The sequence below is a fragment of the Paenibacillus terrigena DSM 21567 genome (genome assembly GCF_000374845.1).
Classification (GTDB): Bacteria; Bacillota; Bacilli; order Paenibacillales; family Paenibacillaceae; genus Paenibacillus_K; species Paenibacillus_K terrigena.
Genome location: NZ_KB895414.1, coordinates 346,029 through 403,699 on the forward strand (window position 1 = coordinate 346,029; position 57,671 = coordinate 403,699).

The following is a 57,671-nucleotide window of genomic DNA, read 5'->3' on the forward strand; positions in this document are numbered from 1 at the left end:
CATCTGGTACGAGCTTCTTCATCATCTCCAGCTCCTCAGCCGGTACTTCGAACACCAATTCATCGTGTACCTGAAGCAGCATGCGGCTCTTGAGCTTCTCATCTTCAAGGCGCTTTGCCATCTGCACCATCGCCAGCTTGATAATATCTGCTGCCGTCCCTTGGATCGGCGTATTCATCGCTGTCCGCTCCGCAAAAGAACGAAGGTTGAAATTCGACGCCGTAATCTCAGGCAAATACCGTCTGCGTTCAAGCAACGTCGTCACATAACCGTCCTGACGCGCTTGCTTCACAATATCGTCCATATATTTGCGAACCCCTTGGAATACGGCAAAATACTGCTCAATGAACTGCGCCGCATCTCGACGTGTAATGTTCAAGTTCTGCGACAAACCATAATCACTAATCCCGTATACGATACCGAAGTTGACCGCTTTCGCTTGACGACGCATATTCGCATCAACCGCTTCAGCCGGTACCCCGAATACATCCATGGCGGTCTTCGTATGGATGTCCATATTATGAACGAACGCATCAATTAACTTCTCATCTTGCGATATATGCGCCAAGACCCGCAGCTCGATCTGCGAATAGTCCGCTGCGAGAATCGACCAACCTGGTTCAGACGGCACGAATACTTTCCGGATTTTGCGTCCTTCTGCAAGACGAATCGGAATATTCTGCAAGTTCGGGAACTGACTGCTAAGTCGCCCTGTTGCCGCGATCGTCTGACGATAGTACGTGTGCACCTTCCCAGTCTCTGGGCGTACCTCTTTGAGAAGACCTTCAACATACGTCGATTGCAGCTTCGCAATTTGGCGGTAGTGGAGAATCTGCTTCACGATATCATGATAAGGCTCTAGCTTCTCGAGCACTTCCGCATCCGTCGAATAGCCTGTCTTGGTCTTCTTCATGACCGGCAATCCTAATTTATCGAACAGGATCTCTCCAAGCTGCTTCGGCGAGTTAATATTGAACTCCATCCCTGCAAGGCGATAAATATCCGCAGCGAGATGATTAATAATCACTTCAAACTCACGCCCGAGATCTCGTAGATCTTCCACGTTAACGGCAATCCCCTGTTTCTCCATATCCGCGAGAACTTTGGACAAAGGAAGCTCCAAATCGTAATACAACATATGCATCTCGTTCTGCTCCAGAGCTGCTTGCTGCTTCACCATAATCTGTTGAACAGCCATTGCTTTCCGGCCTAAATGCTCGCTAAGCGTCGCTAGGTCCGGCACTTTGAACTTGGCGCCTTTTCCGAACACATCCTCATCACGTCTCAGCGATGGTAATTCATATTTAGACGCCAAATAATCAATCGTCTGGTTCGAATCCGTCGGATCCAGAATGTAGGCTGCGAGCTGAACATCAAAAGCGGCACCTTCAAAAGCGATCCCTTGCCAATGCAGCGCAAGATCCGTCTTATGCAGATCATACCCACGCTTCGCAATGGATCCGTCTGCAATCCAAGCACGAAGAGGAGCCGATTCATCTGATTTTAGCTGTGCGTAAGGTACATAATAGCTTGTATCCGACGTCCGGAAAACGACACCGATCACATCCGATTGATGCGGGTTCTCTCCGATCGACTCGGTATGGAATACTTCTACATTTGTTAAGTCCGCGACAAGGGCAGGCAGCGTGTCCGAATCAACGACGACCAAGTTCAGTGGTGCAATCACTTCAGGCTCCATACCCTCAATCGCTTCTCCAGATTCGTCTAATGCAGCAATCCGCTCAATTAACGATTTGAACTCCATTTTGCGGAAGAAAGGAATAGCTTGTACAGCCGGAATACCTTTGAACTGAAGGTCATCCCAAGACTGCGTCAGAGGTACCTCGCGGAATATCGTTGCGAGCTCTTTACTCATTCGCGCAGAATCGGCATGCGTCTCGATGTTCTCCTTGATCTTCCCTTTTAATTCTCCAGTACTCGCGATCACATTCTCAACGGTTCCAAATTGATGAAGCAGCTTGAGCGCGGTCTTCTCACCGACCCCAGGTACGCCAGGAATATTATCTGACGCGTCTCCCATAAGACCTTTCAAATCAATAATCTGATTCGGAGTCAAGCCGTATGTTTCCTGAATTTGCGCAGGGTCATACGCTTCGATCTCCGTAACCCCTTTACGCGTTATGGCAATCGTGACATGATCGGAAGCAAGCTGTAGCATATCTTTATCCCCGGAAATGACCATCACTTGCTTCTGCTGCTCGTCCGCTATACGCGTAAGTGTCCCAATAATATCGTCTGCCTCATAGCCGTTCAGTTCGAAATGGGTAATCCCGCACGCCGTCAGCAGCTCGCGCAGCAGCGGAAATTGCTCGGACAACTCCGAAGGCGTCTTCGCACGACCGCCCTTATAATTCTCGTAACCGGCATGACGGAACGTCACTTTCCCGGCATCGAACGCCACCATCAGGTGGGTTGGTTTCTCTTCTTCAATTAACCGCAGCAGCATTGTCGTGAAGCCATATACCGCATTTGTATGTAATCCGCTGGAATTGGTTAATGGCGGCATCGCATAGAAGGCGCGATTCGCGATACTGTTTCCATCAATCACAATCAGTTTGTCCATTGTACACCCCTAATTTAAGCGTTAAATGAATTTGTACGTTGAAAATCTTGTTCGCACGCGGCTCGCTCCGCGTCTGAATCGTTCTTCCGATCGCTCTTGTCCTCAGATTTCTTGGATTGGATTGAACCGTAAGTTGTAGAAATCCGATGACAAATGCGAACGCTGTCGCTTCTTCAGAACGATTTCAGCCGCTCCGCTGACATTGGACGGATATGTGAACATGCTGCCCGGTGGAGTGTAGTGGTTAACTGCTTTTTTGCAGTTATTTCACGCTTCGCGAGCCAGATTTAGCAAATTAGCTGCTTTTTTGCAGTTATTCCGCACTCCGCGAGCCAGATCCAGCTAATTAACTGCTTTTTTGCAGTTAATTCACGCTCCGCACACCAGAACCAGCCAATTAACTGCTTTTTTGCAGTTAATTCACGCTCCGCACGCCAGTACCAGCCAAATAACTGCTTTTTTGCAGTTAATTCACACCCAGTACGCTAAAAACAGCCTTTTTCAACGTCAAAAGACACATACGCCTATTCTTCCCTCCATTTTACCATATAGAAGGGGGAGTTAAAAATGCAAAGAAAGCTTCCACATACGATGTCCCGATCGGACTCGGTAAGAAGCTTTCATTAAGCGATATATAGCGCGCCGACATGCCGTCTTAGCGTTTTAACTTGCGATTATTGAACCAAAGCGGAATGCGGAAGACCATATTGATCAACAAGACAACGAAGACAAGTACCGCAGCGGATTTGTCCGCAATTTGCCGTGCATCCTCGACGATGGCTTCCGATTGCACGTACCAGAGATGAACCGCAAGGGTCTCACCAGGTGCGAACAGACTGAAATCCCACATTTCGCCCGATGTGCTAAGCCCCGCTGTTAGAATAATGACCGCAGATTCGCCGAATGCACGTCCTGCGACGAGACATACACCGGTCACAATCGCATTCATTGCGACAGGCAGTACGACTGTACGGATACACTGGAATCGAGTAGATCCTAGCGCATACGATGCGTTCCGTAGATCATTCGGCACCGCACGAATCGCCTCTTCCGTAACACGTGTCAACATCGGCAAGTTCAAGAACGCCAAGCTGATCGAGCCGCCGATAATCGTAAGCCCTATGCCAAAGTATTCTGCGAAAATTGCGAGTCCCAGCATCCCGAACACGATCGAAGGAACCGAAGATAGCGCCTCAACGCAAATACGCAAACCTTCCGTGAATTTGTTCGCTGGTGCATATTCCGCCATGTAAATGCCTGCACCAACCCCAATCGGTATGGAGAAGATCAAGGAGAGGATGAGAACATAGAACGAGTTGAACAGCATAGGCCCAATCCCGCCGCCCGCTTCAATCTCGTCTGGCAAATCAACCAAGAACTTCGGTGTAATCTCAGGTAAACCTTTATGCATAATCGTATAGAGCAGCCAGAAAATAAGCAGCAAAATAAGCAAGCCAATACCCCAAAACAACCCGGTTGCCATGCGATCCATGAAGCGTGCACGCATATTGCGTTTTGTCGCTGTGAATCCACTCATGCCTGTGCACCGCCTTTACCCCGTATGAATCGAATAATTAGAATCAGAATCATGGATATCGCTAATAGCAGGAACGCCATCATATGTAACGCATAGTTCCAAGTCGACTCGAACTCCACATTCGAGATCTGCATCACGATGTTACTCGTCAGCACGGAAGTAGGTGTGAAAAGGGTCTTCGCAAGCTGCGCGGTATTCCCGATCACCATCACGACAGCCATCGTCTCTCCAATCGCACGCGTCATGCCCAAGATCACCGCCGTCATAATGCCTCGACTCGCCGCAGGCACAATCACTTTGAGAATCACTTGTAATCGTGTTGAACCTAGCGCGTAAGCCGCTTCACGATACTTCTTCGGCACCGCTGTGATCGCATCATCACTGATCCGGCTAATCGTTGGTAAGATCATAAGCGAAAGGACAAGCGCAGCCGCGAAGATCCCGTCTGCAAGCCCTTCACCCGTCCAATCACGTAAGAGCGGAATCAGGACAGTTAGACCTAGATATCCATACACAATCGAAGGAATTCCGACTAGAAGATCCAGTACAGGTCGAATGAAGCTGCGGAACCAAGCTGGAGCAATCTCCGCATTGAAGATCGCAATCGCGATCGAGATCGGCACGGAGATCAGCAGCGTCAATCCCGTCAACGTAATCGTGTTCACGATGAATGCTGCAGCACCATAATGCTCTTCTTCCGGTGCCCAGTTGAACGAGAGGAAGAACTCCTTGAAGGATACCGTCTCAAAGGTTAGGAAGCCAGTTTTGGCAATAAAGACGATGACGAGCGCTAAGACGAAGCATAGTGCAAGGATACTGAATAAAAAGTAGCTCTGGAACAGCCGATTCGTAAATCTTACGCGAGCTGCACGATTGAACTTCGACTTCGACGTAACATCGCCAAGGATCGACGACTGTGGTGCCTGTTCAGAAATAGGCGTATGCATAAGGTTCCTCCCATAAAGCAACCAGCCTGATTCCTCTCAGGCTGGCCGCAAGGTTGTTCATGAATGATTCGAATTATTGCATTGCAGAAAGTGGAATGAATTTCATTTTCTTCGCTGTTGTTGTTTGGAACTTTTTGTTCTGAATGTACTCGATGAATGCTTTCACTTCGCCTGTTGGTTGACCTTTTGTCATGTAGTAGCCATAGGACCAAATTTTATATTTACCGTTGATAACATTTTCTGCTGTTGCTTCAACGCCATTGAACTTCACAGCTTTAATATCGCTGTTCACGTATACCAAGTCGATGTAACCGATCGAGTTCGGTGTTGTTGCGACAGCTGTTTTCATATCACCACTGGATCCTACTTCTTTATAGTTCTTGCTCTTCTTCACGATATCGCCACCGCCAAGCGCTTTAGCTTGATAGTTAACACGTGTACCAGAACCGAATGCACGAGTGATCACGACGATGTCTTCATCCGAACCGCCAACATCTTTCCAGTTCGTAATTTTACCGGAGAAAATGCCTTTCAATTGGTCTGTCGTAAGGTTATCAACGCCCACGTTCTTGTTTACGACTGTTGCGAAAGGAATGACAGCGACTTTGTTCGCAACTTGACCATCAAAAGCTTTGAATCCTGGAACGTCTGTGCTTGCATCCCAGTCACATGCGCCGATGTCCGCGATGCCTTTTTTAACCGCTTGAGGGCCTGTTACGGAACCTTTACCGGATGCTGCGAAGGATACTTTCGGGTGAAGCTTTTGGAATTCTTTTGCCGCTTGAAGCGTTAATGGAAGAAGGGCTGTGGAGCCGTTAATCGTGATTTTCCCCTTCAAAGTATCGCCAGCCGCTGCTGCGGAACCTGCGAATGCTGATGTGATGACGAACATTGTAGCTAATGTAAGCACAGTGAATTTTTTAAAAACGTTCATGTGTATATTCTCCTCTCGAGATTCAGGTTTAGTTTATTTCGTTAACGTCGTTGCTTGACCGTTCTGTACGATAAGAACTTTACCGTCAGCGATCAATGCGATTGTGGAACCATCTGCAGATACTGAAATTTCTGATACTTCCGCTTTAATCTTGAATAATTCTTTACGCTCGCCTTGCGCAGATACTTGAGCGATCGTCACACCAGATGCATCTTCCGTAGCCACAACAAGCGTATCTTGCGTTGTTACAGCGCTCCAAAGTACATTTTTATCTGCGATAAGATCTGATAGATTCTTTCCGTCTGCGGAGATCGCCTTCAAGACATCATTCTCGACTTTGCCGTCTGGATCTGCACTGATGTACACGACACGACCATCATTCAAGACATTCGCGAACAATTTGTTATCGAGCGCTTTCGTCAATTGAACCGGCTTCGCATCTTTCTTCGTCAGGTCGAACACGAACAACTGGGAGCCTGCTTTGGAATAGTCAATTTTGAGTGACTCTTCCGTGCTCTCTTTGTCGCTATCCGCAACACCTGTTACGTTCACTGTATACACCATTTTTGTTCCGTCTGCCGACACACGTGGTTCTGCTTTGTTCTCTACTTTATCCGATAGAATCGATTTCACCGAAGAACTGCCTAGCTCGATGACGCCGATTTTCTCTTGCTTATCGCCTTGTGCGAAGTATACTTTTTTGCTGTCTGCTGTCCATACCAAATCCATTTTGACAGAGTTATCGCTGCTCCACACATGAGATGTTCCTGTATGTAAGTTCACGAGAATCAATTGTGCTGATGCATCAGCATACACACCGTACTGACCATCTGGCGATACGACCATCGATGCAGCTTCATCTACCGTTGATAGAATCTCGTTCTTGTTGTTCGCAGCACGCAATTGATAGATCTCTGTCGCATCTGCATCATCTTTGTTCACGATCACAGCTGCGTTATTGATCAAACGCGGTGCGGAGAAAATACCTTCAAGGACTTTCACGCTCTTCACTTCTGTACCGTCGATTTCGCCACCTAGCGCATCAACGATCGCAGGCAATTCAACATACAAGACGCCTTGAACCGTTTGCGGTGCTGTAACGAATTTCGCTTCTTTGCCATTTGCCTTGAATTCTGCGCTGCTTGCAAAAATTTCAGCTGTGTGGAACTCGTTAAGCAACGTAGCGCTGCTGCCACTGCTGATATAACTTGCACCGAGTGCATTCGCAAGATCCGATGCGGCATAGAGCACTTGACTGCCAGATTTGATCGATTTCACAACAGACTTGATACCATCAACCGATAACGTTGCGTTCACGACCGGGTTCGCAAGCACGTTACGCGCTTCGATACTTGCAGTTCCTTGCGTAGGTTTCTTCTCTACTGGTGCTGCGCTTGCAGCAGTTGTTGTTACAACAGCAGTGACTAAAGCAGATGCAATGACCTTACCCAACATGTTCTTTTTCATGGATTTCTTTTCACCCATTCTTTTCGGATTATGTAGCGGATTTGAACTTCTAATGTTATTTTCACATGGGATTGTTAAAAGACTTCGCATGAATTGTTCGCCAGATATTAATATTCGGTGAAGGAATTGTAAAGAAAATTGTAAATTTTATGAAAAATACGATGGATTTCTTGTAAATAGTAGTTCTTTATACCTTATAAACGTGAAGTGATTAAGAAATAATCCCCATAGCAAAGAAGCATGCAACCGTAACAATGATTCTAACGGTCACACGCTTCATGCATTTCTTCTAAAATTTATGATTATATAGTAATGGTTATAGACTCGAATAGACCCCGATGCTGGAAATTGTCGGACACCATCTCGATTCAGTAATCGATAGCCGGATATAGCGGGATCTCACGGCATCGAATCGGCAAATACGCTTATAACCAATCACTGTCCCACGAAATAACGACTTCCATTCTTCTCCGTCACGATACTCTAAGACGAATCTTTCAATGCGCTGCCCTGATCGAATGTGTTCCTGTAGGACAACATGGTCAAACGTCGCTTCATGATTCAAATCAACTTCAATCGTTGCTTGCCCCGTGCCTTCTTGTGGACACCAGTATGTATCGTTATTCCCATCAACTAAGTTGCTTGCAGGATGTCCCTCCATCGATTCCGAGGATTGCACAGATGCATGAGCTGCTAGATTGTCTTTGAATGTATTACGGATCAATTCACCGAGTTCCCTCAGGCGTGCTACATCATTTTCGTGAAACAGTCCACGGCGATCAGGCGGAATATTCAAGAGAAACATTGCGTTGCCACCAACAGACCCATAGTAGATACGCCGTAGTTCATCTAGTGATTTGACCTTATCATCTTCTGAAGCATGATAGAACCATCCGGGACGAATCGATGTATTCACTTCCGCGGGGTACCATACCAGCTCGCTCTCCTGTTGTATGACCTCTCTACTGCCCAAATCCTTGTCTTCCGAACTGTATCTTCGCGCGAACTCCGCATCATCCACCTGCTGCGATTTCTCTTGGATTCGCTCATTATCCCGAAGGGATGCAGGCACAACGCTCCACTCCGATTCTCGGCAGTGACCCGCTTCATTCCCGCACCAACGGATATCCGGACCGCATACGGAGATTGCCGCATTCGGCTGCAGCTCCCGGATCAATGCATAGTAGCTTTCCCAATCATAGACTTGACGTTTCCCGTTCGGACCTTCGCCGCAAGCACCGTCGAACCAGACGCAGAATAGGTCCCCGTAATTCGTCAGCAACTCTCGCAATTGATTTCTAAAATACGCATTATACAAGGGCGAATCGCCATAGGATTGTTCATGCCGATCCCATGGTGATAGATAGATTCCGAATTGGATGCCGCCCTTGCGACAGGCTTCGGATACTTCTTGTACAATGTCCCCTTTTCCGTCCTTCCATGGGCTATGTTGAACGGTATGGTCCGTATACGCACTAGGCCATAAGCAAAAACCATCATGATGTTTGCATGTAAGGATCAAGCCTCTCATTCCCGCCGCTTTACACGCTTCCACCCATTGATTTGCATCAAATTCTGTAGGATTAAAAATCGAAGGATCTTCGTTCCCCATCCCCCATTCTTTGTCGGTATACGTATTGACCGTAAAATGGACGAATGCGTAAAACTCCATTTCCTGTACAGTCAACTGGCGATCCGACGGTCTAACTTGTGCAGCATTTCTAATCATGCTGTTCATGTCGATTCCTCCCTCGTTGGATAAAAACGAACCTCTTCTATACGGATCTTTCCGTCGCTTTTCAAGTCCATTGTAGAATACGATGACGAGGTTGATTAGCATTATAATAGTCAACTTTTGAACAAAAATAACCGAACCCCCAGGTCATAGGGAATTCGGTTATATCTTATAGGCTCTTAATTTTCTATAAATAAGTTCTTCACAGAAGGATAAATGCTCTTATAACGCTCGAACTTACGTTGATAATGCGCATGAAGCGCATCATCTGGCGTATACACCTCTGCCGCCGTTGTAGATAAATATTGATCCGCGAACTCGGTATAGCTATTCACCCAACCCAGTTCAATGAAACCACCAGAAGCCGCCCCTAGAGCCGGGAGGTATTGCGAATCTTGCGGAACTCGAACTTGGACGCCGAAAATATCCGCGATCATCTGACACCAGACAGGGCTTTTCGTTCCACCGCCAATGAGAACAAGCGGCTTATGAAGTGCGTTACCATCGCCGAGCTGCTGCTGCACTTGCTTCATCGCGAAGGCTACCCCTTCCAGCACCGCACATCCCATCATCGCCTTCGTCGTTGCCTGCTTCAGACCTATAAAACTACCTGTAGCCTGCTGATCTTGAATCGGCGAACGTTCCCCGTTCAGATAGGGCAGGAACAAGACGTGATTCTCGAGTCGATTGGTCGCCCGAACGGCATCCTCAAACGCTTGATAATTTAAGTTCGATCCATCCGCACCTTCGCCAAACATTGTTACCGCCCACTGATGTGCATTACCCGCATTAAGCAGCGGTGCAACAGCGATCAACACACCATCCGCCGCATGGGCCAAATGGAATACCCGACTCTCTGCGGGCAGCTTCTGATTGGACGTCATCCCAATCCATCCTGTCGTCCCAATATAGCCATACATTTCACCAGGAGCCGTTACGCCGGCACCTATGGTCGTTGCTCCAGCATCGCCAATACCGCATAGCACCTTCGTTCCTGCCCGGAATCCGGTCATCCGCGCAGCTTCTGGATGCACCTCGCCCGCGACCGCTTCCGGTGCCAGAATCGGCGGCAGCTTCTTCGCATCAAGTGCATAACGCAATAACCAGGCCGATTCCCATTCCCGCATATGAAGGTTCATCATCCCCGTTGTCGCCGCAGTTGTCGCGTCCGTGACCGCCTGACCCGTAAGATGATAAATGACATAATCTTTGGAGCTGATCAGGTACCAAGCTGTCTTCACATCAAGCTCCGCTTCCCGCTCCTGCATCCATAACAGCTTCGCCAACGGCGACGTGCCATCCAAAGCATTCCCGGTCACCTGGAATATCCCCTCATGACCGAGCTCCTGATTCATTCGTGCTGCTTGTTCTGCAGCACGTCCATCAGAGTAGAGGATGGCAGGCCGGACAGGGAGGCCATCGGCTCGGATGGGAATGATATCTTGCATTTGTCCGCTAAATGTAATGAGTTCGATGTCATGGGCACGAATTCCGCTGCTCCACCATACATCAGCAATCGTACACACGGCTTCCATCCATTGCTCTGGATATTGTTCGATCCATCCTCCTTGAAGGAGTGTATGCATCGGAACATCCTGCTCTTGATGTAATCCCCCATGCTTGTCCACCAACACACCTTTGGCATTCGTTGTCCCGATATCAAAAGCAGCAATGTAGCCCATCATCTCACTCCTTCATATCTGCAAGCGTTGTGTTCTCTTTCATCTCCGAAATCAGACGGTACAAATAATCCTGCTCCCCCGTCTCGCATCGTGCTACAAGAACCGATCCTACGACAGCGCCTTCGAAGCCGCTAGCCACGACGGACTTCACGCGGTCCCCCGATCGCAGACCGAACCCGGCAACGATCATCGCTGTCTTCGTGAACGTTCTAGCCTTCGCATACAGATCGGACAGATTCGTGCTGGAGTTCGCCAGCGGATTTCCTGTCGTTCCCGTGTAGAGCTGGGCATAGAGAATGTTGAGCGCACTGCAGACCCGCTCCATCTCTTCGTCCGGAAGCGCATCGTTAACGAATCCAACGACATCTACGCCATGCACCGCTAGGACGGACTGCAGCGCGATTTGATCCTCGATGCTCGCATCCGGGATCACCAAACCATCGATCAGACCTGCTTCTGCGAGTTGCAGCGCAAAGCCCTCTTCGACGAGCTCCTTCTTGTATCCCATCGCCCAGATCGGCTCTTCCATCTGCTGGCGAAGACGCGTCATATAAGGCATGAGCCAGTCATTGCCCGCTTCGTCCTCGGCATGTGCTTGAACCCGTTCATGTCCACGCTTAATGACAGCGCCGTCCATAAACGGATTTCTACTCGGAATACCAATCTCGAATATATCGATTCCGGCCGTCGCGGAATCCTTCACGATCTCAAGGGATTTCTCCACATCCGGATCTCCGGATACGAAGTAGCCAATCAACAGCGCTTCTTGCAATTCTTCAATCCGTTGCCAAGCTTGTAAGTTTCTCTTGCTGTTAAAATGATTGCTCATCGCGAACCACGTCCGAACTTCTGCATAATAACGGCTGCAATGACGATCAACCCTGTGATGACGTCCTGCATAAATGTCGGAACCTGCATAATCGTAAGTCCATTCGCCAGAATCCCGATAATGGCAGCACCCACGAAGGTTCCCCAAATATTCGGTACGCCTTCCTTGAACGATGTCATGCCAAGATATGCCGCTGCATAAGCCTGTAGGAACAATCCGTTCCCTGCAGTCGGATGCGCAGAGCCAAGACGCGAAGCCATAAGTACGCCCGTTAATGCCGCAAGTGCCGCACCTAAGGCGAACGCTGCGTTTTTATTCCATTTCACGCGAAGGCCTGCAATCCGGGAAGCCGATTCATTGCCGCCAATCGCATAGAGACGTCTGCCGAAAGCCGTCTGCGTCATCACATACCAGAATAGAATCGTAATCAGCAGCATGACGATGGAGAGAAGCGGTATACCGAGCAGCGATTTCTGACCGACCAATCGGAAGCTGTCTGGAATATTCTCGAAGATCGTCGCACCCCCTGTTAACCAGAAGGTGAATCCGCCCAGAATGGTACTCATCGCAAGCGTCGTAATGAATGATAATACGCGGAACTGCGTTACGATCCATCCGTTGATGAAGCCGACAACCAGTGCCACAAGAACCGGTGCTAGAAAAGCGATCCAGATCGGTCCGCCGCTAGCTGCAATTTTCGCCGCAATGACCCCGCCGAGACTTGCAATCGCCCCGATCGATAGGTCAAATTCACTAACGGACATGACAATCGTCGCGCCAATCCCAATGATGACGAGGAAGGAAATTTGACGACTAATGTTGATGGCATTATCCAGTGTCGCGAATGAGTCCGGATTCAATACGCTGAAAATAATCGTGATGATCACACCGGCGATCACCGTGCCATAGGATCTAAATATTTTGCCCCACTCGATAGAAGAAGAGCTTTTAGTTATTTTCGTAGTTTCCATGATAGGTCTTCCTTTCATCGATTATAGCAAATTTGTAAGAGTTGTTCGGAAGTAGCCTCCCCACCAGGCACTTCAGCCACGATAGTCCCTTCCCGAAGCACATAAATCCGATCACACAAGTCCAATACTTCGTGAATATCAGAAGAGACATAGACTACCCCGCGCTTATCACGCGCTTGCTGCCTAAGCAGGCGATGAATTTCTTCGCGCGTCATGACATCAACCGCTTGCGTTGCCTCATCACATAAGAAGAGCTCCGGATTGTTCATCATCGCTTTGGCAAAGACGACTTTCTGCTGATTACCTCCACTAAGCTCGGATACGTTCTGCTCACTGGACGTTGCTTTGACATTCATGTGATCCATAAAACGCCGCACTTCGCTCTTCTCGAACCGCTGCCGCACATAGACTCCCGTTGAGAAATGTTTCAGACGAGGCAGTGTCATATTCTCGCGAATCGTCAGATTCATGATGAGACCTTCCGATCTGCGATCTTCAGGGATGAGTACCATACCGTTCTCCAAGGCTTGCTGCGGTGAGGCAATGCACTGCGCTTTCCCTGCGACTGCCATATCACCACTCTGAATTGGCCGCGCGCCATAGATCGCTTCGAGTAATTCCGTACGTCCTGCTCCAGCCAGACCGAAGATACCGACAATTTCACCGCGATGAACACGGAAGCTGGTATCTCTCACCGTACCATCGACGGTAGATAAGTTTCTCACTTCAAGAAGTACAGGCTCATGCAAGGCATTCGTGCGCTCTTGTGCCGTTGTTCCTTGATAGTCTGTATCCGTCATATAAGAAATCACTTTCTTGAGATCGGCTTCTTCCCGTTGAAGCGTACCTGCCCACTTGCCGTTCCGGAATACGATAATTCGATCGGATAATCGGAAAATTTCCTCCATCCGGTGCGAGACATACAGAATCGCTGTCCCTTGGTCCGTCATCCGCTCAATCAGGCGGAATAGAACTTCCGTCTCCTGATCGGTTAACGATGCTGTCGGCTCGTCGAGAATTAGCAGCTTGCAATCCTGCATCATAACCCGCATCAGCTCGAGCATCGTACGTTCTGGCGGGGACATCTCCTCTGCCGTTTTCGTCAAATCCAACTCGATCCCAAGCTCTTTTTTCACAGCCTCAGCACGTTCCTTCATCTGATTCCACTTGACCCGAAGTCCGAATTTCAGCTGTGGAAGCGGAAGACCGAGATACAAATTCTCATACCCTGAGAACGAAGGGATTAAATGCCGCTCTTGATGGATTACATGAATGCCCAAACGATGCGCATCACGCGGTGAATGAATCGTAACGGCTTGTCCATTCCATGCGATGCGACCGCCATCCGGTGTATAGACACCTGTAATAATTTTGATGAACGTCGATTTACCTGCGCCATTCTCCCCCACTAGACCCACGACTTCACCTGACGCGATCGAGAGGGAAATGTCCGAGAGGGCGTGATGTAGACCGAACTTCTTATCCAGTTGTTGAACCTCTAACAGTGACATCCAGGTCATCCTCCTGCCATGGAAGGAATAAAGCGGCTGGAGACCAGCCGCTCTACCTTCATCCATTTGTGTTATCCTTGGTCTTTCGTAATCAAGCTTGCTGGTGCGTACAATTCTGTACCTTCAACCGCTTTACCTTGGAATACGAGATCAAGCTGTTGCGCTACGATTTCTGCCATTCCAGGGAAGTTCTGTTTGACGGTTGCGATCAATGGTGAACCCTTCTTGATCATTTCTACCGCTTGACTGTTGCCGTCGATTCCGATAACAACGATATCTTTACGTCCAGATGCTTCGATCGCTTGTGCTGCACCAATTGCTGGCTCATCCCATCCTGTCCATACCGCTGTGATCGAACCCGGCTCTTTATTCGCGAGCAATAAGCTCTCCATTTGTTTACGTGCGCTCTCGATTGGCCCAGGAACTTCTACTTGCATTTCCGTTACTTTCTTCACATCTGCGTTCTCGCTTAGCATTTGATCAAGGAAAAGCGTACGTTTCAGAACACCTGGATGCGCACGGTACGTTAACGCAACCAAATTCCCTTTTTTGCCGATTGTATCGAATAAGTGCGTTGTAATCATTTTCGACATTTCCGTATTATCGCTTGTCGCGTTCATCGTCATGCCTTCAATATATCCAGCGTCACAGCCCATAACCGGGATATTCTTCTCTTTCGCCGATTGAATTTGTGCTTTCAATTGGTTCGGGTCCGTACTTACGATAATAATCGCATCTGTCTTGCTCGCGATGACATCCTCCATGCGGCTAGCTAATTGACCTACATCGCCCTTCGTATCGATGACATTGGCTTTCCAGCCATGATCAGCGGCTTGCTTCTTCAGCGCCTCGACCATCTCGTTCGTCGTTACGGATGATAAGAATGGCGTCATGATAGACACGTTCTTCTCGCCATCCTTGCTTGAATTACCGCCTGAGCACGCTGCTAGACTAATGATGAAAATGATGGATAATAACACGGATACTGCCTTTTTCATTATTGTTCCCCCTATTCATTTCTCTAGATATGGTTCTATGTAACGGGATGAGCGTGATGCCACTCTAACACAGCCTTGGCCGTAGCCATATCCGTGACGAGTACATTGACCCATTTCCCTCGCAAGACAGAACATATGGCTGGGACTTTATCCATACCACTCGCGGTTGCGATCACATTCGGTATTCGCCGTAATGTCTCCGCACTCATGCCGATCATTCGCTGTTCAGATGGATAAGAAATCACATGACCCTGCTCGTCTAGAAACGAAGTACAGATGCCGCCGACCGCGCCCATAGACTTGATCTCATTCATTTCCTTCGTGCCAAAATACCCAAACTTCACAACAGATGCTTCGTCGGTCACTTGACTGATGCCTACGACAGCCACATTTACCTGATCCCACATGTCCACGACCTTCGATATCTCCGGCTCATTTACAATCGTATCGCGCACTTCTTTGGACCCTACAACCGCGGGTGCATTGAGCTGCAAATACTTTGCCTTCAACTTCTCTCCAATGACGCGTGCATTCGAATTCGCATGCCATGTTGCGCCTTCAGCGCCCCAGCCTCCGATCAACGGAACGATCTGCATATGCTTGCGGCTGAAATAATTCAGTTCTTTGCTGAGCTCAGAGACCGTTCTCCCTGCCATAATCCCTACGGTGTCATAGTCTTTAAGTACGGATTCAAGCAGTGCGGCGCCCGCTCTTGCAAGCTTCAAATCGACCAAATGCTGTTCTTCTTCTGGCATCTGAATAATAATCACATCATGGATTCCGAAGGTTTCGGCAATCACCCTCTCATACACCTGTTCCTCAGAGTACGGGTTGCGAATCGAAATCTGTACGATTCCTTGCGCTTTCGCAGCACTTAACATGCGACTGATCTGCGGTCTGGAAATTCCGAGTCTCTCCGCAATTTCTTGTTGATTGAGGCCATCCATGTAGTACAAATGGCTCACTTTGACGAGTAACCTCGTTCTTTCTTCTGCGATATCAGTCATGCTGAAAATTCCCCTTTCTGGCACAAATGTTCAAAAATGAAATATTGTTCGTTTTTAATCTTAAAGCCATTTCATATATTTGACAAGGTATTAATTGGTTTTCATTAGACAAAATCATACAAATTTCGTGTAAATGCCGCAAAACTCGATTTTTACAGTTCACGTAAAAAAACCCTAATCCAAATGAAATTTGGACTAGAGCTTGAGATACAACGTTCAGTTAACGAAATGCGGCTAATGACTCAGATAATACCTTCGTTTGATCATATACTTGCTGGTAAAGTCGATAGAGTTGATTGTATTTTGCGACATTTTCCGGGTTCGGCTGATATCTCTGGGCAGGTCTTAAGAACTCATTCGCGCAGGCTTCCAGCGATTCGAACCACCCGCAGCCGTGAGCTGCAAGCATAGCCGCACCCATCCCTGGACCTTGCTCGCTCGTAAGACGCACAATTTCTGCATCGAACACATCCGCTTGAATCTGCAGCCAGGTCTCATTCTTGGCACCGCCGCCAATCGAGATCATCATCGGAATATGCTTCCCTGCATCGCGGAGAATATCAAGCGACTCCCGTAGTGAAAAAGTAATGCCTTCGATCACAGCCCGCGTGAAATGTTCTTGTGTATGTGAGGCGTCCATGCCGATGAACGAGCCACGAATATTCGCATCTGGATGCGGCGTACGCTCACCCACTAGATACGGCGTGAATAGCAGCCCCTTCGCACCAACATCTGTGGATGCTAGACCGCTCAGCATTTCTGGGAACGACTGTGTCTCGCAGAAAGTATCATGGAACCACTGCAAGGAATAGCCAGCAGCGAGCGTAACCCCCATGGCATAGTAAGCATCCTGCTGCGCATGGTTGAAGAAGTGAACTTTGCCTGCGACAGGGAGTGCCTTATTCTCCTCATAGGACAAGATCACGCCGGACGTACCGATTGAACACATCGCCTTCCCATCCGATAGAATTCCTGCTCCAATCGCACCACAAGCATTATCAGCACCACCAGCGAACACTTTGGTATGTACGGATAATCCCGTCGCCGCTGCAAAGTCCGCCGTCACATACCCTACAAAGTCATGGGATTCGACGAGTGGCGGACAGAGCCGTTCCTCCACACCCACTACGTTGCATATCGCTGAACTCCAGCGTTTATTGGCTACGTCCAAGAGCAGCGTCCCTGCCGCATCGGAATACTCTTGGGCGATGTGACCCGTCATACGGTATCGAACGTAGTCTTTGGGCAAAAGGAATACATCCGCCTGCGCATAAATTTCCGGTTCATGCTCCTTCACCCATAGCAGCTTCGGAAGCGTGAAGCCTTCGAGCGCCGCATTACGGGCTGTATCCAGCAGCATTGGACCCAACCGATCCTCAATCTGCCGACATTGCTGTGTCGTACGTGTATCATTCCAGAGAATCGCATTCCGCAGCACTTGGTGGCTTGCATCCAGCAAGACAAGGCCGTGCATTTGGCCTGAGAAGGATATCCCGTCGATGTCCTCTGCCTTCACGCTCCCCATGTCGAGTAGCTGCTTCATAACGTCCATTGTACCTGTTACCCAATCTTCTGGCCGCTGCTCACTATAACCGGATTGTTCATGGAATAAGGGGTAACTCGCACTCGCTTCATGAACGACATGCCCGTTTCGATCAACCAGCAGTGCCTTAACGGCACTAGTACCTAGATCAACCCCGATTACATATTTCATCGCCATCTCTCCTATGGTCTGCTTCTTACTCTGACAACAAATATTCGTTCACAACCGCTTTAATCCGCTCCTGACGACCTGACACATTTCGGATCGGATGGTTCTGGTATGCATAAGCTTCGAGCGATTTCAAAGTCGCTGTACCCGCTGCAATCTCTGCGCCAATTCCTACTTGGAAGGAGCGGTAACGACTCTCTACAACCTCTTCGAGCACACGATCTTCGATCAGTTTGGCAGCTACCTTCAACCCTTTGGCATAGGCGTCCATTCCCGCAATATGGGCGAAGAATAAATCTTCTTGTTCAAAAGATGCACGACGGACCTTAGCATCAAAATTGACGCCGCCACGGCCAATACCGCCGTTTTTCAAGACTTCATACATCGTTAACGTTGTCTGTGTCAAATCTTGCGGGAACTCATCCGTATCCCAGCCGAGGAGCATATCCCCTTGGTTCGCATCGAGCGATCCCAGCATTCCGTTGATGCTGGCTACGCGAATCTCATGTTCAAACGTATGGCCTGCAAGTGTCGCATGGTTCGCTTCCAAATTTAATTTAAAATGATCTTGTAAGCCATACGTGCGTAAGAAGTTCATCGTCGTCGCAGCGTCAAAATCATATTGATGTTTGGTTGGCTCTTTTGGCTTAGGCTCGATCAAAAATTGTGCGTCAAAGCCAATTTCCTGTGCATAATCAATAGCCATTCGGTATAGATGCGCCAAGTTATCCAATTCAAGCTTCATATTCGTATTGAGCAGCGTCTCATAACCTTCACGTCCGCCCCAGAATACATAATTTTCCGCACCGAGCTCTTTGCCGATTTCAAGACTTTTCTTAACTTGTGCCGCTGCATAGGCGTATACATCTGCATTCGATGTCGTCCCTGCACCATGTACGAACCGCGGATTCGTGAACATGTTCTGCGTGTTCCACAGTAATTTGACGCCCGTGTCCTTCATGAACTGCTTCATCATCTCTACAATAACATCTAGATTCTTATTCGTCTCTTGCAGCGTTGCACCTTCCGGTGCGATATCGCGATCATGAAAGGCGAAGAACGGCACGCCAAGCTTCGTAATGAATTCGAAAGAAGCCTCTGCGCGAGCTTTGGCGAGATCAAGTCCAGTATAACGATCCCAGTTCCGCACCATCGTCCCTGCACCGAACGGATCCGTCCCGTTAGCTGTGAACGTATGCCAATAAGCTACAGCGAAGCGCAAGTGCTCCTCCATCGTTTTGCCTGCGACAACTTCCTTCGGATTGTAATGTTTAAATGCTAGCGGGTTCTTCGAGCCTCTGCCTTCATATGCAATCGTAGAAATACCTTCGAAATAAGTCATCAATGATTACCTCCAAATGGTGAAATGTCTTGCTTATGGGTTCAGTATACATTCATGAACTTAGTTTGTCTATCGGTTAAACTAAGTTATTATTACTTTGGTATATGCCGAAAATATGTCATTGATTTCAAGAAATTTCTTCATTATGCTGATATAATGACAACAACGATAATTTATCGGTTATACGAATGAACGTACAAGCAGGAGGTTTCATGAAGACAACAGGTGATCAATTTCTCGTCAAAAAAATCAATAAATCCATTGTTCTAGATACGATTCGGGAGCACTCCCCCATTTCGCGTGCAGCCGTGTCCAAAATGACCGGATTAAATAAAGGAACCGTCTCCTCTCTCGTACAAGAGTTAATCGACAATGGTCTCATTCTCGAGATCGGTACAGGTAAATCAAGCGGGGGCCGCAAACCCGTCATGCTGCTGTTTCATGAGACAGCTGGCTATGCGATTGGTGTTGAGCTGGGTGTTTCGAGTATTCGAACGATATTAACAAATTTGAATGGCGAGATGATCGAAGAAGATCAACGTCCACTTGATACGACGGATCGCGATCAGGTCATTGAAGAGCTGTTCGCAACAATTCAAGCGATGATCGAACGAGCACCGACCTCCCGTTATGGCATCGTGGGTATTGGCATCGGCGTGCCTGGCATCGTAGATGAGAAGGGGCAAATTCTATTCGCACCAAACCTTGATTGGGAGCATGTCGATCTGCATACGCTCGTATCCGATCAGTTCGGACTCCCTGTTACCATTGATAATGAAGCCAATGCGGGTGCAGTAGGAGAACTGCAATACGGCGCTGGCCGCTCTGCATTGAATATCGTCTATATTTCCGTTAGTGAAGGGATTGGTACGGGCATCATGATCGGCGGAGAGCTCTTCCGTGGTACTGCAGGCTTGTCTGGTGAAATGGGACATATGACAATAGAGGCTAACGGACGCAAATGCCGCTGCGGGAATAAAGGCTGCTGGGAGCTGTATGCCTCTGCTAGCGCCCATCCGAATTTTGACTTTAAGACCTTGCTGCGCTTGGCTTCTGATGGCGAGGCGGATGGCATCCGCGGATTTTATGAAATCGGTGAATATCTCGGGATTGGCATCAGTACGATTATCAACACCTTCAATCCAGAGCTCATCATCATTGGAAATCAAATATCCCGAGCGGAACGCTACATCACGAGCGCGATTCAACAGACGGTGGCATCACGTTCCTTATCCTATCACCGCAAACATACGACGATTCGATTCGCGCAACTCGAGACCCGCTCCACGCTGCTTGGCGCAGCGTATTATGCGATCGCTGGCTTTTTCTCGAAGGATCGTGCGACATTGGTGTAGTATGATGATTACTCTACTGCGATGACCTGGATATCGATGAGACTATCATGACTATATTCGGCCCCTTTGGTGTGCCTGCCCGTAAACGTCGTGTTAAAAGTCGCTTGGGAGTGTGGCTCCATCTGGAGTTCAAATGGATCGAAAGTTGCATCGCGCCATTCAGGATCATGCGAGAGAGGAACAACCTTCATTCTCGTCGCTTGACCATAATTGTAAATTCTGAATTCTTGGGATGAAATAGTCACATCACCCGCTTCATTGCGTACAATATAGGCTCGTCGATCCTTCGGAACGACTTGAATGGAGCCTGTGTCCTTCACATTGTAATGGATGAGGTACATCGTATTCTCCGTCACCCAGGGAATCACAGAAAATAATAGGATGACGCCAATCAACAGTCGACTAACAATCTTTGGATAGATGGGACGGTAACCGTTGACGACACCAATGAAACTAATTACCAACATTACGAGGCCGATAATATTCGGGATATGTAATCCTTGCGTCCCTTCGGACCACGGCGACAACCCGATCGCTCGAAACGCGACTTCACCAAGCGATTGATTCAGATGACTTCGCGCGAGCCAGATGAGTGAAATCATAAGCAGGAGCAAAAAAACATGCCGCTTCTTCATCTTGGTCCCTCCTAGCGCGGAATGCAGGGAGAATCTCCCTATGTATAGCATAGCTCATATTTACAAATAAACCCATAACAATCTGCTCGTGGCAACCGCTGATCCAACATGCCTATGGCTAACGAACCCAGTAATCGCTATTTGCCCCAAAATGGGCATTTTGAAATTCTAACGAATCGGTGACACGCTATTCCTTACATTTGAGCCTGTTTTCGCTCATTTTGAGCACAATAGCGTGTCTGGGATTCGTTAGCTCGATAAATGATCCAATTTGAGGTGAATAAGCTCTTTACGATTCGTTACACGCCAAATCCCCTTGCGCTATTTGGCAAGGGGATTTGTTCTGCCTACCAAGGTAATCAGCTGAAGCTTCAAAGGCGTGGGTGTATCCGATGCAGAGCTATAGCGTCCGCCTTTGTCATGAGGAAACATACCTAACCTTTCCATTCAACATTTCCTCATGACAACAGCGGCGAAATCGGATACACCCAGCCTCATAAGCTACTTCAGCTGATTACCTACACGCTCCTCATAACACAACAAATCCCCTTGCCAACAAGCACAAGGGGATTTCCACTAATTGAGTTCTGGCCGCTTCCCCGTTACGAGGAACACGACACTCTCGCCAATATTCGTTGCATGATCCGCGATCCGCTCGATGTAACGTCCAACGAACGTTAAGAGCATCGCTTGGGATACCGTCTTCGGATCTTCCACCATCAGCGTGAACAACTCACGCACGATTTGGCTATAGAGCTGATCCACAACGTCATCGTCTTTCGACATTTTGTAAGCCAGATCCACGTTCTCTTCCATATAAGCACGAATCGATTCAAAGATCATCTGCTGTACCGTCTCACCCATCCGCGGAATATCGATCAATGGCTTGACGAGCGTCTGCCCTTCAAGACGAACGACAACTTTCGCAATATCTACGGAGAGATCCGCCATACGCTCCAAATCGCTAGAGATTTTGAAAGCCACGAGAATGCGGCGTAAATCTTTAGCCACCGGCTGCTGTGTGAGAATCAACTTGGACCCCACATCCAGGATGCGTTCCTCCATGTGGTTGATCTCTGAATCGCGGGCGATAAGCGCTCGCGCATGATTTACATCCAAGCGCTGCAGCGATTCGATCGATTCTTTCAGCATTTGTTCCGTTTCGTTACCCATCGTTTCTAACAGCTTCGTCAGTTCATTGAGGCCTGAATCAAATTCTTTTCTAGGCATTGCCGTCTCCTCCTGCACATCGATTTCGGATTAACCGAAACGTCCTGTAATATAGTCCTCGGTACGTTGGTCCGTTGGATTCGAGAATAATTGCTCCGTCTGCGAGAACTCGACGACTTCCCCGTTCAAGAAGAACACGGTCTGATCCGAGACACGCGCGGCCTGATGCATGTTGTGTGTAACCATAACAATGGTATAGCGATCCTTCAGCTCTTGTACCAACTCTTCAATCTTCAGTGTCGAGATTGGGTCAAGGGCAGAAGTCGCCTCATCCATCAAGAGAATATCTGGATTGACGGCTAGTGCACGTGCAATACATAGACGTTGCTGTTGACCGCCTGAGAGACTAAACGCGGAACGCTTCAAGTAGTCTTTGACTTCATCCCACAGAACCGACTGGCGCAAGCTTTGCTCTACGATCTCATCAAGCTTCTGTTTACTCCGAATGCCGTGCAATCTCGGGCCGTATGCAATATTGTCGTAGATCGATTTTGGAAAAGGATTCGGCTGCTGGAACACCATGCCAACTTTCTTGCGAAGCGTCTCCACATCCACCTCATTGCTATAAATGTCCGTACCGGTAATTTCTACGCTGCCTACGATTTTCGTGCCAGCAATCATGTCATTCATACGGTTTAACGTACGCAGCAAGGTCGATTTACCACACCCGGATGGTCCGATAAACGCCGTGACCGCCTTTTCTGGAATCGTAAGAGATACATCTTTGAGCGCGTGGTACGTGCCATAATATAAATTCAATTTTTTGATATCGATCAACGTATTCATACGTTTCTTCTCTCCTTTAATTGCAGCTGGAATCGAGCGTCGAGCTTGTTGAAATAGTATTTACAAATTCTTAGAGTATTTGTTTCTGAGTAGGATCGCCGCAAAGTTCATAATAAGCAGCAAGCCAAGTAAGAGAATGATACCTGCAGCTGCAAGTTCATGGAAAGCTTCCTGCGGTCTCGAAATCCAGTTAAAGATCTGAATCGGCATAACAGTGAATGAGTCCATAATACCATTTGGCAAAAATGCCACGAACGTCAGTGCACCGATCATAACAAGCGGAGCCGTCTCACCAATTGCACGAGATAATGCGAGAATGACACCTGTCATAATCCCTGGCATCGCGGATGGCAGTACCGAACCGGATACTGTCTGCCACCGTGTTGCGCCCAGTGCGAAGGATGCATCACGGCGTTGTCTTGGCACCGCGCGCAGCGCTTCTTGCGCAGATACGATAATAATCGGAAGGACCAAGAGCGTCATCGTCAATGCGCCGGATAATAAGCTCCGTTCCAAATGCATACCGCGTACGAAAATCGTAAGTCCTAAGATCCCGTAGACGATGGAAGGCACGCCTGCTAATGTACTTATATTTAATTGAATAAGACGTGTAAGCCAATTCTTATTCGCATATTCTTCCAAGTAAATGGCCGCTCCGACACCTAGAATGAAAGAAATTGGCGTCATGATCAGCACCATATAGATGGAGCCTACGATGGCGGATTTCAGTCCAGCCTTCGAAGCCATCCGTGACGGATAGTTCGTGAACAAGTCCGGGGATAATCTCGATAACCCATCCATCATAATGTTCACGAGGAGCGCCATCAACGCTAGGATTCCAACGGCGGTCGCTGCGATAAAGAGTATATGCAGAATCCAATCGATTTTACGTCTACGGCTAATCTGTTCTCTGTTGGCATCTTGTAAAATACTCATCTGCTTAGTACTCCTCTCTGAACCGTCTTGCGACCCATTGGGCTAGAATGTTCAATAAGAATGTAATGACGAACAACGCCATCCCTACCGCATAAATCGTTCCATATTCGATAGACCCGTGTGGGATATCCCCAAGGCTCACCTGTACGATATAGCCTGTCATCGTCTGAATGCTCTCTAACGGATTGAATGTCAGCTTCGGTGTTGCCCCTGCTGCGACAGCAACGATCATCGTCTCTCCAATGGCTCTAGAGAACGCGAGAACGGCGGAGGATACAATACCGGAGAATGCCGCTGGGACAACGACCTTCAGCGCCACTTCAAATCTGGTTGCGCCAAGTGCATATGCACCTTGACGCAAACTGCGCGGTACGGCCTGCATCGCATCTTCACTTAAGGAAGATACCATCGGAATAATCATGATCCCGACAACAATACCGGCACTTAGTGCATTGAACACCCCCGTGTCCGGGAAAATTATACGAATCAATGGCGTTACAAATGTCAGTGCGAAATATCCATAAACAATCGTTGGAACGCCTGCCAACACTTCCAATACCGGCTTCACAATTTTCCGCACTCTCGTCGGTGCATATTCACTCAGATAAATTGCACTTGCTAGACCTACGGGAATTGCGAATAGACATGCAATGATCGTAATCATCATCGTACCGCTGAGCAGCGGGAGAATTCCGAATGATTTCGGCGCGATGAGCGGACTCCAATTCGTTCCGAAGATGAAATCGAAGATCGGGATTTTACGGAAAAAATCAACGGTCTCGGATAACAACGTGTAGACGATCCCGATTGTAGTTACAATCGAGACCGCAGCACATAAGAACAGGAATAGGGGCATCGCACGATCTAGGATGTACGTCTTCTTATTTTTGAAGGAGATGCTGGTTATGCCTGGGCGTTCCTTCGCTTGGTTCATGGTGTATGCCTCATTTCTATATCGTTCTACTTGTTAAGCGACGCAATTTGCTCGTCGTATTTCTCTTGCGGAAGAGCAATGAATCCTACTTCTTGCGCGAAGTTAGCTACATTTTTCAAATAGTATTCTGTGAAAGCTTTTACTTCTGGTTTTTCCAATGCTTTTGTGTTCAGGTATACATAGAGCGGACGGGAAAGTGGCGAATAAGAATTATCTTTGATCGTCTCTGCCGATGGTGATACAACAGCCGTTCCGTTATCGATAGGGACTAACTTCAACTTATCTTGGTTCTCTTCATAGAAGGAGAATCCGAAGTATCCGATGGAAGCTTTGTCGCCTTCAACACCAGACACAATCGAGTTCGTATCTGCTGCGAATGTAATTTGCTTGTCGTTACGGCTTTCTTGTGCTTTACCGTTAATCACTTCTGTGAAGTAATCGAAAGTTCCATGCTCAGATCCTGGCGAGTAAATTTTGATCGGCTCTGCTGGCCAGCCAGCGCGTACATCCGCCCAAGTCTTCGCGGTCGCTTCAGGTCCGTAGATTTTCTTCAACTCATCAAGTGTCAACTTGTCGACCCAAGTATTCTCTTTGTTCACAACAATGGACAGACCATCGTATGCGACTTCCAACTCTTTATAATCAATACCCGCTGCCTTTGCTTCTTCAGCTTCTTTATCTTTAATCGGACGAGATGCATTGCTCATCGCAATTTCACCTTTGACGAAGCGTTTGAATCCGCCGCCTGTACCTGCTGTACCCACCGATACGCGAACACCTGCATTTTCTTTACCGAATTCCTCTGCTGCTGCTTCTGTTAATGGGAAAACTGTACTTGAACCATCAATTTCAATCGTACCGGATAATGCTGCTCCAGTGCCTGTATCCGTTGTGCCTTTTCCTGCTTCATCTTTCTTACCTCCACCGCATGCTGCAAGTGCAACGGCAACGATTAACAACATGACTAACATCATGTAACTTTTTTTATTTTTGTGTAGCAATTCTACCACTCCTCTAGTTGATTGATTAACTTCTATAGCTGTATCATAAGATTCGAATGTTAAGGCTATTGATAGAGTTTGTTAACGGATTGTAAATTTTGAGTTTTTATTAAGATTTCGTAAAACGACGGGTGCTAGCTTGTCTTCTGCAACTGCTCAACGATCTGAGAGAGCGAACTCGTCACTTCGGATGTCTTCTTATCTGCAATGACCGATTGATGGCGAATATCCGATGCTTGCAGGCGATTCTCTTCTGCGGCGTGAGATAACCGTTCGAATAGGTCCTTCGCCCCAGTAACGAGCATGGCGCTATTGGCCGTCTCTTCCCGTCCGCTCTGGACATCACGCACCGTGCTCGTTACCGCTTGCGCGATCTGCTCGATCATTTCCGTAATCGCAAGTGCCGAACGCTTCGTCTCGTCTGCTAACTTCCGAACCTCCGCTGCAACAACAGAGAAGCCTTTCCCATGTTCCCCGGCTCTCGCCGCTTCTATCGCTGCATTGACAGCCAACAGATTACTCTTCTCTGCAATTTCACGGATAAAATGAGAAATCTGTGATACCGAGCTTGTCTTTTGCTGCAATTCATCAATCTGTCTCTCTTGCCTTTCCGCCTGCAGGGCAAAATTATTGAAGAGTAGCGATACTTTATCAAGTTCACTCTTGCCTTGAAGCGTCAAATGCACCATGTCCTCGGATTGCCTCATCCCTTGATCCGCTGCACTTGCTACTTCCTCAACCGAAGCATGAATCTGCTCGATTCTCTCCTCCATACGATGTGCAATCCCAAGCTGATCTTGGATCGATTGCTGCTGCTGCATCCGTGCGATGTGGAGCAGTACCCCCACCGTCAGAACCCCAATGAATTGTCCCTGGTTCGTCACGATAACGCAGTCGTACATATGTTTTTCCTCACGATTTAACGCCATATCAATCATCTCTTGCGGCCTTATATGTATATCCACGATCAACGGATTGGGGTCCATGATCTGCGTGATCGGTTTCTCATAATACAGATCTGCACCGTATTTTTTCCCTAGAAAACGGAAGAAGCGATCCTTCATCACAAGCCCCACAGGTTCATTGGTGATCTCATGACATACGACAAGGCATTCGCTATCAATTCCGCGATGGATCATCTGGACGACTTCACGACATGGCTGATTCGGCGAGATTACGCTAGGTACAGTAATAAATTTGTGAATCATTAGTGCTTTTGACATCGCTGTTCCTCGCATTCTTTGCTTTTGCTAATCAATTTACCATCCAACTATTAAATCAAGAGCTGCACTTTGTACTAAAAGTGTAAAATTTGGGCAAATTACGACCGAAGCTTATTTCGAATTTGAACAGAGGTGCAAAGGTGACGCAGCACAAATCAACCAATACCATACACAAACAAGAACAACGTCTCATCAAACTCTGTCTCGTCGTAGCGATCATTATGCTGCTCGCTTTAACACGGATGTTGATGAAATGGTTCTTATAAAGGAGGCGCGGTTCACATGAGTCACTATGATCCCGTCGTATACAGTCGGATGCTAACATCCATCACGCTTGGATTTCACATTATCTATGCCACCATCGGTGTGGGCGTCCCTATGCTCATTGCGCTCGCGGAATGGATGGGCATCAAGCGCAAGGATCCTCATTATCTATTACTCGCAAGACGTTGGGCACGCGGTTATACCATTACCGTCGCGGTAGGTGTCGTCACAGGAACGGCGATTGGACTACAACTAAGTCTATTGTGGCCAAGCTTCATGCTCGTCGCGGGACAGTCGATTGCACTGCCGCTCTTCATGGAGACGTTCGCCTTCTTTATCGAAGCGATCTTCCTTGGGATCTATTTATACACATGGAATCGATTCAAGAATCCAATCCAACATTTCATGCTGCTAATCCCCGTCGTCATCGGTTCATCGGGATCAGCCTTCTTCATTACTTGCGTGAATGCGTTCATGAACACCCCTCGAGGGTTCAATATCTCAGACACGGGGAAGCTGACCGATGTTCAGCCATTCCTTGCGATGTTCACAGCGTCCATGCCGACCAAAGCCGCACATGTACTCGCTACGGCCTATGTCACAGCTTCGTTCATCCTCGGTGCTATGGCGGCGATGGCTTTACTTAAGGGCAAGAACCATGTCTATTATCGAAAAGCACTCAAGATCACGATGGTGGCAGGGATCATCTTCTCTCTTGCGACGATTCTTATCGGAGATTTGTCCGGAAAATATCTCGCAGCCTATCAGCCTGAGAAGCTCGCAGCAGGAGAATGGCATTTCGAGACGGAACGTTACGCCCCGCTCATTGTTGGCGGTGTCCTCGATAGTCAGAACAAGGTGCACTATGCGCTCAAAATTCCTTTTGCTTTAAGCATTCTGGCGCACGGGCTGCCAAGCGCCGAAGTCCAGGGATTGAATGAGACACCCAAAGATCTTCAACCGCCGCTCTGGATCCACTACATGTTCGATCTGATGGTTTCCATTGGTATGCTGCTGTTATTTATTGGTCTCTGGTTCGTCATTGCGATTCGAAGACGGCGCAAATCAGTAGAACCAGCCAAACCGCTGAACAAGCTGTTGCTATCGCTTATCATTGTCGGCGCCCCACTGTCGGTCATCTCGATTGAAGCGGGGTGGATCTATACCGAAGTCGGTAGACAGCCTTGGATACTCGTTGGATTCATGAAAACAGTAGAAGGAGCGACCAAATCTGGACAAGTTGATCTTATGCTCTGGGTCTTTGTCGCATTATATCTTGTTCTCGGTGTGAGCAGTGCTTATGTCCTGCGGAGAATGTTCAAGCATCATCCGGCGGAAGAAGAATTGAAGGAGGAGGTCTAGCGTATGAGTTATGAAATCTTGGGGATTACCGTATTGTGGATTTTTCTATATGGGTACCTCATCGTTGCATCCATCGATTTTGGAGCTGGCTTCTATAGCTTCTTCAGTCTTATCACGGGGAAAAGGCATCGCATCCACCCGATCGTTGAACGGTATCTCGCCCCTGTGTGGGAAGTGACGAATGTCTTCCTCGTCTTCTTCTTCGTCGGCATCATCGGCTTTTTTCCAGAGACGGCGTATTACTATGGTACGTCCCTACTCGTCCCTGGCAGTATTGCGATTGTTCTCTTGGCCATTCGAGGGGTCTACTATGTCTACAGCCAGTATGGGAACCGCAACAATAAATTCTATATGTTCCTCTACGGGGTTAGTGGATTGCTGATTCCAGCGTCATTGTCCATTGTGCTGACGTTGTCTGAAGGTGGATATATTCACGAGAACAACGGTGTCGTCTCCCTGGATTACCACGCGCTGTTTACGAGTGGATATTCGTGGTCAGTCGTTGTGTTAGCCATCGTTAGCGTATTGTACATCTCCGCCATGTTCTTGTCGTACTATGCCGGCAAGGCCAAAGACAAGGAAGCCTTAGAAATATTGCGGCGTTATGCGCTGTTCTGGTCCGTACCAACCATTCTCTGCAGCTTCTGGGTATTCTTCTCGATTCAGCGTCATAACCTGGAGCATTTCAACAAAATGGTCGATAATGCCTGGTTCTTTATCGCATCGTTCATCTGTTACGCCATTGCTGTGTATCTCGTGTGGAAGCGGAGACGGCTTCAGGTATCCTTCGTCATGGTCATGCTTCAGTTCGGGTTCGCCTTCTTCGGGTATGGCAAATCGCATCTGCCGTACATCTTGGTTCCTTATCTAACGCTGCACGAACACTTTACCAACAAATCGATGGCCCTCGCGCTCGTCATTGTTTTCCTACTCGGACTACTCGTTCTGGTTCCTTCCTTGTACTTGCTGCTGCGCTTGTTCCTATTCGATGCGCACTATGTTCGAGGCAAGCTCAGTAAAAAATAACACGGAGGTTCACTGCCTATGGAAGTATTCCTGTTGTTCGTTGCACCGTTTATCATTATTATTCTCGCTGTTGCGGTGCTGTTCTGGTGGGGAACGATCGTGAAAGAGGATCAGGCTTGAAAGGACTATAGCTAGTTGGAGGAGGGCATTACGATTGCGCGTTTAGAGGGGTGGGATAGGTATGTGGGGACCCCATCCGCTTTCGCTCACTGTGCAGGCAAATTAACTGCTTTTTTGCAGTTATTTGAGCCACTTTCGATCACTGCGAGCGAATTAACTGCTTTTTTGTAGTTAATTGAGTCGATTTCACTCGCTGTGGCCAAATTAACTGTTTATTTGCAGCTATTTGGTCCGCTTTCGCTCATTGCAGGTGAAATTAACTGCTTTTGGGCAGTTATTTGAGCCACGTTCGTTCACTGAGAGCGAATTAACTGCTTTTTTACAGCTATTTGGTCCGCTTTCGCTCATTGCAGGCGAATTAACTGCTTTTGGGCAGTTATTTGAGCCATTTTCGATCACTGCGGGCGAATTAACTGCTTTTTTGCAGTTATTTGCCACCGCTACCCCTCCTACAATAAAAAAACGCCCAACGTTAATTTAAACGTTGGGCGCTATTTATTAGTCACATTAACGCGGCGCGCTTACCTTCTTGTTCATCACAAGCTTGTAACCTACCCCCCGAATGGAGTCGATCTGCACGGATTGTTGATTCATCTCCAGCTTCTTCCGTAGCGAACTCACATGGACATCGACGGTTCGTTGTCCGCCAATGTAATCGAATCCCCAGACGACGTTCATCAAGTCATCGCGCGTGATGACCATACCTGGTCGCTGGACCAAATAGAGCAGCACTTCGAATTCTTTCGGACGTAGTGGAATGGCTTCGCCATGCAGCACGACTTCATATTTCTCCGGATAGATCAGGAGCTCTCCGGCATGAATCACATTCTCCTTGGAAGCGGTTTGGGTTAACGAAGTATCATCGCCAGAAGTTCTACGCAGTACAGCCGAGACTCTTGCAAGCAGCTCCGCCACGCCGAATGGCTTCGTAATATAGTCATCGGCACCATGCTTCAAGCCTTGTACGACTTCTTCTTCCGCATTACGCGCTGTCAGAATAATAATTGGCGTCCGCATACCGGATTGCCGGATTCGACTCAAAATCTCAAACCCGTTCATGCCTGGCAGCATAATATCAAGAATAATCAAATCGTACATTTTCTGAAGGGCTGCCTGTAATCCCTCCGTGCCATGATCAATAACCGTAATTTCATATCCATCTTGCGACAAGTTATATGAGAGTAATCGAGCTAAGGTCGGCTCGTCCTCGATAATTAATATTTTTTGCGGCATGTGAGTCGCAACCTCCTCGTCAAGCTCTTACCGGTCTATTCGCCTCATTCATCATACCATGATTATGTTAACGGAGTGTAAATGTTTTGTAAATCGAAATTAATATTTACGAATTCACTTACTAAAATGCATGCTCTTGAACAACAGGAATTTCAATGACGAACCGAGTACCTACTCCAATCTCGCTGTCCACCGTAATGGTACCATCATGGGAATCAACCAGATGCTTTACAATCGAGAGGCCAAGCCCTGTACCACCTGAACTGCGTGATCTTGCTTTGTCCACCCGATAGAACCGCTCGAAGATCCTCGGCAGATCCGATTTCGGAATCCCAATGCCAGTATCGGAGATCGTGAATCGAATCCGTTCATAATCGCCTGCTGCGTTCAAATCAACCGGCTCCAAAATCACCTTCACCTGACCACCCTCTGGTGTATAGGAAATCCCATTCGATACCAGATTCAAGATGATCTGGCGCAGCCGATCTTCATCCGCTTCTGCATAGAGATGTTCAGGAACCTGGACATATAGATCAATGTGTTTCTTCGACGCTTCTGTTCGAAGCACATCAACCGTTGATTCGACGAAGCTTTGCAGCTCTACAGGAGAGAATTGCAGCGGTACACGTTTCGATTCAATTTTGGACAACTCTAGAATATCGCCTATTAACCGATTCAAGCGTTCACTCTCATCATAAATAATCTGTAAGAAGGAGTTCGCTGTCGCAGGATCATTTACAGCTCCGCTCAGCAAGGTTTCCGCGAACCCTTTGACCGCTGCAATCGGTGTTTTTAGCTCATGGGATACATTCGCGACAAACTCGCTGCGCATCCGCTCCAACCGCCGAATGGCCGATAAATCCTGCATCAACACCAGAATGCCGCCGAAATCTTCTTCCCAGATCATCGGGACGACATCAATCTCTAACAATCGTTCCTCGGGAAAATAAACCGTCACTTCGTCACGCATCATTTCACGCTTCTCAAGTCCTTCGGCGATCATCTTCGTCAATTCATACTGCTGCTTCACTTCGGTATACCGATGCCCCAGCAAATATCCCGTTTCTTTACCTAGAATATTCTCGGCCATCTGGTTGACGAGCACGATTTTGCCTGTAGGATCAACCATGACAATGCCGTTAATCATATGCTCGAGTACATTTTTCAATCGGTTCTCATTCTCACGAATCAGATTCATCTGAACTTGCAGACTATCCGCCATCGCATTAATCGCCGAGCCAAGCTGCTCAATTTCATCGACATTTTTCACATCGACACGCGTACGGTAATTCATATGTGAAATTTGGTGCGCGACGCGTGTTATTTTCTCAATCGGACGAGTAAGATTATGGGCAATGCGATAACTGATGATCCCTGCAAGGACAAACATGATCGCTAGACCCACGGTTAGATAGATCCATAAGGCACGAATACTCGCCTCTACATCTTTAATGCTCATCGCAAGGCGAATATAACCTTCGAAATAAGGCTTATTCTTCACTGGTAACGCAACATATAACATGTTCTCGCCCAGCGTATTGCTGTAGCGAATTTCACTGCCAAATCCCTTCGTCTTCGCATTCATCACTTCAAGTCGGTCCAAATGGTTATCCATCGACGTCGGATCATGGTCCGAGTCACCTAATACTTTGCCATCCTCACGAATGAACGTTACCCGTGCACCTGCGGATTTGCTGAGTAGATGAGCCGCCTCCGTCAATTGAATCATTGCTTCCGGATCCATCGCTTGAATTTGATTCCAATGATAGGTCGCATCAACAATTTTTATTTCCCGGGTCATATTATCTTCCAAAGCCTCGATATGCGACTTCTTGAACATCTGCACCATATAAAAGCCGGAAGCAGCCATCGATAAACCAATAAGGACGATCATGATCACCGTTAGTCGAACTTTGAATTTTTTCATCACACGCATCCTATCTGTTATTATGGTTTACCTCTTATCGTACCGAGACATGCCTTTTTTGGCTAGACGTCGTAATGTTAAGATTTTATGAAGCGCATGAAAAGCAGTTGCCATCGGCTGCTGGATTAGAATGGACAGGACGACCGGAATCGATGCTTGTGGCGTAAAATAACCCATGGCAATCACAATCCCCAGCGAGATATTCCGCATACCTGTGGCATACGCAACTGTAACCTGAAGCGCGGGATCGAGGATTTCCTTCATTAACCATCGTGAACCAACAGCTCCGACCCCATAACAACTGGCTACTAATAGAATAACCATTGGCACGAGCTTCATCATATCCTGTGATAAATCCTTTACGTACGGTGCTATCGCTGAAGCGTTCAATAGAATCACCGCCAGAAAAGCCAGCTTGGAAGTCGGAAGCATGAACGGCGCTGTCTGCGTCTTGGCATGCCCCTTCGATAATTCATGCACAGCGACACCAATCACTGTAGGGAGAACAACGATCCAGATTAAATCCAGCATGACACCCCCCGTATCGATCGACACCATCTGGCCGAACATCCACTCGATCGAATGAGGGACAACCAACGGACTTAACGCTGAATCAAGTACGACCAAGGCTAAGATTAGCGGCACACTCCCTTGCGACAGACCTACCCATATGACGGAAGAGACGCCAAGCGGAATCACCGTGAACAACACCATGCCAACGACATATGGTGAATGCGCACCGAATACAGCCGAACCGAGCAAATAGGCAATTATCGGTGACAGCAGATGAGCTAACCCTAATGTCAACAACATTATGCCTGGTTTACGGAATACCTGTCTCACATGTCCCACACCGCATCCCATCGCCATCACGAACGTCGAATATCCGAAGAGATATGGGATAGCGCCAATAGCCGGCTGCAGCAATGGACCAAAAAGAAACCCCAGCAATAAAGCACCCGGGGTCAGTAGGAACATGTATTTATCAACAAATTGACTGAACTGTATGCCAAAGGACCGCATAGCAGATCCTATTTGAACACTGGGTCTTTGAATTGAGATAATTTCGTTAAAGAGTCTTGCTCAACATCTGCATGCAAACTGTTACCATGGGAATCCATCGTTACAATCGCTGCAAACCCTTCAACCTGCAAATGCCACATCGCCTCTGGTATACCGAACTCCATAAAGTCCACACCATTTACCTTGTTCAGGCATTGCGCATAGTATTGCGCTGCGCCGCCGATAGCATTCAGATAGACTGCACCATGTTCTTGCAGTGCCGCGAGCGTCTTTGCACCCATGCCGCCTTTACCGATAACCGCACGGATTCCGAACTTCTTAATAATATCGCCTTGGTAAGGTTCCTCACGAATGCTCGTCGTCGGTCCAGCAGCCTTCACATGCCAGCCGTCCTCATCCTTCAGCATGACAGGTCCGCAGTGGTAGATCACCGCACCATTCAAATCAATCGGTGCATCGTGATCCATCAAATATTTATGAAGCGCATCTCGGCCCGTGTGCATTTCCCCATTAATTACAACAACATCTCCAACGCGAAGGGAGCGAATTTGCTCTTCTGTAATCGGCGTTGTGAGTACAACTTCACGGCGTTCCGTCGGTTCAACTTCACGAACCTCTTCTTCAGCAGCGTCGTTCATCGTCACTTCTGTACCTTGCTCATAGATCCATTCTTGAATTTCACCATTATCTGCGTTAAGCAATACCCCTTGTCTGCGGTAAGCCCAACAGTTGTATGCCACGGATACGAAGAAGCTTGCTGGAAGACGATCCATCACGCCGACTTTACAGCCCAGCAGCGATACTTGTCCGCCGAAGCCCATCGTTCCGATCCCTAATTTGTTCGCATTCTCCAAAATATATTCTTCAAGCTTCGCCAGATCTTCAACCTCGTTCACATCATCGACATGACGGAACAATTGCTGCTTCGCCAGTTCATATCCCGTTGTCCGATCTCCACCGATTCCAACGCCGATAAACCCTGCGCTACAGCCTTGGCCTTGCGCTTGATAGACGGCATGCATAATACATTTGCGAATCCCATCAAGATCGCGTCCCGCTTTGCCGAGCCCTTCGAGTTCGGTTGGCAGACTATATTGGATATTTTTGTTCTCGCAGCCGCCGCCTTTGAGTATAAGGCGTACATCAATATCATCCCGTTCCCATTGCTCGAAATGAATGACCGGCACACCAGGACCGATATTATCACCGGAGTTCGCACCTGTTAATGAGTTCACAGAGTTGGGACGCAGTTTGCCGTTCTTCGTCGCACGTTGAATGGCACTTTTGATTTGCTGCTTCATTACGATTTGGTTGGCCCCAACGGGGGTATGAACGATAAATGTCGGCATCCCGGTGTCTTGGCAAATCGGAGACACGTTACATTCCGCCATCTCAATATTCTGAGCGATTGTCGATAGCGCAATCCCTGCACGGGTCGCCTGATCTTCCGCCTCACGCGCTCTCTTCACTGCACGCCGTACATCCGCCGGCAAATTCGTCGAAGTCTCTACAATCAACTGATAGACGCTCTCTTCAAACTGCTGCATGTTGTCCATTTTCCCCTCTCATGATTCACGAGATCCTATTTTAACCATCGCTACTATCATAGCATAGCTAGCTGGATCTATAAACGCTTTCATGTCCAATGGATGTAAATTGTTGTTTAAAATAACCATTTCGAAGCTGACCCAGATCGACTATGATAGGAGTATACGAAAATGGATAAAGGAGCCCAAATGGATGGAGAAGCATTTCTCAGCCTATATGTATAGGCTTCGCTATATTGAACGATGGAGTCTTATGCGCAATGTCATGCCCGAGAATGTCGCTGAGCATTCTTATCATGTCGCCTTGCTGACGCATATGCTCTGCACGATTGGCAATAGAGAGTTCAACCAGCAAGTGGATACCAATCAAGCCGTCACCATGGCACTGTTCCATGATGCGACGGAAGTCTTTACTGGGGATATCCCTACCCCTGTCAAACATCATAACCCACGAATTCTCGCGAACTTCCGTGAGATTGAAGATATTGCCTCAGAGCGATTAATTAGTATGGTTCCTAACACACTGCTGCCTGTATATGAGTCACTGCTCGACAGCAAGAGCGACCAACATCCCGAGCTTCGTGCTTATGTTAAAGCGGCCGATTTGCTGGACGCCTATCTCAAATGCGTCACCGAACTCACGGCAGGGAATCGGGAATTTGCTGAAGCGAAACGCCAGACCGAAGCGAAGCTTCAAGAACTGGCGATGCCAGAGGTCGACTACTTCCTGTCCTATCTCGCGCCTAGCTTCGAGAAGACATTGGATGAGTTGTCGGAGACAGAATAATTTTTTAAAAAGTAAAAGAACCGTCGTTCCACAAGCCATTAGCGATGTGGAACGCGGTTCTATTTCTTTCCTCTGCGGAGCGAACATGATTGGAAGCAGAGATCCTTTGTGATGGATTTACAGCTTAAGCTGCGAAGCAACAACGGAGAGGAAGGTTGAAACTGGAGGAGTGAATACGTTCGCCTTTGTTTTCGGATTTCCCCCGTCGACGATTCATTCAAGAAATCCGAAAACAACAGCGGCCGGAAGTTCAACCTTTCTCGGAGTTACATTGCGCAGCCACCCACCAGTATATTCGAGAACAACATAGCACTGCGCACAATTATATGAGCGACCTATCCGTTCACAATGTCCCCGCCATTGACATGAATCATTTGCCCAGTGATATAGGATGCATCATCACTTGCGAGGAAGACATAGCTTGCAGCAAGCTCTTCCGGTTGACCTGGCCGTCCCATTGGCGTATCTGATCCAAAGGTACTAACCTGCTGTTCATCAAAGCTCGCAGGGATGAGTGGTGTCCAGATCGGCCCAGGTGCCACACCATTGACACGAATGCCCTGTGCGACTAAGGAACCGGCGAGCGAACGCGTGAAGGAGACAATCGCGCCCTTCGTTGCTGAATAATCAATTAACTCTGGACTGCCTTTATAAGCCGTAATCGATGCCGTATTCACGATGCTGCTGCCCTGCTTCAGATGAGGGAGAGCCATCTTCGTCAAATGAAAATAACCAAAAATATTCGTCTTAAAGGTTCGTAGCAGCTGAGCCGTCGTAATATCGGATAGTGACTTCTGCGGATATTGCTCAGCAGCATTGTTCACAACAATATCGAGCTGATCCCATGCATCAATCACCTGCTTCACGGCTGTCTTACAGAAATGCTCCTCCCCAATATCACCACTAATGGCAATACACTGCCGCCCGAGCTGCTCGACGGCTTGCTTCGTCTCTTGTGCATCTTGCTCCTCATTAAGATAAAGAATGGCTACATCCGCGCCTTCTTTTGCGAAAGCAATCGCAACGGCTCTTCCAATCCCGCTATCTCCACCGGATATGATCGCTTTCTTGCCTGCTAATTTCCCAGCTGGTTTATAATTTTTGCCCTCAAAAGCAGGTCGCGGTGTCATTTCTGCTTCAATGCCTGGCTGCTGATTCTGATGCTGTGGCGGGTTAATGGCTTTTTGCTTGGGCTGACTTTGTGGCATATTCGTTCCTCCTACACTAACATATTCCTTGGTAGGTTACCCCGAATTGGCTGGCCTATAACAACATAGCAAAAACCCCGAGACCATGTGATGGTCTCGGGGTCCTCATTATATATGGGAGATGGAATTAACCTTGAACGACTTTGATTACGTTACGTACGGAATCAGCCGATTTATCAAGCGCCGCTTTCTCATCTGCAGTCAATTCAAGTTCGAATATTTTCTCGATACCGTTACCGCCAAGGATAGTCGGTACACCTAAGAACAAGTTGTCATAGCCATATTCGCCTTCTAGCAATGCGATAACTGGAATGATACGTTTCTTGTCCTTGATGATCGCTTCAGTCATTTGAACCAAGGAAGCTGCTGGTGCATAGTATGCACTGCCGTTACCGAGCAGGTTCACGATTTCGCCGCCACCAACGCGTGTACGTTGAACGATTGCTTCAATTCGATCAGCTGCAATCAATTTCTCGATTGGAATACCGCCTACGTTCGAGTAACGAACGAGTGGTACCATGTCGTCGCCGTGGCCACCAAGTACGAAACCACGAACATCTTCGACCGATACATTGAGTTCTTGCGCGATGAATGTGCAATAGCGAGCTGTATCCAGAACACCGGATTGACCGATAACACGGTTTTTAGGGAAACCAAGTGTCTCGAACGCTGCAAATGTCATGGCGTCAACGGGGTTACTAAGGATGATGACAATCGAATCTGGGCAATATTTTTTAATATTTTCACAGACCGATCTCACGATACCTGCGTTTGTGTTCACAAGGTCATCACGGCTCATGCCCGGTTTGCGAGCAATCCCTGCCGTTATGATCACGATATCGGAATCTGCTGTATCTTCGTAATTGGAAGTACCGATGATGTTGCTATCGAAGCCTTGTACTGGACTAGCTTCCAACATATCAAGCGCTTTGCCTTTCGTTGGGTTCTCAAGTTGAGGAATATCAAGCAATACAACATCCCCAAGCTCTTTTTGTGCAAGCATAAGTGCTGTAGTTGCTCCTGTAAACCCTGCGCCAACGACGGTAATTTTCTTACGTTGAATAGCCATGATTACGATTGCCCCCCTTAAATGTAACTACATGTTTTTGATAATTTCATCTGCAAATGCAGAGCATTTCACTTCTGTAGCGCCTTCCATGAGGCGGGCAAAATCGTAAGTTACTGTCTTATTGTTAATGGATGTCGCCATCCCTTTGTAGATGAGGTCAGCCGCTTCCTGCCAGCCCAAATGCTCAAGAAGCATAACGCCGGAAAGGATAACAGAACCTGGGTTAACTACGTCAAGGTCTGCATATTTCGGAGCTGTACCATGTGTAGCTTCGAAGATCGCGTGTCCAGTTACATAGTTGATGTTCGCTCCTGGCGCGATACCGATACCGCCCACTTGCGCTGCAAGTGCATCGGACAAGTAGTCACCGTTCAAGTTGAGCGTAGCGATCACGTCGAAATCTGTTGGACGCGTCAATACTTGCTGCAATGCGATGTCCGCGATTGCGTCTTTAACAAGAATTGCACCTGCTGCAAGCGCATCAGCTTGTGCTTTGTTCGCTGCGTCTACGCCGTCAGCTGCTTTGATGCGATCATATTGATCCCATGTGAATACTTTATCGCCGAACTCTTGCTCAGCCACTTCATATCCCCAGTTCTTGAACGCGCCTTCTGTGAACTTCATGATGTTCCCCTTATGTACAAGGGTTACACTCTTACGTTCATGTTTAATTGCATATTCTACGGCAGCGCGTACCAAACGTTTGGAACCCTCTTCGGATACAGGCTTAATACCAATACCAGAAGTCTCTGGGAAGCGAATTTTCTTCACACCCATTTCTTGTTGCAAGAATTCAAGCATTTTCTTCACTTCAGCGGAACCGGAAGCATACTCGATTCCAGCATAGATATCTTCTGTATTCTCACGGAAAATAACCATGTCTACAAGCTCAGGACGTTTCACCGGCGAAGGTACGCCGTCGAAATAACGAACTGGACGCAAGCAAGTATACAAATCTAGTTCTTGACGAAGTGCCACGTTCAAGGAACGAATACCGCCGCCGATTGGCGTTGTAAGAGGTCCTTTGATCGCTACGATATATTCACGAATTGCTGTTAATGTATCATTTGGCAACCATTCGCCGTACGCATTGAATGCTTTCTCCCCTGCGAACACTTCGTACCAAGCGATTTTCTTGTCGCCGTTGTAAGCTTTCTCTACCGCTGCATCTAGCACGCGTTTGGAAGCTTTCCAGATATCACGGCCTGTGCCGTCGCCTTCGATGAACGGAATGATCGGGTTGCTAGGAACCTGAAGTTTCCCGTTATCGATTGTAATTTTGTCGCCTTCTGTTGGTAAAGCAAATTTCTCAAGTTGCATGAATTAAATCCTCCTTCATCTTCTTACAAATTCTTTCTATCAATACTACCTATGATCATACCTGAAAAATTAACGATTTTGAATCGGAATATATTTTTGATTCGTGAGACCTGTATATTCTGCACGAGGACGGATGAGACGGTTGTTCTCATACTGCTCCAAGATATGCGCTGTCCATCCAGATACACGGCTAATTGCAAAGATTGGTGTAAATAGCTCACGTTGAATGCCAAGAATCGTGTAAACCGAAGCAGAGTAGAAATCAACATTCGGCTTGAGGCCCTTCTGGCCTGTTACCATCTCTTCAATGCGAACAGACATATCGTACAATTCCGTGTTGCCTTGCAGCTGGCTCAAATCCTGTGACATCTTCTGCAAGTGCTTCGCACGCGGATCGCCGCCCTTATACACGCGATGTCCGAAGCCCATAATTTTCTCTTTGTTATCCAGCTTCGTCTGTACATAATCTTCAACACGATCGAAGGATCCGATCTCTTCGAGCATCACCATAACCGCTTCGTTCGCTCCGCCGTGAAGAGGTCCCTTCAACGCGCCAATAGCTGATGTCACACCAGAATAGATATCTGACAACGTCGCAACCGTTACGCGAGCAGCGAATGTGGAAGCATTCAATTCGTGGTCTGCATGAAGAACGAGAGCTTGGTTTAGCGCTTTCACAGCTAGTTCGCTAGGTTCCTCACCGTTTAGCATGTACAAAAAGTTATGCGCGATGGACACACCGGATTTCGGCGCAATTGGCTCAAGACCTGCACGAAGACGTGACAAAGTAGCTACAATTGTCGGCAATTGTGCTTGAAGCTTAATCGCTTTCCGGAAATTCGCTTCAGAACTCATTTCATTCGCTGTTTCATCATACAAAGCAAGTGCAGAGACGGCTGATCGCAATGCTGCCATCGTGTTCGTCCCCGTAGGATATAATCTCATTTGTTCAACCAATTCGGATGGAATCGCAGCGGATTCACTTAGGTCGCGAAGTAATTGATCCAATTCGGATTGCACAGGGAATCTTCCATACCAGAGTAAATAGATTACTTCTTCAAAAGATGCATGTACTGCAAGATCATCAATATTATAGCCACGGTATGTCAGAACACCGTCAATAATGGAGCTGATCGATGAAGTTGTTGCAACAATTCCTTCCAAGCCTTTTGTCGCTGTCATATACTTCTCTCCTTTGCAATGTTAGCGAAATAAACGTTAAAAAAAGATAAAGCAGCGTGAAATTTGTCTGAAAATGAAAGCGGTTGCCGATTAGATACCTCTATTTGTCAATACTTATTGCTATACTAATAATATAAGACTTTGGATGTTATGTGAACATGAAAAGACGGAAAAGCGAATAGAATTGTTTATCACACCCATCATCTTTTTTTGTAACATATTTCATAGAAGCTATTATTGATGGTACAATAAGCGAAAATCTTCAAAAAAGGGGCATCCGCATGCGCAATTCATTAAGCATCGGCATCATTGACATCGGATCCAACTCCATTCGTCTCGTCGTATACAATCGTTCAGAGAACGGGGCCTTCCAAGTCATTGATGAGAATAAGTACGCAGCAAGACTTAGTCAGCTTGTCGATTCGGAGAATAAGATCGATTTGGATCAGCTTCAACCTTTGATTGAACGTTTAAATCATTTCAAACGGATATGTGAAATCCATCAAGCAGATACAATCCGCGTAGCAGCGACAGCTGCGATACGCAATGCGGGCAACCGCAATGCGCTCATAACGTATTTGCAACAACATACTGGCTTAACGATCGAGGTATTATCCGGCGAGCAGGAAGCCTACTACGGATTTATTAGTATGGCGAACACCATGGATGTCCAAGACGGATTTCTTATAGACATTGGCGGTGGCAGCTCCGAAATCACATTATTTAGAAATCGTAAAATTGTGAATAGTGTGTCCTTCCCGTTTGGTTGTGTAAACACATCTAGAACATTCGGGCAGAGTGATCCGCTCTCCGATTCAGATATGAAACGAATACAATCCATGGTAAAACAAGCTATTCAACAGGAGCCGTGGCTTACCAATGCACCTGGCTTGCCTATGATCGGTTTAGGAGGGGCTGCTCGTACCATTGCCAAAATAGAGCAGCTGCGTACGAAATACCCTCTCCAGCGTATTCATCAATACCAAATGGAATCCGAGCAAGTGTCAGACATGTTGGAGCGACTACGAGATCTCCCGCTCGCACAGCGCACCAGTGTGCCCGGATTGTCCAAAGACCGTGCGGATATCATTATCCCAGGCATAATTATTCTACAGACGATGTTCCAGCATTGTGGTTGCAGTCATTATATGATGAGCGGCTCTGGCATTCGAGATGGCATGTTCTACGAGACCATTATGCCGGAAGCACCGATTGTCCCGAACGTATTGGAATATAGCCTGAGAAACTTGGTAGCTCTGCATTTATCCGCTTTACCAAGGGATCATGTCGAACAGGTTAACCGGCTTGGGAATCAGCTCTTCCATAGCCTTCATGAGGACAAGCAATTTAAGTTAACTGTGCAGGACGGGCTGTATTTGCACATCAGCTCCTTGCTCTATCGAATCGGTACCATCATTGATTATTACGGGTACAGTCAGCATACGTTCTATCTGATCATGAATGCACGTCTTTATGGTTTGACGCATCGGGAGCTAATCCTATGTGCCATGATTGCCTCATACACGACCAAGAGCCGTGCGCGTCAAGTCGTTGCCGAGTACAAAGAAATACTTGATGAGAGTGATTATCCACGACTATGCAAGCTAGGGTCTTTGTTGCAGCTTGCTATTGCACTCGACAAAAGTGAAACGCAATCCATAGAATCATTAAACATTCAGATTCGAAAAAACAAATTGCGAATTCAGGCCTTGCACCATCACGGTATCAGTATCGCGTTTGAACAAATGGAAGTGCAAGGTGTAGCAAAGGAGTTCAAAAAGGCGTGGGATCTTACCCCTATACTAACATCTGAGCTTTGAACCGCTCGTCTCATCTTGATTCGCTTTACGATGAACCAAAAACAGGGTGTTCTCCGAACTGTCACAAGCTCGGAGAACACCCTGTTTGCGTTATTTCTTTCGCCCTACGATTCTCAATTATCAGACACGAACGGGCACAGACTTCCATGCTTCAATATGCATTGCTTCGAACTGACTGCGGCAAGCTTGATTCTCCTGTCTCACACGCGTATATGTTCCATTCAATTGCAATTCCCTTGCCTTTGAATTATCTCTTAATTTCAAATCCAACATTCGAATCAAAGACTTCCGGAGCGCCTTATCGAACACAGGACACATCAGTTCAATACGACGCGTCAAATTCCGTGTCATCCAATCGGCACTCGATAAATATACTTCTTCGTCTTCGCCGTTCTTGAAATAGATGATTCGGGAATGCTCCAAGAAACGATCCACAATGCTAATAACGCGAATATTCTCACTTAAGCCAGGCACTCCGGGTCTTAAACAGCAAACCCCCCGAACGATAAGATCAATTCGAACACCCATCTGTGAAGCAGCGTAGAGCTGATCGATCATTTCTTGATTGGACAATGAATTAATCTGAGCGATGATATGCGCTTCTTTACCTTCTGAGGCCCATTTCATTTCGCGTTTGATTTTGCTGATTAGTTTGTCCTTCAATTCCGTTGGTGCCACGACGAACGCCTGCCAATCATGCGGTGCAGAATATCCGGTCACCTCATTGAACAGCAGCGACGCATCTTCACCGATCACCGAATTGGATGTGAACAGACCGACATCCGTGTATAGCTTGGCCGTATTTTCGTTATAATTGCCTGTCCCCACATGGACATACCGACGGAGCATAGATTGTTCGCGCCGTACGACAAGCGTAATCTTCGCATGCGTCTTTAAGCCCACAAGTCCGTATACGACGTGACAGCCTGCTTTCTCGAGCTGACGTGCCCATGCAATATTCCGTTCTTCATCGAATCGCGCCTTCAGCTCCACGACGACGGTCACTTGCTTCCCGGATTCCGCGGCCCTCGCCAACGCTTGGACAAGAATAGAGTTGCCTGAGACGCGGTATAGCGTCATTTTGATCGCCAACACATCGGGGTCATCCGCTGCTTGACATATAAAATCGTTCACCACATCAAATGACTCGTAAGGATGATACATTAGCACATCCTTCACCCTCAACACACTGAACAAATCATCGGCATCTGCGAGCTCTTCCGGATACACCGGATCCAGCTTCGGATATCGCAGATGGTCCGCATTCTGAAGTGACATCGCGAACTTCATCAGAAAGCTTAAGTCAATTGGACCGTCAATCGTAAACACATGCTCCATAATTTCGAATTCTTCTTGAAGCAGTTGAAGTGCATAGGGGTGCATCCCCGATTCAATTTCGAGTCGGACCGGAACGCCCCAACGCCGCCGCCTTAGCTCCTTCTCAATCTCTTCCAGCAAATCTTCTGCGCCTTCTTCATCCAGTGTCAGGTCGGCGTTCCTTGTCATTCGGAAACCATGAACGGCAACAGGAATATAGCCGCTGAACAGAATCTCGATATGTACTTTGATCAAGTCTTCTAACAGGATAAATTCCTGCTTCTTGCTGTTCGTTCGATTAGGTACATGAATATACCTCGGAAGGATCGACGGGACCTGTACGACCGAAAAGAACGGCTCCTGTTCGGGTTCCTGCAATTTATCTGGCCCTTGTACTCTCCGCTGCAGCACGACAGCTAGATACAGCTCATTCGTATGAACAAGCGGGAATGGACGGCTCTGATCCACCGCCATCGGAGTTAATACCGGGAATACAATTTCATCAAAATAGATCTGCATGGCCTTCTGCTGCGTACTATTTAAATCATCAAAGGTCGTAAATACCAATCCTTCTTTATGCAAACTTCGGATTAATTCACGATACGTTCGATACTGATCGGTCACCGCTTTGCTCGTGCGCTTCATAAGGCGCTTTAATAACCCTGAAGGCGTATAGCCGGTAAAATCTTTTTTGTGATATCCAAGTCGCAATTGATCATGAATCCCTGCGACACGCACACTCATAAACTCATCCAAATTGCTTGATACAATCGATAAAAATTTTACCCGTTCCAATAGCGGCGTCTCTGGATCCTGCGCCTCTTCCAGAACACGGCGATTAAATTCCAACCAGCTTAAGTCACGATTCACATATTTTGCAGAAATCATCCGTGTCCGAAGTCCTTTCTCCTCAAGGGATTCCCCTTAATCCTGTAATGAGTCTATTATCCATCAAGAATGTTCGGACAGTTTTAAGATTTTGTAAACGGAGTGTAAACGCAAAATAAAGTCGTGATTTGAAAGGAACAAGCATAGATATCAATAGACAAGTTCAAATCGGAAATTCTGCAAAGGAGCGATCTCCTTGGATCACTTAATTGTTAAAAAAATCCTTCGCGGCTGCTGGGTGTTATTCATCTTTATTGTGTTTATTTATGCACTTTATTGGGTAACCCCACTCATCTATCCGTTCATTCTGGCTTGGATCATCGCTTATTTCCTGAATCCAATCGTTAATATGCTCGAACGAAAGGGGAAAATGCCAAGATGGCTTGCCGTGACCATCGCAATCCTTGGGTTCGTCGTTACCATGCTTACTATCGTGTCCGCTGTCATTACACGCATCATTATCGAGATCTTCAACCTCTCGCAATCACTCGAAGGCAGTATTAATGATCTAAAAAATATGCTCGTGAACATTCTAGAGAACGAACAATTGAACAGATTCATTACCCAAATCAGCTCATTCTATGAAAATAACCGAAATGTGCAGGACACAATCAATAACAATATGAATCATACAGCGCAAACCTTGACCGATGCCGTCTCGAATCTCATCAGCTCCATGCTCAACAGTATCCTGTCGATTCTCTCGTCGCTCCCCAATATTGCAACGATCTTCATCGTGGTGATCCTTGCCGTCTTCTTCATCAGTAAAGATTGGGCGGATCTCATGCGATGGGTACGTAAATGGCTGCCAGAACGTGTCCAGCAGCCAATATCAATCATATGGGTTGATCTTCAGAAAGCGCTATTCGGATATCTCCGAGCGCAGTTTATCGTCATCTCATTAACAGCTATTGTCGTCATCATTGGTCTCATTATTCTACATATTCAATATGCGATTACAATTGGATTACTTATAGGACTATTGGACCTCATGCCTTACCTCGGGGTTGGAATCGCGATGATACCGTGGATTGCTTATTCTTATATGAGTGGAAACCATAATCAAGCCATAGGTCTCAGCATACTCTATTGCGTCGTTCTCATTGCAAGACAAATTGTAGAGCCTAAAGTCCTTGCTTCAAGCGTGGGGTTAAATCCGCTTCCTACACTAATCGCCATGTTCGTGGGACTTCAACTCTTCGGCATCCTGGGACTTATCATTGGTCCTGTGACACTTGTGATTGCATCCGCGATCCAACGCGCGAACGTGTTCCGTGACGTATGGCACTATATTTTCAGAGGCGGTCGTCAAATCTAACGGCGATAAATTGTAAATTTGCCATTCTGCATTTTCTTCATAATCCACATCAGAATCAACCAGCGGTACAAAGGCCGGGTCAGCGGAAATGCCAACGTAAACCCAATAATATCGGTAATAAAGCCAGGGATGATGAGTAACCAGCCGCCAAGGAGCACACAAATGCCGTCAATAAAGGTGCGTCCAGGGACTTTCCCCTCACTCATTTGCCGCTTGGCATCTTCCAGCACCTTCATGCCTTCAAATCGCGTGATCGCAATACCCAGTAGAGAGGTTAGTGCTATCACGAGCAAGGTGTAGAGGCCACCGATCCAGCTGCTTACAAGTGTAATACCAAAAGCTTCAACGACAAAAACCGCTAACACGATCCATATGCTATTTCTAAGCATCCGGGTCCATCCTTTCTACTGCTTGTTCTAAACAGACAAATAGTTCTGGCGCTTCCTTATCCATACGCACTGGACGAAAATCGCGATTGACCCAAACATGGTGTGTCTCACCGGATACGAGAAGTTTGCCTTCAGGCACTGTTGACGATGGGGAGGAATCTAATGCATTGCGCTCCTCATCCGAGAAGAGGCGAACCTCCGATTGGAAATGCAGCTTCCGTGAACTATAAGCAGCGATCCGGGTACATACGGTGATTTGGTCATCATATCTCGCAGGCATCCGGAATTTTGTCGTTAACTCCGTCACAGGCAGCAATAATCCACGTTTCTCGATATCAATGTATTGGATTCCTAACTCGCGAATGAGCTCTGTCCGCCCAATTTCGAACCAGTTCAAGCAATTCGCATGATACACGACACCCATCTGGTCTGTCTCTTGATATCTTACCCGTAATTGCGTATAAAACCAACGGCTATATTGCTCCATTTCCATCATTGTACCAAGGCTCCTTTTTGCAAAAAAAGAGCAATGGCTTGTCCCATTGCTCTTCCTATTTCGCTTGCTATCTATAATGAATTAACGTTTTTTCGCGTGGCAAACTTTGATCAAGTTCGTCGAACCGGATTGTCCTGTTGGTACACCGGCAGTAATCACGATAAGATCATCCTCTTCAACAAGACCGGAGTTAAATCCACCTTGGATCGCGCTGTCGAACATGCTGTCTGTCGATGTTGCCACTTCGCCTTTAACCGGGATAACACCCCAAGTTAACGCAAGACGACGCATCACTTGATCTTCAGGAGTTACAGCAACAATCGGTGCTTTCGGACGGTATTTGGATACCATACGCGCTGTGTAACCGGACTGTGTCGAGCTGATGATTGCTTTCGCATCCAAATCTAATGCAGAGCTTGCAACTGCTTGGCTGATTGCTTCTGTAACGGAAGCTTGTTGTGCTAAACGTTGTTTGAAGAACAACTCACGGTAATGTAGTGCTGACTCTGCACGCTCAGCGATACGAGACATCGTCTCAACGGACTCAACAGGATATTTCCCTGCTGCTGTCTCACCCGATAGCATGATTGCATCTGTACCGTCGAAAATCGCATTCGCTACGTCACTTGCTTCAGCGCGCGTAGGTCTTGGGTTACGTTGCATGGAATCAAGCATTTGAGTTGCTGTGATAACCGGCTTACCTGCACGATTACATTTCTCGATCATCAATTTCTGTGCAAGAGGTACTTCTTCAGCTGGGATCTCAACACCAAGATCACCACGAGCAACCATTAGGCCGTCAGACACTTCAAGGATTTCATCCAAGTTGTCAACACCTTGTTGGTTCTCGATTTTGGAGATGATTTGGATATGCTGAGCGTTGTGCTTCTCAAGCAATTCACGAATTTCAAGCACGTCGCTAGCTTTACGAACGAACGAAGCCGCGATGAAGTCGATTCCTTGCTCAATCCCGAAGCGAATATCGCTTGCATCTTTTTCTGTGATCCCTGGCAAAGAAATTTTAACGCCTGGAACGTTAACACCTTTCTTGCTCTTGATTGTGCCACCATTCACAATTTTACACTTGATTTCAGTTCCTTGGATCTCAGCAACCGTTAGACCAATTAGACCGTCATCGATAAGAATCGTGGATCCAACTTCGACATCATTCGGCAACTGTTCATATGTAACCGAAATGCGATCTTTATCGCCAAGGATTTCTTCTGTCGTTAATGTAATGAATTCGTCTTGAACCAATTCGATCGGCTCAACAGCTAATTTACCAGTACGAATCTCAGGACCCTTCGTGTCTAGTAGAATCGCAACCGTTTTATTTAATTCCTGGCAGGCTTGACGAATCGTCTTGATTCGATTGCCGTGCTCTTCAAAATCACCATGGGAAAAATTAAGACGTGCTACATTCATGCCAGCTAGAATCAATTTCTTTGTATTCTCTAGGGATTCGCTGGATGGTCCGATCGTACATACAATTTTAGTTTTGCGCATTATGGTTTCCTCCGTTTTCAAAGCATCTCTTCACAACTAATAAATTTACAACAAAATAGCATTTTTGTACATGAGAATTGTCATAACTACAATATCATCAGTCTCTCCAACTGAACCTTCGGCCAATCATTGAACTTCATCAAAGGTAAACTTACCAATTTTCCGAAATTTATGATAACGGTCTTCAAGTAATTGTTCGGTCGACATTTCTCTTAGCTCAGATAATTGTTTCTCTATGGCAATCTTGATCCATTCCGCCTGCGAAGTCAAATCTTTGTGTGCGCCCCCACGCGGTTCTGGAACGATCTCCTCAATAATTTCCATCCGCAGCAAATCGGAAGCAGTGATCTTCAGAGCTTCTGCCGCTTGATCGGCTTTGCCTGCGTCTTTCCATAAAATTGAAGCCGCACCATTTGGTGAAATTGCGGAATAAATCGCATTCTCCAGCATGATCACGCGATTCCCAACGCCGAGTGCAAGTGCGCCGCCGCTTCCGCCTTCCCCGATCACAACGCAAATAATCGGTACCCGAAGCAGCATCATATCACGTAAATTTCGTGCGATAGCTTCAGATTGACCGCGTTCTTCAGCGGTGTTCCCTGGGTAAGCACCTTTGGTGTCGATAAACGTAATGATCGGACGGTTAAACTTGTCCGCTTGCTGCATCAAACGAAGCGCTTTGCGGAATCCTTCAGGATGCGGGCTCCCAAAGAAACGCGCGATATTATCTTTCATATCTTTCCCGCGTTGGTGTCCAATAACCGTAACCGGCATGCCGTTTAATTTCGCCAAACCACCTACGATAGCCATATCATCGCCGTACAACCGATCACCATGAAGTTCCATGAAGTCGGTAAAAATCGCTTGAATGAAGTCAAGCGATGTCGGGCGCCCCTGATGACGTGCAAGATGCATTTTCTGAGAAGGGGATATGTTCGTGTACACTTCTTCCTCTAATTGCTTATAGCGCTCTTCAAGGCGCGCAATTTCGTCCGTGAAATCGATACCCTTCTCTGAGCCAAATTGCTTCAGTTCATCAATTTTTTTGCGCATTTCGACGAGAGCCGTCTCAAAAGGCATTTCATTCGCCATGTGAAACATCCCCCTTCACCGTGTGGAAATCAAGCAATTTGGTCAATGTACTGCGCATATCTTTGCGATGAACGACCATGTCGAGTTGTCCATGCTTCATGTTAAACTCCGCCGTCTGGAAGTTATCAGGCAGCTTCTGGCGAATCGTCTGTTCGATAACAATGCGACCCGCGAAGCCTGCACTCGCGCCAGGCTCGGCCAAAATGAAGTCGCCCAGCATCGCAAAGCTCGCCGATACCCCACCAAATGTCGGATCGGTGAAGACAGAAATATAGAGCCCGCCTTGTTCATGGAATTTCGCAAGTGCCGCGCTCGTCTTCGCCATTTGCATGAGGCTAATGATCCCTTCTTGCATCCGTGCACCGCCGGAAGTCGAGAAGATAATAAGTGGATATTTCTTCTGCATTGCTGTCTCAATCGCGCGCGTCACTTTCTCGCCGACAACGCTACCCATACTGCCGCTGAAGAAATCGAAGCTCATAACGGCAAGGACGACCGGATACCCTCCGATCGTTCCTTCACCGGTTACAACCGCTTCTTGTAGACCTGAATTGGCCTTTTGCTGCTCTACTTTCTTGGTATAGCCAGGGAATTCCAATGGGTCTTCCGAAATCATATTCGCATCGTATTCGAAGAAGCGACCTTCGTCGACCGTGAGCGCAATACGATCTCTTGCACTTAGACGCATATGATGTCCACAGTTCGAACACACCATAAGACTCTTCTCTAATTCCTTCGTAAAGTGAATCGTGCCGCATTTCGAGCACTTATTCATAAGTCCTTCAGGAATTTCGCGTTTCGGACGCTCGCCTTCTTCCGCCCCGCCCGTGCGTACCGTGCGTTCGGAAGGAACTGTTGCGTACTTTCTTTTTTTCTGGAATAAGTCTTTTAACACAACTACACCCCACAAAAGCCTTATTTTTGTTACCTATTTCGAATAGTTCGAATAAATGGTATCTATTACGAATTTAATATTGAGTTCAGTACTTCTTGAACTTCCTCCAGTTCGCCTGAAGGAACTAAAATTTCAAACTGCTGCTTCGATAGATTAATAGGGCGGACTTGCACCAAAAAACCTTCTTCGGACAGTTTCGACTTCAGTCTGTCTGCAATCTTCGCTGTAGGAGCAATATAAATAACCGTCCACATGCGCTTCGTCCTCCTTAACCTCACAAATTAGCCCAATTAATGCAATAATGATAACATAACTCCCATTTTAACATCAAGAATGCTTCTTACGTAGCATCGGGAGGATTCAGTGGATATTCAATAGCTCGCGGGTCGGCATGCGCGATTCTGGCTGATGCCGCTGCGGCTAACCCAGCAACAAGATCATCCAGAAAAACATGAATATGCGGACCCTTCGAGTTTAGATGATGAATGATTCCTATCTTCTCTTTATCCAAATAGCCAAAGCTTGTCAACCCGATCATCCCGTATACGTTCGTAATGCCGAGAGCGAGTGTCTCATCAACGCCAAAAAGGGATTCATCTGCTTCCATAATGGCTTGCAATGGCTGTGGCAGCTTCTTCTGCTCTGCAAGTTCATCCAAAGCAATGCCGGTATACAGTGTATATTGGACTTCCCGCTTATGCAATACCGCAATCACACTATCTTCACAATCTTTCATGGTTAATCTAGGGTTATATGCAATCTGCAGCTTGTGAACAATTTCCGTAATCGATTGAATCGTAACTCCGCGCCGCTCCAGCATTTTTACTACAATTTCATATGACATATGCTTCTCCCACCTGTCCTTTGAGTGTAACCTAAATGTATGCAGATGGAAGATCAAATGTTCATAGAAACGTAAAAATTTATTTTTTTAAAATTGAAAGAATGCGCTGTTTTCAAGGTGCTTATCACCAATATTTCCTTAATATAGGATAAGCAACCACAAGATTGAAAGTCAGGCTGTTCGCCTTGCACAAGACCGGATCAATTGCTCGGATCACATGTACGACTAACGAACTCCATAAGCCTTATTCGTATCAAAAACAGTCTGCAGACTCGCTAAGGAACTCCAAGATCGTTATTTCCTCCAAAATTGCATGAAATCATAACTTTTGAGCGCAATAACGCCACTGGAGTTCCTTAGACTGAAAATCAACCGTTATTTGTACGAATAACGCGTCTACGATTCGTTACACGAAAGCTTCGCGGTAAAGGTTGTGTGAACCTGATGCGAGCGTCGCATAGGAGGAGCCTACACGGCTACTTATCTTTGAGTTTGAACGCAAGATTCGACGCCGAGTAAGCTTCCTCGAAAATACTTCGTGATCAAAAGCCCCCCGCAAAAGACCTTTCAGCGCCGAGAAGGTTGCGTGAAAATGAAGAAGGAAGCGCGCAGTGTAGGAGGAGCCTACATGGCTACTTACCTTCGAGTTTGAACGCAAGATTCGACGCCGAGTAAACTTCCTCGAAAATACTTCGTGATCAAAAGCCCCCTCATTTGATGCGGATGGTTGAGGGGCCAAGAAGCGCCTCCACCTGCTGCAGCAGAATCGGCGAAGGCTTCGTATGGAACGCCTCGCTCAGCGCCATCGCCTTCTGCTCCCGCTCATAGAACAGGACCGTCGGTATCTGTCCTGGATGCTCCTGCAGCAGCTCCTTGAGCTGCGCCAGGATCGTCGCCGTCTCGCGATCGGCGGCGATCTTGATATACACGCGCTGCCCCGCATGCGCGTGCTTGCCGGCCGCGCCGCGAGTCGATGCTACGCTCGGCTGCGGCGCGGTGCTGCTGCCTGGCCGCGTAGCGGCAGCAGGCAGCTCGCGCTGTTGCTGCGGCCTGCGACGCCGCAGCAGAGCCTGGATCGCGCCTTCGCCAATCGGCGCGACGTCGTCAGCCAGCAGCTTGAAGTCTTCGTCTTGCTGCTGCAGCTTGGCACGAACCGCGAGCAGGGCGCCTTTGTCGATCAGATCATGGCATCGCTCCCATACCTTCGGGAAGAGTACCACTTCCGTACGAGATATGCGATCTTCGAGTTCCATAAAGCCCATCATCTTGCCCTGCTTGGTCGAGATTTGCTTCAACGATACGACCATACCCGCTACGACCACTTCGCTCTCATCAGGCGCTTCCGTTAGATCCATGAGTCGATCGAGCTCAAGCTTGGATAACATTTCATCATGATCATCTAAGGGATGTCCTGAAATATAAAGACCAAGCAGTTCCCGTTCAAATTCCAACTGCTGCGTTATCGTATATGGACGAATGTCCGGGTATTCAATGGACCAGTTATTCACTTCAATGAATCCGAACAACTGGATTTGGAGATCATCACGTTCTTTGCGCCATTTCACCGCGGCTTCCACGGTCTCATCGAGCATGGCAATGAGCTGCGCTCGGTGCCCTGGCAGCGAATCGAGCGCTCCGCCTTGGATCAATGACTCCAACACCCGCTTATTGCACACACGCAGGTCAATACGGCGGCAGAAATCAATCAGACTGTCATACGGCCGTTCTTCCCGTTCCTTCATAATGCTCTCAATGGCTTGCGTACCAACATTCTTAATCGCAGCTAGGCCAAACCGAATCGCTTGCCGCCCATCCTCGGAAGCAATAGGTGTGAATAACACGCTACTCTCGTTCACATCGGGAGGCAGCACATCAATGCCCATATGCTTGGATGCATCCACATACTCCGCCACTTTCCGGTGATTTCCCATCACCGATGCGAGCATCGATGACATGAATTGCACCGGATAATGGGACTTCAGATAAGCGGTCTGGAACGCCAATACACCGTATGCTGCCGCATGCGCGCGGGGGAACCCGTAATCGGCGAAGCGAACAATCATATCATATACATGATTCGCTTCCTCTTCCGTAAACCCTTCTCCAATACTCCCTGTCACGAAATGTGCGCGTTGTTCATCGAGCACTTCCCGTTTCTTCTTCGATACGGCACGACGTAATAAATCCGCTTCACCGAGCGTAAAGCCCGCCATCTGCGAAGCGATCTGCATAATTTGCTCTTGGTAAACAATGATCCCGTACGTATCCTTCAGAATCGGCTCTAGTGATGGATGTGGGTATTCCACTTCGATCTGCCCGTGCTTCCCCTGAATATACTTCGGAATGAATTCCATCGGACCTGGACGATACAACGCAACGACCGAGACGATATCTTCGAATTCGGATGGTTTAAGGTCTTTCAACACTCTTCGAACCCCGGAAGACTCCAACTGAAAAATCCCTGTCGTATCCCCATGTCCTAGCATCGCGTACGTATCCGGATCGTCATCCGGTACCTCGTGGAAATCAATCGTCAGTCCCGTCTCCTCACGAATCCATGCGAGCGTTCTTTCAATGATGGATAATGTCCGCAAACCGAGAAAATCCATTTTGAGCAGACCCACAGCCTCTAGATTTTCCATCGAATACTGCGTTAGCGCCGTCGTCTCCGACCCTTCCTGCAGCGGCACGTAATGTGTAAGCGGCTCTTCTGAGATAACAACCCCTGCAGCGTGCGTCGAAGCATGGCGCGGCATGCCTTCCACTTTCATCGCCATATGAACCAGTTCCATAACACGCTCACTGCGGTCTTGAAGCGAAGCTAAATCCGGGTTAAGTCGCAGCGCCTCTTCGATCGTAACCCCAAGCTGATTCGGAATCATTTTGGCCACACGGTCAACTTCCCCAAAAGGTATATTGAGTACGCGACCGACGTCCCTGACCGCTGCGCGAGCCGCCATCGTTCCGAACGTAATGATCTGGGCCACATGTTCAGAGCCGTACTTGCGAACAACGTAGTCAATTACTTCATCTCGCCGCAAATCGCTAAAATCGATATCGATATCAGGCATCGTCACCCGCGCAGGATTCAAGAACCGCTCGAACAATAGCTTATATTTAATCGGGTCCACATCGGTAATATTCAGTACATAGGCGACCAAGCTGCCGGCAGACGAACCCCGTCCCGGACCTGTCGCAATCCCGTTCTCATGAGCGAATCGAATGAAATCCCATACGATGAGAAAATAATCGGAATACCCCATTCGAGCAATAACATCCAGCTCATATCGAAGCCGCTGCCATACCGTCTCCCGGTACGATGAATCCTCCCAGACGGGTAACGAACCATAACGGCGTTCAAGTCCTTCTTCACACAACTCCGCCAAAAACTGTCCCGCCGTCTGCCCCTCTGGGATCGGTTGAAATGCGGGGAGAATCGAACGTCCGAATTCAAGCTTCAGATCGGCGCACTTGGCCGCGATCCTCTCCGTATTTGCAATCGCTTCCGGGACATGAGGAAATAACTTAGCCATCTCCTCTTCACTTTTCAAATACAACTGATCCGTCGTGATTCGAAGCCGGTCTTCGGCGTCGACTGTTTTGCCTGTCCCAATACAGATCAAGACATCCTGCATCGCCGCATCCTCAGGCGCAATATAATGCACATCATTCGTCACCACGAGCGGAATGCCTGTCTCTTCGCTTAATGCGATCAACTGCGGATTTACCCGCTTCTGCTCTGAAATCCCATGGTCTTGAAGCTCCAAATAGAAATCTTCGCCGAAAATATCCTTATATCGCAGCGCTGAAGCTTTTGCTTCCTCCTGTCGACCATGCAATAAATGCTGCGGAATCTCTCCACCAAGACAAGCACTCAGGCAGATAATCCCTTCTGAATACTGCCGCAGCACCGTGAGATCAATGCGCGGTTTATAATGAAATCCTTCTAAATGCCCGAGTGAACAGAGCTTCATCAAGTTCCGATACCCTTGTTCATTCTTCGCGAGCAAAATAAGATGATAGATCGGATTCTCCTGACGCGTTCCCTTATCCTTCATCGAACCCGTCGTCAAATACGCTTCACAGCCGATGATCGGCTGAATACCATGCTGAACACATGCTTTATAAAAAGGAACCACGCCATACATTACACCGTGATCTGTTAATGCGAGTGACTTCATGCCGAGGCGTGCAGCTTGTTCCACCATCTTGTCAATCCGCGCCGCGCCGTCTAGTAAGCTATATTCACTATGAACATGCAAATGTACAAATCCGCTCATCGCCTGTCCTCTCTTTCTAGTCTATTCCTTGGACAACACCCATAAGCTTAAGTATACACGATAACGGGGCGCAAACAGAGAGGAAAGGAGCCGAATTTAGAATGGAATCCTTCGCAACCAAGGCATTATTAGATTTTTTCATTGCTTTTGGCATTGTACTCGGGGGCGCAATGCTCGGCGGCATCGGGGCTGTTATTGCATTACAGCCGCCAACGCTTACGATGCTGAATGTCGCCAAATCGCTCAAAATATGGGCACTTGCCGCTGCTGTGGGCGGAACCATTGATCCATTGCGCGTCATTGAGAGCAATTTTTTCGACGGCAATCTATCACCCGCCATTAAACAAATTCTCTATATTATCTGTGCCTTTCTAGGTGCCCATATGGCGACAGAGCTTGTAGCCTGGATCTGCCGAGAGCGAGGGTAGGTTCCCGATGCGAGTGCCGCCTTTTAGCCGATATCGCCATCTGATGCGCTTCGTCGCTATCTTCCTCTGCGGAATGATCGTCGGGAGCGCTGTGTACAATGGTTTCTTTCACCTTCAATTCACGCACCTTACGAATATTAACAGCGATTTGCGTGCACAAATCGAGCAATATAAAGACGATATTGAAGCACTCAACAAATATAAAAATCAGCACACGTCCATCCGTAAAATTCAAGTCTATATTATCAAGCAAGCGAATGAAAAAGACCAAATCGATCTAGAAATAGAAAATGAGCTCAAGAAACAAATACGTGAAGATCTGCAAATCTTCTTAGGACGCGACATGTTCAAAATAAGCTCTGACGCCAAATTCGCCAGCGAGCTAATTAAACATAAAGTCTACAAAGACATCCATGATCAAGACTTCAAAATCCAAATCCGAACGATGCTCGTCAATGATGGATTGTTACAAATTTGGGTCGACGCAAAACGCCATGATATCCCCTGAGGAAATATGTTACAATAGACGGAGCAATTGACGAAAAAAAGGGGCTACAATACATATGACAAGCACAATCTTCATCGTTCTCTACTTCCTGCTTGCTGTTTCACTCGGCTTCTCCGTATTCAATAGCTGGAAGTCGCATCGCTCCAAGGATTCCATGCAACGCGGCTTATACGGGGCACGCATGAATATAAGTCTTGGCGCCATGTTGATCCTGCTCGCTGTCATCCAACTGTTCATGTTCAGCGGTTCATCGACACGCGTCGTGATCGGTGCATTGTTCTTACTTCTCGGATGCTTCAACATTTATGCAGGACTGCGAAATCACAGCCATTTCAACAAAATGAATAATAACGCCTAACAGCTGTTCAACGATTAATAACCCTCTTGCTCGCATCTTCAATCGATGTCCGAACAAGAGGGTTATTTGTGTACCTAATTACTATTCGAATGTACTCAAGCCTCACCAA

At 47.5% G+C, this 57,671-nt stretch carries 51 protein-coding genes (2 of these 51 cut by a window edge); 12 read left to right on the top strand and 39 right to left on the bottom strand.

What is annotated here, in order from left to right:
• From polA to xylA, 14 genes are all read right to left on the bottom strand, one after another.
• On the bottom strand, window positions 1-2,584 hold the 5' portion of the coding sequence (gene polA / locus C558_RS0109570; RefSeq protein ID WP_018756040.1) for a DNA polymerase I. It extends 80 nt beyond the left edge of the window; only the first 2,584 of its 2,664 coding nucleotides appear in the window; the start codon lies at window positions 2,582-2,584; its stop codon lies beyond the left edge, outside the window.
• 655 nt (window positions 2,585-3,239) lie between these two features.
• The gene (pstA, locus tag C558_RS0109575; RefSeq protein ID WP_018756041.1) at window positions 3,240-4,121 is read right to left on the bottom strand and encodes a phosphate ABC transporter permease PstA; all 882 of its coding nucleotides are present in this window, start codon (window positions 4,119-4,121) and stop codon (window positions 3,240-3,242) included.
• Entirely contained in the window at window positions 4,118-5,068 is a 951-nt protein-coding gene (pstC, locus tag C558_RS0109580; protein ID WP_018756042.1) for a phosphate ABC transporter permease subunit PstC, read from the bottom strand. The genes pstA (C558_RS0109575) and pstC (C558_RS0109580) overlap by 4 nt, the downstream gene beginning before the upstream one ends.
• Before the next feature lie 73 nt (window positions 5,069-5,141).
• Window positions 5,142-6,002 carry a phosphate ABC transporter substrate-binding protein gene (locus C558_RS0109585; RefSeq protein WP_018756043.1) on the bottom strand — a complete coding sequence of 287 codons (861 nt, stop codon included), beginning with the start codon at window positions 6,000-6,002 and terminating at the stop codon, window positions 5,142-5,144.
• Between the two features lie 33 nt (window positions 6,003-6,035).
• Window positions 6,036-7,469, bottom strand: coding sequence for a PD40 domain-containing protein (locus C558_RS34225; RefSeq protein WP_018756044.1), 1,434 nt, complete (start codon window positions 7,467-7,469; stop codon window positions 6,036-6,038).
• 316 nt (window positions 7,470-7,785) lie between these two features.
• Complete coding sequence (locus C558_RS0109595) at window positions 7,786-9,207, bottom strand: alpha-L-fucosidase (RefSeq protein ID WP_018756045.1); 1,422 nt, start codon at window positions 9,205-9,207, stop codon at window positions 7,786-7,788.
• A 176-nt stretch (window positions 9,208-9,383) separates the two neighbouring features.
• Window positions 9,384-10,889 (bottom strand): xylulokinase, encoded by a 1,506-nt coding sequence (locus C558_RS0109600; RefSeq protein WP_245583774.1) that lies wholly within the window; start codon window positions 10,887-10,889, stop codon window positions 9,384-9,386.
• 1 nt (window position 10,890) lies between these two features.
• Window positions 10,891-11,715 (bottom strand): tryptophan synthase subunit alpha, encoded by an 825-nt coding sequence (locus tag C558_RS0109605; RefSeq protein ID WP_018756047.1) that lies wholly within the window; start codon window positions 11,713-11,715, stop codon window positions 10,891-10,893.
• On the bottom strand, window positions 11,712-12,686 hold the full coding sequence (locus C558_RS0109610; RefSeq protein WP_018756048.1) for an ABC transporter permease: 975 nt from the start codon (window positions 12,684-12,686) through the stop codon (window positions 11,712-11,714). Before C558_RS0109610 ends, C558_RS0109605 begins: the two co-directional genes overlap by 4 nt.
• Window positions 12,687-12,700: 14 nt before the next feature.
• Complete coding sequence (locus C558_RS0109615) at window positions 12,701-14,197, bottom strand: sugar ABC transporter ATP-binding protein (protein ID WP_018756049.1); 1,497 nt, start codon at window positions 14,195-14,197, stop codon at window positions 12,701-12,703.
• A 71-nt stretch (window positions 14,198-14,268) separates the two neighbouring features.
• The gene (locus C558_RS0109620) at window positions 14,269-15,195 is read right to left on the bottom strand and encodes a sugar ABC transporter substrate-binding protein (protein ID WP_018756050.1); all 927 of its coding nucleotides are present in this window, start codon (window positions 15,193-15,195) and stop codon (window positions 14,269-14,271) included.
• A 35-nt stretch (window positions 15,196-15,230) separates the two neighbouring features.
• Window positions 15,231-16,202, bottom strand: a complete 972-nt coding sequence (locus tag C558_RS0109625; RefSeq protein ID WP_018756051.1) for a sugar-binding transcriptional regulator — start codon at window positions 16,200-16,202, stop codon at window positions 15,231-15,233.
• Between the two features lie 220 nt (window positions 16,203-16,422).
• Window positions 16,423-17,916 carry a xylulokinase gene (gene xylB, locus C558_RS0109630; protein WP_018756052.1) on the bottom strand — a complete coding sequence of 498 codons (1,494 nt, stop codon included), beginning with the start codon at window positions 17,914-17,916 and terminating at the stop codon, window positions 16,423-16,425.
• A 25-nt stretch (window positions 17,917-17,941) separates the two neighbouring features.
• Complete coding sequence (gene xylA, locus C558_RS0109635; protein WP_018756053.1) at window positions 17,942-19,255, bottom strand: xylose isomerase; 1,314 nt, start codon at window positions 19,253-19,255, stop codon at window positions 17,942-17,944.
• 212 nt (window positions 19,256-19,467) lie between these two features.
• On the opposite strand from xylA, the gene C558_RS0109640 reads away from it, so the two are divergent.
• Window positions 19,468-20,610, top strand: coding sequence for an ROK family transcriptional regulator (locus C558_RS0109640; protein WP_018756054.1), 1,143 nt, complete (start codon window positions 19,468-19,470; stop codon window positions 20,608-20,610).
• A gap of 8 nt (window positions 20,611-20,618) precedes the next feature.
• On the opposite strand, the gene C558_RS0109645 is transcribed toward C558_RS0109640, so the two are convergent.
• The 7 genes from C558_RS0109645 to C558_RS0109675 all read right to left on the bottom strand — a co-directional run bounded on the left by C558_RS0109645 (window position 20,619) and on the right by C558_RS0109675 (window position 27,355).
• Entirely contained in the window at window positions 20,619-21,245 is a 627-nt protein-coding gene (locus C558_RS0109645) for a hypothetical protein (protein ID WP_018756055.1), read from the bottom strand.
• A gap of 576 nt (window positions 21,246-21,821) precedes the next feature.
• Window positions 21,822-22,475, bottom strand: a complete 654-nt coding sequence (gene phoU / locus C558_RS0109650; protein WP_018756056.1) for a phosphate signaling complex protein PhoU — start codon at window positions 22,473-22,475, stop codon at window positions 21,822-21,824.
• A gap of 30 nt (window positions 22,476-22,505) precedes the next feature.
• Window positions 22,506-23,261: a phosphate ABC transporter ATP-binding protein PstB gene (pstB, locus tag C558_RS0109655; RefSeq protein ID WP_018756057.1), complete on the bottom strand. Its 756-nt coding sequence runs from the start codon at window positions 23,259-23,261 to the stop codon at window positions 22,506-22,508.
• A 60-nt stretch (window positions 23,262-23,321) separates the two neighbouring features.
• On the bottom strand, window positions 23,322-24,197 hold the full coding sequence (gene pstA / locus C558_RS0109660) for a phosphate ABC transporter permease PstA (protein ID WP_018756058.1): 876 nt from the start codon (window positions 24,195-24,197) through the stop codon (window positions 23,322-23,324).
• A 4-nt stretch (window positions 24,198-24,201) separates the two neighbouring features.
• The gene (gene pstC / locus C558_RS0109665; RefSeq protein ID WP_018756059.1) at window positions 24,202-25,131 is read right to left on the bottom strand and encodes a phosphate ABC transporter permease subunit PstC; all 930 of its coding nucleotides are present in this window, start codon (window positions 25,129-25,131) and stop codon (window positions 24,202-24,204) included.
• Between the two features lie 26 nt (window positions 25,132-25,157).
• A complete protein-coding gene (locus tag C558_RS0109670) occupies window positions 25,158-26,105 on the bottom strand; it encodes a PstS family phosphate ABC transporter substrate-binding protein (RefSeq protein WP_018756060.1) in 948 nt (315 codons plus the stop codon).
• A 161-nt stretch (window positions 26,106-26,266) separates the two neighbouring features.
• Entirely contained in the window at window positions 26,267-27,355 is a 1,089-nt protein-coding gene (locus C558_RS0109675; protein WP_018756061.1) for a methyl-accepting chemotaxis protein, read from the bottom strand.
• A gap of 122 nt (window positions 27,356-27,477) precedes the next feature.
• Here C558_RS0109675 and C558_RS33725 point away from each other — a divergent pair, with 122 nt between their 5' ends.
• The 5 genes from C558_RS33725 to C558_RS33730 all read left to right on the top strand — a co-directional run bounded on the left by C558_RS33725 (window position 27,478) and on the right by C558_RS33730 (window position 30,608).
• Complete coding sequence (locus tag C558_RS33725) at window positions 27,478-27,621, top strand: hypothetical protein (protein WP_169445341.1); 144 nt, start codon at window positions 27,478-27,480, stop codon at window positions 27,619-27,621.
• Window positions 27,622-27,637: 16 nt separating this feature from the next.
• A complete protein-coding gene (locus C558_RS0109685; protein ID WP_018756063.1) occupies window positions 27,638-28,981 on the top strand; it encodes a cytochrome ubiquinol oxidase subunit I in 1,344 nt (447 codons plus the stop codon).
• Between the two features lie 3 nt (window positions 28,982-28,984).
• On the top strand, window positions 28,985-30,007 hold the full coding sequence (locus tag C558_RS0109690; RefSeq protein ID WP_018756064.1) for a cytochrome d ubiquinol oxidase subunit II: 1,023 nt from the start codon (window positions 28,985-28,987) through the stop codon (window positions 30,005-30,007).
• 18 nt (window positions 30,008-30,025) lie between these two features.
• Complete coding sequence (gene cydS / locus C558_RS35190; protein WP_018756065.1) at window positions 30,026-30,127, top strand: cytochrome bd oxidase small subunit CydS family protein; 102 nt, start codon at window positions 30,026-30,028, stop codon at window positions 30,125-30,127.
• 250 nt (window positions 30,128-30,377) lie between these two features.
• Window positions 30,378-30,608, top strand: a complete 231-nt coding sequence (locus tag C558_RS33730; RefSeq protein ID WP_156826053.1) for a hypothetical protein — start codon at window positions 30,378-30,380, stop codon at window positions 30,606-30,608.
• A gap of 26 nt (window positions 30,609-30,634) precedes the next feature.
• On the opposite strand, the gene C558_RS0109700 is transcribed toward C558_RS33730, so the two are convergent.
• The 4 genes from C558_RS0109700 to C558_RS0109715 form a co-directional block, all read right to left on the bottom strand.
• On the bottom strand, window positions 30,635-31,360 hold the full coding sequence (locus tag C558_RS0109700) for a response regulator transcription factor (RefSeq protein WP_018756066.1): 726 nt from the start codon (window positions 31,358-31,360) through the stop codon (window positions 30,635-30,637).
• Window positions 31,361-31,481: 121 nt separating this feature from the next.
• Window positions 31,482-33,287, bottom strand: a complete 1,806-nt coding sequence (gene pnpS / locus C558_RS0109705; RefSeq protein WP_018756067.1) for a two-component system histidine kinase PnpS — start codon at window positions 33,285-33,287, stop codon at window positions 31,482-31,484.
• A 27-nt stretch (window positions 33,288-33,314) separates the two neighbouring features.
• The gene (locus tag C558_RS0109710; protein WP_018756068.1) at window positions 33,315-34,310 is read right to left on the bottom strand and encodes a bile acid:sodium symporter family protein; all 996 of its coding nucleotides are present in this window, start codon (window positions 34,308-34,310) and stop codon (window positions 33,315-33,317) included.
• Between the two features lie 8 nt (window positions 34,311-34,318).
• Window positions 34,319-35,857: a fumarate hydratase gene (locus C558_RS0109715; RefSeq protein ID WP_026263824.1), complete on the bottom strand. Its 1,539-nt coding sequence runs from the start codon at window positions 35,855-35,857 to the stop codon at window positions 34,319-34,321.
• Window positions 35,858-36,050: 193 nt separating this feature from the next.
• Between C558_RS0109715 and yfbR the strand changes: the two genes are divergently transcribed.
• On the top strand, window positions 36,051-36,644 hold the full coding sequence (yfbR, locus tag C558_RS0109720) for a 5'-deoxynucleotidase (protein WP_018756070.1): 594 nt from the start codon (window positions 36,051-36,053) through the stop codon (window positions 36,642-36,644).
• A gap of 335 nt (window positions 36,645-36,979) precedes the next feature.
• Here the strand turns inward: yfbR and C558_RS0109725 are convergent, their stop codons facing one another.
• From C558_RS0109725 to citZ, 4 genes are all read right to left on the bottom strand, one after another.
• Complete coding sequence (locus C558_RS0109725; RefSeq protein WP_018756071.1) at window positions 36,980-37,852, bottom strand: SDR family oxidoreductase; 873 nt, start codon at window positions 37,850-37,852, stop codon at window positions 36,980-36,982.
• 127 nt (window positions 37,853-37,979) lie between these two features.
• On the bottom strand, window positions 37,980-38,921 hold the full coding sequence (gene mdh / locus C558_RS0109730; RefSeq protein ID WP_018756072.1) for a malate dehydrogenase: 942 nt from the start codon (window positions 38,919-38,921) through the stop codon (window positions 37,980-37,982).
• A 27-nt stretch (window positions 38,922-38,948) separates the two neighbouring features.
• Window positions 38,949-40,241 carry an NADP-dependent isocitrate dehydrogenase gene (gene icd / locus C558_RS0109735; RefSeq protein ID WP_018756073.1) on the bottom strand — a complete coding sequence of 431 codons (1,293 nt, stop codon included), beginning with the start codon at window positions 40,239-40,241 and terminating at the stop codon, window positions 38,949-38,951.
• Between the two features lie 69 nt (window positions 40,242-40,310).
• Window positions 40,311-41,423, bottom strand: a complete 1,113-nt coding sequence (gene citZ / locus C558_RS0109740) for a citrate synthase (RefSeq protein WP_018756074.1) — start codon at window positions 41,421-41,423, stop codon at window positions 40,311-40,313.
• Window positions 41,424-41,704: 281 nt separating this feature from the next.
• Here citZ and C558_RS0109745 point away from each other — a divergent pair, with 281 nt between their 5' ends.
• Window positions 41,705-43,243 (top strand): Ppx/GppA phosphatase family protein, encoded by a 1,539-nt coding sequence (locus C558_RS0109745; protein WP_018756075.1) that lies wholly within the window; start codon window positions 41,705-41,707, stop codon window positions 43,241-43,243.
• A 120-nt stretch (window positions 43,244-43,363) separates the two neighbouring features.
• Here the strand turns inward: C558_RS0109745 and ppk1 are convergent, their stop codons facing one another.
• Window positions 43,364-45,448, bottom strand: a complete 2,085-nt coding sequence (gene ppk1, locus C558_RS0109750; protein ID WP_018756076.1) for a polyphosphate kinase 1 — start codon at window positions 45,446-45,448, stop codon at window positions 43,364-43,366.
• 196 nt (window positions 45,449-45,644) lie between these two features.
• On the opposite strand from ppk1, the gene ytvI reads away from it, so the two are divergent.
• On the top strand, window positions 45,645-46,766 hold the full coding sequence (ytvI, locus tag C558_RS0109755) for a sporulation integral membrane protein YtvI (protein ID WP_018756077.1): 1,122 nt from the start codon (window positions 45,645-45,647) through the stop codon (window positions 46,764-46,766).
• Here ytvI and C558_RS0109760 read toward each other — a convergent pair.
• The 8 genes from C558_RS0109760 to C558_RS0109795 form a co-directional block, all read right to left on the bottom strand.
• Complete coding sequence (locus C558_RS0109760; protein WP_018756078.1) at window positions 46,763-47,155, bottom strand: FxsA family protein; 393 nt, start codon at window positions 47,153-47,155, stop codon at window positions 46,763-46,765. The genes ytvI and C558_RS0109760 overlap by 4 nt on opposite strands.
• Window positions 47,148-47,651 (bottom strand): acyl-CoA thioesterase, encoded by a 504-nt coding sequence (locus C558_RS0109765; protein ID WP_018756079.1) that lies wholly within the window; start codon window positions 47,649-47,651, stop codon window positions 47,148-47,150. The genes C558_RS0109760 and C558_RS0109765 overlap by 8 nt, the downstream gene beginning before the upstream one ends.
• A gap of 81 nt (window positions 47,652-47,732) precedes the next feature.
• Window positions 47,733-49,157: a pyruvate kinase gene (gene pyk, locus C558_RS0109770; protein ID WP_018756080.1), complete on the bottom strand. Its 1,425-nt coding sequence runs from the start codon at window positions 49,155-49,157 to the stop codon at window positions 47,733-47,735.
• Between the two features lie 126 nt (window positions 49,158-49,283).
• A complete protein-coding gene (locus C558_RS0109775) occupies window positions 49,284-50,249 on the bottom strand; it encodes an acetyl-CoA carboxylase carboxyltransferase subunit alpha (protein WP_018756081.1) in 966 nt (321 codons plus the stop codon).
• A complete protein-coding gene (gene accD, locus C558_RS0109780) occupies window positions 50,239-51,144 on the bottom strand; it encodes an acetyl-CoA carboxylase, carboxyltransferase subunit beta (protein WP_018756082.1) in 906 nt (301 codons plus the stop codon). The genes C558_RS0109775 and accD overlap by 11 nt, the downstream gene beginning before the upstream one ends.
• A gap of 65 nt (window positions 51,145-51,209) precedes the next feature.
• On the bottom strand, window positions 51,210-51,398 hold the full coding sequence (locus tag C558_RS0109785) for a hypothetical protein (RefSeq protein ID WP_018756083.1): 189 nt from the start codon (window positions 51,396-51,398) through the stop codon (window positions 51,210-51,212).
• An 86-nt stretch (window positions 51,399-51,484) separates the two neighbouring features.
• On the bottom strand, window positions 51,485-51,988 hold the full coding sequence (locus tag C558_RS0109790) for a phosphatidylglycerophosphatase A family protein (protein WP_018756084.1): 504 nt from the start codon (window positions 51,986-51,988) through the stop codon (window positions 51,485-51,487).
• Window positions 51,989-52,698: 710 nt separating this feature from the next.
• On the bottom strand, window positions 52,699-56,268 hold the full coding sequence (locus tag C558_RS0109795; RefSeq protein ID WP_018756085.1) for a DNA polymerase III subunit alpha: 3,570 nt from the start codon (window positions 56,266-56,268) through the stop codon (window positions 52,699-52,701).
• Window positions 56,269-56,369: 101 nt separating this feature from the next.
• On the opposite strand from C558_RS0109795, the gene C558_RS0109800 reads away from it, so the two are divergent.
• From C558_RS0109800 to C558_RS0109810, 3 genes are read left to right on the top strand one after another with little or no spacing between them, the layout of a single operon-like run.
• Window positions 56,370-56,696 carry a YtrH family sporulation protein gene (locus C558_RS0109800; protein WP_018756086.1) on the top strand — a complete coding sequence of 109 codons (327 nt, stop codon included), beginning with the start codon at window positions 56,370-56,372 and terminating at the stop codon, window positions 56,694-56,696.
• Window positions 56,697-56,703: 7 nt separating this feature from the next.
• A complete protein-coding gene (locus C558_RS0109805) occupies window positions 56,704-57,204 on the top strand; it encodes a sporulation membrane protein YtrI (RefSeq protein WP_018756087.1) in 501 nt (166 codons plus the stop codon).
• Window positions 57,205-57,259: 55 nt separating this feature from the next.
• Entirely contained in the window at window positions 57,260-57,562 is a 303-nt protein-coding gene (locus C558_RS0109810) for a YtpI family protein (RefSeq protein WP_018756088.1), read from the top strand.
• A gap of 95 nt (window positions 57,563-57,657) precedes the next feature.
• Here C558_RS0109810 and C558_RS0109815 read toward each other — a convergent pair whose 3' ends face one another.
• On the bottom strand, window positions 57,658-57,671 hold the 3' portion of the coding sequence (locus C558_RS0109815) for a DRTGG domain-containing protein (protein ID WP_018756089.1). The gene runs 1,324 nt beyond the window's last position; 14 of the gene's 1,338 nt are visible here — the last part of the coding sequence; its start codon lies beyond the right edge, outside the window — the gene reads right to left on this strand; the stop codon is at window positions 57,658-57,660.

What these genes read in the sequence shown, in the direction of transcription:
- phoU (WP_018756056.1), bottom strand. Translation starts at nt 22,475, where the DNA reads ATGCCTAGAAAAGAATTTGATTCAGGCCTCAATGAACTGACGAAGCTG.
- C558_RS0109765 (WP_018756079.1), bottom strand. Translation starts at nt 47,651, where the DNA reads ATGATGGAAATGGAGCAATATAGCCGTTGGTTTTATACGCAATTACGG.
- C558_RS0109795 (WP_018756085.1), bottom strand. Translation starts at nt 56,268, where the DNA reads ATGAGCGGATTTGTACATTTGCATGTTCATAGTGAATATAGCTTACTA.
- C558_RS0109670 (WP_018756060.1), bottom strand. Translation starts at nt 26,105, where the DNA reads ATGATGTTAGTCATGTTGTTAATCGTTGCCGTTGCACTTGCAGCATGC.
- C558_RS0109710 (WP_018756068.1), bottom strand. Translation starts at nt 34,310, where the DNA reads ATGCGGTCCTTTGGCATACAGTTCAGTCAATTTGTTGATAAATACATG.
- C558_RS0109610 (WP_018756048.1), bottom strand. Translation starts at nt 12,686, where the DNA reads ATGGAAACTACGAAAATAACTAAAAGCTCTTCTTCTATCGAGTGGGGC.
- C558_RS0109785 (WP_018756083.1), bottom strand. Translation starts at nt 51,398, where the DNA reads ATGTGGACGGTTATTTATATTGCTCCTACAGCGAAGATTGCAGACAGA.
- C558_RS0109685 (WP_018756063.1), top strand. Translation starts at nt 27,638, where the DNA reads ATGAGTCACTATGATCCCGTCGTATACAGTCGGATGCTAACATCCATC.
- C558_RS0109605 (WP_018756047.1), bottom strand. Translation starts at nt 11,715, where the DNA reads ATGAGCAATCATTTTAACAGCAAGAGAAACTTACAAGCTTGGCAACGG.
- C558_RS0109715 (WP_026263824.1), bottom strand. Translation starts at nt 35,857, where the DNA reads ATGCAGCAGTTTGAAGAGAGCGTCTATCAGTTGATTGTAGAGACTTCG.
- C558_RS0109805 (WP_018756087.1), top strand. Translation starts at nt 56,704, where the DNA reads ATGCGAGTGCCGCCTTTTAGCCGATATCGCCATCTGATGCGCTTCGTC.
- C558_RS0109700 (WP_018756066.1), bottom strand. Translation starts at nt 31,360, where the DNA reads ATGCCGCAAAAAATATTAATTATCGAGGACGAGCCGACCTTAGCTCGA.
- C558_RS34225 (WP_018756044.1), bottom strand. Translation starts at nt 7,469, where the DNA reads ATGAAAAAGAACATGTTGGGTAAGGTCATTGCATCTGCTTTAGTCACT.
- pstB (WP_018756057.1), bottom strand. Translation starts at nt 23,261, where the DNA reads ATGAATACGTTGATCGATATCAAAAAATTGAATTTATATTATGGCACG.
- C558_RS0109745 (WP_018756075.1), top strand. Translation starts at nt 41,705, where the DNA reads ATGCGCAATTCATTAAGCATCGGCATCATTGACATCGGATCCAACTCC.
- C558_RS0109595 (WP_018756045.1), bottom strand. Translation starts at nt 9,207, where the DNA reads ATGAACAGCATGATTAGAAATGCTGCACAAGTTAGACCGTCGGATCGC.
- pstA (WP_018756058.1), bottom strand. Translation starts at nt 24,197, where the DNA reads ATGAGTATTTTACAAGATGCCAACAGAGAACAGATTAGCCGTAGACGT.
- C558_RS0109600 (WP_245583774.1), bottom strand. Translation starts at nt 10,889, where the DNA reads ATGATGGGCTACATTGCTGCTTTTGATATCGGGACAACGAATGCCAAA.
- C558_RS0109775 (WP_018756081.1), bottom strand. Translation starts at nt 50,249, where the DNA reads ATGGCGAATGAAATGCCTTTTGAGACGGCTCTCGTCGAAATGCGCAAA.
- C558_RS0109620 (WP_018756050.1), bottom strand. Translation starts at nt 15,195, where the DNA reads ATGAAAAAGGCAGTATCCGTGTTATTATCCATCATTTTCATCATTAGT.
- pstC (WP_018756059.1), bottom strand. Translation starts at nt 25,131, where the DNA reads ATGAACCAAGCGAAGGAACGCCCAGGCATAACCAGCATCTCCTTCAAA.
- C558_RS0109810 (WP_018756088.1), top strand. Translation starts at nt 57,260, where the DNA reads ATGACAAGCACAATCTTCATCGTTCTCTACTTCCTGCTTGCTGTTTCA.
- C558_RS0109725 (WP_018756071.1), bottom strand. Translation starts at nt 37,852, where the DNA reads ATGCCACAAAGTCAGCCCAAGCAAAAAGCCATTAACCCGCCACAGCAT.
- C558_RS0109625 (WP_018756051.1), bottom strand. Translation starts at nt 16,202, where the DNA reads ATGACTGATATCGCAGAAGAAAGAACGAGGTTACTCGTCAAAGTGAGC.
- pnpS (WP_018756067.1), bottom strand. Translation starts at nt 33,287, where the DNA reads ATGAAAAAATTCAAAGTTCGACTAACGGTGATCATGATCGTCCTTATT.
- xylB (WP_018756052.1), bottom strand. Translation starts at nt 17,916, where the DNA reads ATGAAATATGTAATCGGGGTTGATCTAGGTACTAGTGCCGTTAAGGCA.
- C558_RS0109760 (WP_018756078.1), bottom strand. Translation starts at nt 47,155, where the DNA reads ATGCTTAGAAATAGCATATGGATCGTGTTAGCGGTTTTTGTCGTTGAA.
- citZ (WP_018756074.1), bottom strand. Translation starts at nt 41,423, where the DNA reads ATGACAGCGACAAAAGGCTTGGAAGGAATTGTTGCAACAACTTCATCG.
- pyk (WP_018756080.1), bottom strand. Translation starts at nt 49,157, where the DNA reads ATGCGCAAAACTAAAATTGTATGTACGATCGGACCATCCAGCGAATCC.
- C558_RS0109790 (WP_018756084.1), bottom strand. Translation starts at nt 51,988, where the DNA reads ATGTCATATGAAATTGTAGTAAAAATGCTGGAGCGGCGCGGAGTTACG.
- mdh (WP_018756072.1), bottom strand. Translation starts at nt 38,921, where the DNA reads ATGGCTATTCAACGTAAGAAAATTACCGTCGTTGGCGCAGGGTTTACA.
- C558_RS0109800 (WP_018756086.1), top strand. Translation starts at nt 56,370, where the DNA reads ATGGAATCCTTCGCAACCAAGGCATTATTAGATTTTTTCATTGCTTTT.
- xylA (WP_018756053.1), bottom strand. Translation starts at nt 19,255, where the DNA reads ATGACTTATTTCGAAGGTATTTCTACGATTGCATATGAAGGCAGAGGC.
- icd (WP_018756073.1), bottom strand. Translation starts at nt 40,241, where the DNA reads ATGCAACTTGAGAAATTTGCTTTACCAACAGAAGGCGACAAAATTACA.
- C558_RS0109675 (WP_018756061.1), bottom strand. Translation starts at nt 27,355, where the DNA reads ATGTCAAAAGCACTAATGATTCACAAATTTATTACTGTACCTAGCGTA.
- pstA (WP_018756041.1), bottom strand. Translation starts at nt 4,121, where the DNA reads ATGAGTGGATTCACAGCGACAAAACGCAATATGCGTGCACGCTTCATG.
- ppk1 (WP_018756076.1), bottom strand. Translation starts at nt 45,448, where the DNA reads ATGATTTCTGCAAAATATGTGAATCGTGACTTAAGCTGGTTGGAATTT.
- cydS (WP_018756065.1), top strand. Translation starts at nt 30,026, where the DNA reads ATGGAAGTATTCCTGTTGTTCGTTGCACCGTTTATCATTATTATTCTC.
- C558_RS0109585 (WP_018756043.1), bottom strand. Translation starts at nt 6,002, where the DNA reads ATGAACGTTTTTAAAAAATTCACTGTGCTTACATTAGCTACAATGTTC.
- C558_RS0109640 (WP_018756054.1), top strand. Translation starts at nt 19,468, where the DNA reads ATGAAGACAACAGGTGATCAATTTCTCGTCAAAAAAATCAATAAATCC.
- pstC (WP_018756042.1), bottom strand. Translation starts at nt 5,068, where the DNA reads ATGCATACGCCTATTTCTGAACAGGCACCACAGTCGTCGATCCTTGGC.
- C558_RS0109615 (WP_018756049.1), bottom strand. Translation starts at nt 14,197, where the DNA reads ATGTCACTGTTAGAGGTTCAACAACTGGATAAGAAGTTCGGTCTACAT.
- yfbR (WP_018756070.1), top strand. Translation starts at nt 36,051, where the DNA reads ATGGAGAAGCATTTCTCAGCCTATATGTATAGGCTTCGCTATATTGAA.
- C558_RS0109645 (WP_018756055.1), bottom strand. Translation starts at nt 21,245, where the DNA reads ATGAAGAAGCGGCATGTTTTTTTGCTCCTGCTTATGATTTCACTCATC.
- C558_RS0109690 (WP_018756064.1), top strand. Translation starts at nt 28,985, where the DNA reads ATGAGTTATGAAATCTTGGGGATTACCGTATTGTGGATTTTTCTATAT.